Here is a 40708-nt window from a genome sequence, read left to right on the forward strand (position 1 = left end):
CCGGCGCGCGGCAAAGCCGTGCGCCGGGGGTGTTCTTATAGCTGCTCCAGTACGCTGCGCAGGAGCCAGGCGTGGGAGTCCTCCTCCCCCGCCAGCTCCAGAAAAAGCTCGTGGAGGCAGGGATCGGCAGTCTCCGCCGCCGCGGTCTGGTAGGCGGCCGCCCCCCGCTGCTCCTCCATGAAGTGCTCCCGCAGGGCGGCGGAGAAGGGGGCGGGGGATGGATTGGGTACCCGGTCTACCGGCCAGTACCGCACCCCGGAGATGAGAAAATAGGCGGTGGAAAGCCGCTTGGCGTGGCGGCGTTCGTCGGCGGCGATGGTGGCCAGCACCCGCCCGCTGTTTCCCTGGGCCCGGCGGGATAGGGCCTGATAGGCCCTCCAATCCGCCAGTTCCCGGTCAATGAGCCGCTGGAGCTGGGCGCCGTACACCGCCGAGGACGCCCCCAGGCAGGGCACGTCGTGCTCTTCTCCCACCACGGGCCGGGAGGGCGCCTGTTCGCCGGCTGGAGCAGTATGTACCACGGCAGGCAGAGCCGCTGCGGGGGGCTGGACGGCCGGAGGGGCGGCGGCGTCCTCGCCCAGGGTAAAGGGGCAGTCGGGCCGGTCCTCGGGCATCACCCGCCGCCACACCCGCTCAAAGACCTCCTGGTCGCAGGAGCAGGGCAAATGATCTTGTTCCATAGACAAAGCCTCCTGATGATTTGGATTCACCTTATCCTATGCGAATAGTGTGGTTTTTGCGCCCGGCAGGGTTGTATTTTCCCCCCCGCCGTGATAAAATAATATCTCATGAGAAGAAGCATAGTACAAAGGAGAGACCGCGTATGCTGGAGATAAAGCATCTCAGCTACCAGGTGGAGGGGGAGTCCGGCGAGGAGCTGGGTATCCTCAACGACGTCTCCCTCACCGTAGCTGACCATCAGTTTGTGGTCATCACCGGCCCCAACGGGGGCGGCAAGACCACCCTGGCGAAGGCCATCATGGGCCTGGTGCGGCCCACCGGGGGCACCATCGCCTGGAATGGCACCGACATCACCGGCCTGGACATCACCCAGCGGGCCCGCCTGGGGGTGAGCTACGGCTTTCAGCAGCCGCCCCGCTTCAAGGGCCTGCGGGTGCGGGATCTGCTGGCCCTGGCCGCGGGCAGCGAGAAGCTGACCCGGGAGGAGGGTTGCCAGTATCTGACCCGGGTGGGCCTGTGCGCCGCCGACTATATCGACCGGGAGGTGGACGCCTCCCTGTCCGGTGGCGAGGTCAAGCGCATTGAGATCGCCACGATTCTCGCCCGCAAGTCGGGGCTGATGATCTTTGACGAGCCGGAGGCGGGCATCGACCTGTGGTCCTTTGCCAAGCTGACCGAGACCTTCAAGGCCATCCACCAGAAGCGGGAGGCCACGCTGATCGTCATCTCCCACCAGGAGCGCATCATTGACCTGGCCGACGAGATTGTGATGATCCGCGACGGGAAAATCGCCAAGCACGGGCCCAAGGACGAGATTTTCCCCCAGATCCTGGCCAACACCTCGGCCGGGTGCAGCTATATGTCGGAGGGGGCGAGGTAAGCATGGATCAGGCTGAGTGGAAACTGCTGAAAGAGATCGCGGAGCTGGAGAAGACCCCCCAGGGGGCCTACAACATCCGCCGCAACGGCGCGCTGGACTCCCGGAACAGCACCGCCAACATTGAGATCACCACCAAGACCGAGCCGGGCAAGTCGGGCATCGACATCCGCATCAAGCCGGGCACCAGGCACGAGTCGGTCCACATCCCGGTCATCATCAGCCAGACCGGGCTGAGCGAGATGGTATACAACGACTTCTTCATCGGCGAGGACTGCGATGTGGACATCGTGGCCGGCTGTGGCATCCACAACACCGGCTGCGAGACCAGCCAGCACGACGGCGTGCACACCTTCTACGTGGGCAAAAACTCCAAGGTCCGCTATGTGGAGCGCCACTACGGCGAGGGCCCCGGCACCGGCAAGCGCATCATGAACCCCCAGACCGTCGTGTATCTGGAGGAGGGGGCCACCATCAATCTGGAGAGCACCCAGATCCGCGGCGTGGACTCCACCAAGCGGGAGACGAAAATCGTGGTGGGGAAGGACGCCGAGGCCATCATCACCGAGAAGCTGCTCACCCACGGGGAGCAGACCGCCGAGAGCGATATGGAGATCATTCTGGACGGCGAGGGGGCCAACGGCCGGGTGGTGTCCCGCTCGGTGGCCCAGGACCAGTCCCAGCAGGTGTTCTACCCCAAGGTGACGGGCAACGCCAGGTGCTTCGGCCATGTGCAGTGCGACTCCATCATCATGGGCGACGCCAGAATTTCCTCCATCCCCGCCATCGTGGCCAACCATGTGGACGCCCAGCTCATTCACGAGGCGGCCATCGGACGCATCGCGGGCGACCAGATTCTCAAGCTCATGACCCTGGGCCTCACCGAGCAGGAGGCGGAGGAGAAGATTCTCGATGGATTCCTACAGTAAGCTTCTGGAGCTGGTGAATACCAGCGGCTGCTTCGCCCCCGCCAACCACATGTACGTCACCGAGCTGCGGCCGGATCACAGCGCCGTGGGCGTGCTGGAGGTGCAGCCCTCCAGCCTCAACCCCATGGGCATCGTCCACGGCGGGGCGCTGGTCACCCTGGCGGACACCGTGTGCGGCACGGCGGCCTTCACCACCGGGCACATGTGCGTCACCCTGGACTGCTCCATGCAGTATCTGGCCCCGGCGTCCGGAGCGCGCATCACCTGCACGGCCACGCCCAGGAAGCTGGGCAAAACCGTCCTGGTGTACGAGGCCGTGCTCACCGACGACACGGGCCGGACGGTGGCCACCGGGGTTTATACCTTTTTTGCCAAGGGGCCGGCAAACTGACCCGCATCCTCGACAGGCGCGCCGCAGGGCGCGCCTGCTTTATTTCAGATGACCTCCCCCGAGGCATCCCGGGTGCCCAGCAGGTCGTCCAGCCGCAGCAGGGCGGCGAGAAAGACAAACAGGGAGGCCCACAGGTTGGTGCACGCCGACCGCCGGGCCGCCGGCGTCCCACCCCGGGCGGTCTCCCGCTCTGTCTTGAGGGCCAGACAGAGGAAAAAGCCCAGCGCTCCCACCACCAGGGCCGAGGCGCTCAGGCGGATGGGGAACACCCGGGGCAGGGCGGCCGCCCCCTCGGCATCCCCCTGGAGGGTTCTGCACAGCCCCTCCCGCTGTATGCGCACCCCCCAGTAGGAGAGCAGCACCGACAGTACGATCAACAACAGAAACAGCAGGGATTCATCCACCGTCCTGAGCTGCTCCCGCAGGACTGTCTCTTCCATTTTTCCACCTCCCTGCCCTATTTTATGGGGATGGGGCAGGTTTTGTGTGTTTCCTCCGCCTCGCCTGACCTTTTAAAATAGATTTATTCTGATACTTTTAACAAGGTCAGACGGAGCGTACAATGGGGACAGACAAAAAAAGGAGGGAGCCCCTGTGCGCGAATCGAAAAAACTCCGGCTGCTCTGCCTGGCCGCCCTGTTCGCCGGAGCCATTGCGGTCACCACCGCCTATCTGCTCCATATCCCCATCCCCACCGGCGGCTACATCCACCTGGGAGACGCGCTGATCTACCTGGCGGCCTGTCTGCTGCCCGCCCCCTACGCCGTGGGCGCCGCCATGGTGGGGGCCGGGCTGGCGGATCTGCTCACCGCCCCTCTGTGGGTGGTCCCCACGCTGCTCATCAAGGCCCTGGTGGCCCTCCTGTTTACCAGCCGGGCCCCGCGGCTCCTCTGCCCCCGGAACGGGGCGGCCCTTCTGCTGGCCTGCCTGCTCTCCCCGGCGGCGTACGGCCTGGCCGCCTGCCTGCTGCTGGGCGGCGTCAACGCCTTCTGGCCCCAGTTCCTGGGCACGCTGGTACAGGCGGTGGGCAGCGGGGCGGTCTTTGCCGTCTTGGCGCTGGCCCTGGACCGGGCAGGCGGTAAAGCCAGGCTCGCTCCCCATAGCCAGGGCTGACTTTTCCACCCGTTTAGTCCCCCGTGTGGAAAACTTCCCCTTGCCCAATGCCCTTGAGCGGTGCTATCCTATTCTCACACGAGGAGGAATTGTCATGAAGCGCGTGAAAATTACCGTTCTGAAAACCACCCTGGACCGGGAGCTGGCAGAGGAATACGGCGCCGAGGGGCTGACGGCCTGTCCCATGCTGCGGGAAGGGCAGGTCTTTTACGCCGACTACGCCAAGCCGGAGGGCTTCTGTGACGAGGCGTGGAAGGCGGTCTACCAGTACGCCTTCGCCCTGGCCCACGGCGCGGGGGAGGGGCTGTTCTACTACGGAGACTGGATTCGCAAGCCCGGCGTGGCCATTTGTAGTTGCAACGACGGCCTGCGGCCCGTTATCTTCAAGCTGGAGGCCACGGACGAGGAGGCCGTCCCCAGCTACACCCCCGTGCGGTAACCGACGCGGCAAAAAACCGCCCCCCGGCGCAGGCCGGCGGGCGGTTTTTGATTTTATCAGAACTTGGTACCCCCGAACTCGTGGAAGGTGAGGTTCTTGTTCCGCTCCTCGGTCCAGCCGATGGCCCACTGGGAACCGAACAGCAGGAGCTGGTTGCCCTTGTAGTCCTCCACCAGCTTCACGTCGGTGCCCAGGATGAGATCCTCCTCCTTGACCGGCTCGCCGTCGTCGGTCTCGATCCACCGCAGGTATTCGTAGGGCAGGCCCTCCATATAGAGCTCCACGTTGTACTCGTTCTTGAGGCGGTACTCCAGCACGTCGAACTGGAGGGTGCCCACCACGCCCACGATGACCTCCTCCATGCCGGTGTAGGGGGTCTTAAAGATCTGAATAGCGCCCTCCTGGGCGATCTGCTCCATTCCCTTCAAAAACTGCTTGCGCTTCATGGTATCCAGGGAGCGCACCCGCTTGAAGTGCTCGGGGGCGAAGGTGGGGATGGGGTCGAAGCGGAACTTTTTGCCCGGGGCGCACAGGGTGTCGCCGATGGAGAAGATGCCCGGGTCAAACACGCCGATGATGTCGCCGGCGTAGGCCTCCTCGATGATCTCCCGCTCGGCCGCCATGAGCTGCTGGGGCCGGGACAGGCGGAGCTTCTTGCCGCCCTGGACATGGTACACCTCCTTATCCGCGTCAAAGCGGCCGGAGACGATGCGCATAAAGGCGATGCGGTCCCGGTGGGCCTTGTTCATGTTGGCCTGGATCTTGAACACAAACGCGGAGAAGTCGTCGTCCAGGGAGTCCACCACCAGCTCGCCCGCCCGCCGGGGCAGGGGGGCGGTGGTCATCTGGAGGAAGTGCTCCAGGAAGGGCTCCACGCCGAAGTTGGTGAGGGCGGAGCCGAAAAACACCGGGGAGAGCTTGCCGTGGCGCACCCGGTCCAGATCAAACGCGGCGGCCGCGCCGTCCAGCAGCTCGATCTCGTCGGTGAGCTGCTGGTGGAGCCGCTCGCCGATCAGTCCGTCCAGGTTGGGATCGCCCAGCTCCACCTCGGTGGCGGTGGCCGCCTTGGCTCCGCCGTTGGAGGTGAAGTGGATAATCTTGCGGCTGCCCCGGTCATATACGCCCTGGAAGTCCTTGCCGCAGCCGATGGGCCAGTTCACCGGGTAGGTCTCGATGCCCAGCTCCTTCTCCAGCTCCTCCAGCAGCTCGAAGGAGTCCCGCGCCTCCCGATCCATCTTGTTGATAAAGGTGAAGATGGGGATGTCCCGCATGGCGCACACCTTGAACAGCTTGCGGGTCTGGGCCTCCACGCCCTTGGCCGCGTCAATGACCATCACCGCGCTGTCGGCGGCCATGAGGGTGCGGTAGGTGTCCTCGGAGAAGTCCTGGTGGCCGGGGGTGTCCAGGATGTTGATGCAGTAGCCCTCGTACTGGAACTGCATGACGGAGGAGGTGACCGAGATGCCGCGCTGCTTCTCAATCTCCATCCAGTCGGAGGTGGCGGCCCGGGTGTTCTTTTTGCCCTTGACCTGCCCGGCCTGGGCAATGGCCCCGCCGTAGAGCAGGAATTTCTCGGTCAGGGTGGTCTTGCCGGCGTCCGGGTGGCTGATGATGGCAAAGGTACGCCGGCGGTTGATTTCTTTCTCGTATTGTGACAAGGTAATGTCCTCCTTGATAGAGTTGGTGCATGGGTGCCGGGCGGATGTGGGCATCCGCCCCTACGGCTGGAACAGGCCCGCATTTGGACGTTGTAGGGGGCGATGCCTACATCGCCCCGCCTTACGGCGGAGTGAGGCGGCGGATGGCGTCCGGGATCGCCTCAAAGGCGGCCACCGAGGGCACAGGGCGGTCAATGCGCCCGAAGCCGTAGGCGGCATGGAGGAAGGGAACCCCCGCCTTGGAGGCGGCGTCATAGTCCCCCTGGGTGTCCCCGATGTAGAGGGGCCGCCTCAGGCCGTTCCGCTCCGCCACCAGGGCGATGTTGTCCGCCTTGGGCAACCCCGTGCGGCCGGGGTTTTCGTAGTCCGTAAAATAGCGCCCCAGTCCGTGGGCCCGGAAAAAGGCCTCAATATACCCGTCCTGGCAGTTGCTGACGAGAAAGAGGGGCCAGCGGGCGGAGAGCGCCGCCAGGGTCTGCTCCACCCCGGGGTAGAGGACGCCCCCGTGGGCGGCCACATAGGCGTTTTCCTCCGACAGCACCTCCTCCAGAATGGGCTTCATCCGCTCCTGGTCCAGCTCCGGCACCAGGCGGTGGAGGATATCGGGCAGCAGCATCCCCATACACGGCAGCAGCCGCGCCCGGGTCACGGTGCCGGCATACTCCGGCGCAAGCCGCTCCAGGGCCCGGTTCCAGGAGATGCAGATGGCATCCACCGAATCCCACAGGGTCCCGTCCAGATCAAACAGAAGTCCGTCAAACACGTCCATCCCCCCGGTTCCGTCTCACAAAAACGACCACATCCGAAGGGATGCAGCCGATACCAATACCTTGATACTATATCATACCCAAGCCGCCCTTTTCAAGCCTCCCTGTCCCATATTTTGCACAAAAAGCCGGGGCCGCTGGGCGGCCCCGGCTTGGGAGCTGGGTTACAGGGTGAGGGCGCGGTGGAGAATGACGGCCATCTCCGCCCGGTTCAGGGTTCCGGTGGGGTTGAGCTTGCCCTGCTCGTTGCCCTGGATCACGCCGGCCTGGGCCATGGCGGCCATGGCCGTGCGGGCGTAGTCCGCCACGGAGGCCCCATCCGGGAAGCGGCTCAGGTAGCTGTCATAGGCGTTGGGCACAGACCGGTTGACGGCCTGCATGGCCCGCAGGAGGAACACCATGGCGTCCTGCCGGGTGACGGGGTCGTTGGGGCGGAAGCTCCCGTCCGCCTCGGCGGTGGCGATGCCCAAAGCCTTGGCATGGGCCAGGGCCTCGGCGTAGTAGCTGCCGGCGGCCACGTCAGTAAAGTTGCCTGCGGCGGCGGTGCTGCTGAAGCCAAAGGTGCGGTAGAGCATCAGGATATAGTCGCCGCGGGTGAGGGTGGAGGCGGGGCTGAAGGTGGCGCCGTCGCCCGTACCGGTGGTAATGCCGTAGGCGGCCAGGAATTCCACGGAAGCTCCCGCCCAACTGTTATAGCTGCCCATGTCGCTGAAGCGGGAGGAGGCGGAGGGCGTGACCATCACCTGAACGGTGCCGGTATACTCGATGCCGTCGGCATCGGTACCCACATAGGGGATGGTTACAACGCCGCTGTAACCCGCCTTGGGCAGGAAGGTGACCTCGCCCAGCAGGTAGACGCCGCCCACGGAGTAGTCCACGGTGGAAACCACCTCGCCGCGGTACTGGGTGGGAGTGTGGAAGTTGTAGTAGAGCTGCCCGCCGGTGGTGTCGGGGGCGGGGAACCGGACGGAGGTCAGGGCCTTGCCGCCCCGGGCCGCGCAGGCGGCGGTAAAGTCGGCGGCGTTGAAGTCCACGGCCAGGCCGGTGGAGGTGTAGGTGATGATGGTGGGCTCACTCAGCGTCACATAGGTCAGCTTGACCTCGCCGTAGAAGGACTTGCCGTTGGTGGCCTCCCCCTCAAAGGGGATGCGCACGGAGCTGCCAGTGCCGCTGCCGGGGACAAAGGAAACCTGGTCCAGCCGGGGAGAGGAGGCGCGGTAATAACGGCCGGAGCCCACCTCAGACTCGCCGGACTCGCCGTGCTGGTAGTACAGATAGCCGCCGCGGCCGGAGTCGTAATCAAAGATCACATAGTTCAGATTGGCGCCGGTCTCCTTCACGCAGGCCTCGTTGAACGCGTCCGTCTGGAAGTTGACGGTGGAACCGTTGCCGGCCTGGAGCTCCACGGTAATGTCGGCGCCGCCGGCATCGCCCACCCGAATGACCAGCTCGCCGGCGAACTTGTCGCCGTCGTCCGCCCTGCCCTCAAAGGGGATGGTGACCGCCCCTTCAAAATTGCGCTTGGGTACGAAGGTCAGGTCGTCGATCTCGTCGTGGCGGATTTCCTCGTCCTCGTCAATCTCCTCCTGATCCCGCTTGTCATAGTCCCGGTAGAGGGTGCCCTCCCGGGAGGAGGGCAGATCGGTGAACCAGACCCGTCCCACCTCGGTACCGCTGGTCTCGTCGTAGACGAACTCGTCGAAGTCGTCATAGTCGAAGTCCACCGTGTCGTTGACGTCCACATCGTACGTCACGTCGCCCCTGGCGGCGCTGCTGCTCCGGCCGCCGCCCACCTCGATGACCAGGTCGCCGTAGAACTTATCCCGGGCGTCCGACCGGCCCTCGAAGGACAGGGTAACCGTCCCCTCATAATTCCGCTTGGGCACAAAGGTCAGGTCGTCGATCTCGTCCCGGTCGAACTCCTCTTCCTCCTCTACTTCGCGTTCACTGGAGTAGCCATAGTCGTAGTAGAGGGTGCCCTTGCTGGAGGAGGGCAGGTCGGTGAAGAAGATGTAATCGACCTCGGTGCCGTCCGACTCGTCGTAGGCATAGTCGTCAAAATCGTCCACGTCCAGATCCACGGCGTCGTTGACATCCACCTCATAGGTCACTTCGCCGTCAGAGGATGAACGCCCTGTGCCATTGACCTCAATATAAAGTGTACCAGAAAAATTCTCACCCTGGTCGGACTCACCGCTAAAACCGATCGTTACGGAACCATCGTAGTCCTCATCTGGCACAAAGGCGAGATCATCTAGGTCTCTGCGGGTAAAGCTCTCTCGCTTTTCGACCTCATATTCGTCTCGGCCGTCATAGTCAAAATATAGCACACCCTTACTGGACGAGGGTAAGTTTGTAAACCAGAGCTCATCCACCTCGGTACCCTGTGACGTTTCGTCATACACAAATTTATCGAAGTCCTCCTTTTCCAAGTAGAGGACCTCATCCGCATCCACCTCGTATTCTACATTTCGGCTCGCCGCCGTGGCCCCGGGTACCAGGCTCGTTAAAAGGGCCAGACTCATACCCGCGGACAGCAGCCGGGCAAGCCCTCTATGGGTTCGCTTCATGTTCATTCTCTCCTTCCAATGCAGGTTTTTTCTTGGTTATATATTCCATTATCCAACATTACAGACGAAATGTCCAGAGCAAGGTTCCCGGTTTTCATTAAAAAAATCTTAAAGTTTGATCAGAACAGCCGGGAGGGAGCCCGCAGGCTCCACTCCCGGCTGCCGCCGTATATGAAATTGCGCTTATGCCTGCCTTACTCGGCGGGGCGGACCAGCACCTCGTCGGTCTCACCCAGCAGGATGGACTTCTCGCTGGGGCGCAGTTCGCCGGTGTTCTCGTCGCGGCCCTGGAGGACAAAGCGGGCGTCAGGATCGCCGATGGACTGGGCGGCCTCGTTGGAGCCCTGCCAGATGGGGTCGCTGCCGGGCTTGCGGTAACGGTTGAAGATGACGCCCAGCTCGGTGTCGCCGCTCTCCATCCAGTCGGTCATCATGTTCCAGTCGCCGGAGCTGTCGCCAAAGACCATCAGGGGGCCGGCGTTGTCATACTGGGGCGCGATGAAGTTGGTGATAATGGTGCTCTTGCCCTCACCCTGGGTCTGGGCGTACTTGCCCTCGCCGCCCCAGTCGTAGTTATACTCGTTAATGTAGCGGCCGTCCTCGCCCAGCTTGTTGCGCATGGCGTAGACGTGGTCCTCGGGCAGGTTGTAGCCCATGGTCTCATTGGCGGCCAGCACGGTGTCGATGGGGGAGGCGGAGACGATATACACGTCGATGCCGTTGGCCTGGAGGGTGGCATACAGGTCCTTCAGCTCGTCGGTAAAGGTCAGGCCGGTGATAAAGTCAATCGAGACAATGCCGGTCTTGCCGGGCAGCTCCACGGGAGAGGTCCAGGTTTCCTCGGCATAGCGGCCGTAGTCTGCCCAATACTGGTGGGAGGCGGCAGCCAGCTTCTGCACCTCGTCGGGGGTCATGCCGGTGAACAGATAGCCAACCCAGGGGTAAGAGACGGCGTGATCAAAGTAGTCGCCCAGGTTGCCGTACATGAAGCGCAGCTTGGCGGCGAAGTCCTGGTACTGGTTGGACGCGTGGATGTAGTTGAGGTCCTTGTCCCCCTCAAAGCCCTCGTAGTTGGCATAGATCCACTCGTAATCGCTGGTGATGTCGGCCACCAGGGTGGCGGGGGTGATGTTCTTGCCGTCCAGGCTGGTGCCCATGGACTTGTTCAGGTCGGGAATGCCGGTCTCCAGAACGGCCTCCATGTCGGCGGGGTCGATCTTGAATTGCAGGTTCTCAATCTGGTAGATGAGCAGGGCCTCCTGAATGTCGAAGATAACGGAGGTGTTGTCAAAGTCAAAGACCACGTACTTGCCCTGGTTGGCGTTCTCGTCAATCACGGCCTGGATGCGGGCGCGGGTAGCGGGGGCCCAGTTGCCGGTGATGAGCTGGGTGGCGTCGGGCTTGTAGTGGGAGCCGGTGTCGATGGCCGCAGTGTCGGTAGCCTTATCCCAGGTCAGGCCCACGTCCAGCGCGCTGGCGAAATCGCGCAGCTTGTAATAGTTGTTGCCGTTGTCAATATTGTATCCCTCGACAGCGGCCGCCTTACCGTCCACCGTGACCTTGGTGGAGGCGGGCACCAGAGAACTGGCTGCCAGCGCCGCAGGAATGCTCAGGCCCATGGTGAGGGTGAGCCCCAGAGCGATCAGTTTGGATGGCTTATGGGATTTCATTTCATGTTTCCTCCTCTTTTTCTTTCCTTGCGACCGGGAGTCCTCCGGCGCGGAGTCTCCAGTGGTCAGAGCCCCGACCCCGCAAGGTGTTTTGCATGATACCATGAGCATCTTCCAATTGCAACCATGCTCACATTATTCTGCCTTTTGCCCGATTTCAGCCACTCCATTTTGTTTAGATTGTATATATTTATCCTCTTATTTGTCATTATTTTTAGTTAGCATGCTCTACAAATGCGGTAAACTCCAATTATTTACCTCCCTTTTACAGCACCATGGTGGCAGTTGGGCTCTGATCCGGCCTACACTGGACGGGAACCGTACCTCCCGCCCCCGCAGAAAGGAGAACCCCCATGCTTCCCTGTCAGAGCCAATGTCCCTCCTACCACAGCGGCTGCCACAAGAGCTGCGCCTGCTGGAAGGCCTTTCAGGAGCGCCAGCGCCTCCAGCGCCAGGCAAAAAAGAAGTATCTGAAGTTCTACGGCGCGCTGTGCGCCCAATCCCTCCGCCAGCTCACTGCCGGACAGTCCCGCCGTCCGGCGTGGTGACTGCATGCCCGCGCTCTCCTGTCACGGCGGCGGCAAAGGCCCCTCTCCGCCGGACGGCGGGGAGGGGCCTTCTCTGCCTTGCTTTACTTGCGGCGCTTGCCGGTGTAGATGCACATGAGCATACAGAACACGGCGCCCCAAGCCCAGAATCTATGCTGTTTCATTGCCAGGCTCCTTTCCCTGGGCCCTGCGCCCGCCGGGCGCGGGCAGATAGGGCCGCATGCTGGCGGCGCTGATGGCCATGGTAGAGGCATTGTGCAGCAGGGCCGTGGTGGTCGGCGGCAGTATGCCGAAAATCCCCAGCGCCAGCAGGCTGGTGTTGATGGTCAAAATCGACCTGTAGTTGCGGTTAATGCGCTCCAGCATCCGCTGGGAGAGGCGGCGCAGGGCGGCCAGCTCCCGCAGATCGGAGGAGAGGAGGGTAATATCCGCCACCTCCCGGGCCAGGTCGGAGGCATCCCTCATGGCCACGGATACATCCGCGGCGGCCAGGGCGGGGGAGTCGTTGACCCCGTCGCCCACCATGATGAGCCTGCTGCCGCCCTCCTTGTAGCCCTCGATCAGGGAGGCCTTGTCGGCTGGGAGCACCTGGGCGCGGAACGTGTCGATGCCCAGCCGCTCACACACCGCCCGGGCGGCGGTCTCCTGGTCGCCGGTGAGCATGATCACCCGGCGCACCCCCAGCGCCCGCAGGGCGGCGATGGCCTCAGCGGCCTCGGGGCGGGGCGGATCGCTGATCAACAGCACGCCGGCCAGCCTGCCGCCGATGGCCAGATAGAGCACCGAACGGCCGCGGGCGGCCGCGGCGATCCGCCTAGCCTGTTCGTCGGTACAGGCAACGCCCTCGTCCTCGAAGATGAAGTGGCGGCTGCCGATGAGGGCCCGCTCCCCCTCCAGGGTGGTGGCCACGCCGTGGGCCACCACATACTCCACCTCGGCGTGGCGCTCCTCGTGGTTGAGGCCCCGCTCCTCGGCGGCGCGGGTGACGGCCCGGGCCATGCTGTGGGGGAAGTGCTCCTCGATGCAGGCCGCGCACCGCAGCAGCTCGTCCTCCCCCCGGCCGGTGAAGTCCAGAACCTCCTCCACCCGGGGGCAGGCGGCGGTGAGGGTGCCGGTTTTGTCGAATACGATGGTATCCGCCTCGGCAAAGGCCTCCAGGTATTTGCCGCCCTTGACCATAATACGGCGGGCGGAGGCCTCCCGCATGGCGGAGATGATGGAGATGGGGGTGGACAGCTTGATGGCGCAGGAGTAGTCCACCATCAGTACGGACAGAGCCCGGGTCACATTCCGGGTCAGCAGGCCCACCGCCAGGGCCCCGGCAAAGCTGAAGGGCACGATGGCGTCGGCCAGCCGCTCGGCCTGGCTCTGGGCTCCGGCCTTCAGCGCCTCGGAATTCTCAATGAGGCCCACGATCTGCTGAATCCGGCTCTCGCCGGCCAGGGCCGCGGCCTGGATGACCAGACTGCCCTCCTCCAGCACGGTGCCGGCGTAGACGGTGGAGCCCTGGCGCTTGTGGACGGGGAGGGGCTCGCCGGTCATGGACGCCTCATTCACCATGGCGTCGCCGTCTGTGACAGTGCCGTCCACCGGGATCAGGGCGCCGGAGCGCACCCGGATACGCTCCCCCAGAGCCAGGCGGCCCATGGGGATGGATTCCTCGGAGCCGTCCTCCGCCACCCGCCACACGGTGTCCACGTGGATGGCCAAGCTCTGGGTCAGGGTGGTCTGGGTGCGCTTGCGGGTGTAGTCCTCCAGTAGGGCGGACAGGCCCAGCAGGAACATGACCGAGCCGGCGGTGGACCACTCCCGCCGGGCGATGGCTCCGGCGATGGAGGCCGCATCCAGCACGGCCACGTCCAGCCGCCCCCCGCCCAGGCTTCTCAGGCCCTCCCGCCAGTAGCCCGCCGCGTTCCACAGAGTCACGGCGCAGCGGACAGGGAAGGGGAAAAACCACTTTTTCAGGAAATGGCGGGCGGCCATGGAAAGGAGCCGGCCCAGAAACAGGCTGTCCACCTGGCGGAGCTGGTCATCGTCGGCGGCGGTCCCCACCGGCAGGGCGTCCCGCCGGAGCCCCCGGAGTACTGCCAGGGCCTCCGCCCGGCCCTCCCCCTCGTAGCACACCAGCACGCTGCCATTGAGCGCACAGGTGACGGCCTCCCGCACGCCCGGACGGCCCAGGAGCAGGGCGGCAATGCCGTAGCCCTGCTCCTGGGTAAACGCATCCGGGCCGAAGCGCACCCGAAGGCGGCCGGGCTGGTCGTATGCGATGCGATATCTCATGGCTGCGTTACGCCTCTTCGGCGGTCTCCTGGGCCGCCTTCTGCTTGGCCTCCGCACACAGATCCTGAGCGTCCTCCTTCATGTTCTGGAGGGTCACCCTGGCGTCCTGCTGGAGCTTCATGCCCTTGGCCATGCCGGCCACGCAGAGCTCACGGGTCTTGGGGGACTTGGCAACCTTGGCTCCCACCAGGGCGGCGGCCACGCCGCCGGCAAAGCAGAGGACCTTCGGATTCTGATACCACTTCATGATTGGAAAACTTCCTTTCTCTGTCTGTCTGGAACATGGATGGGCTCAAAACAGTGGCGGGGCAGCTCGGAGACTGCCGCGCAGGCGGCCTTCCACGCCTCCTCATAGGACAGCTCCATCCGGTTTTGCAGCGTCTCGGCCAGTTTGTCCGTCTGGCTGGCCAGCACCCGGGCCCACCGGCAGCCGTCGTCGGTCAGGTGTACCTTGCCGTACCGCTCCTTGGTCACCAGGCGCTTGTCTGTCAGAATGGACATCATGCTGGTGACGGAGGCGCGGGACACGTCCAGGGTCTGGGCGATATCCTTGGAGGACACCTCCAGCCGGGCCTGCGAGAGGTGGTAGATGGTCAAAAGATAGCGTACGTTGGTATTGGTCAGCTCCATGTATGACTCCTTAACTAAGGGGCGCCAGCCGCGCCCCGGCGTGTCGGCGGTTGCTTCTCAGGGTGGCACAGCCCGGACGAGGCGCAGTGGCCGCACCCTCCGCCGCAGGAGCCCCCGCAGGAGCAGGAGCTCTTGCCATGGCGGCGGTTGTAAATGCCCTTTCCCACAATGGCCGCAAACACGGCCAGAATGATCAGGCCAATGATAATTGTTGGTGCATTCATAGGCGCTCCTTACTTGGCCGCGGCGGCGACGGCGGAAATGGAGAGGGTGTTCTCGTCGTACTTGTTTCTGCGGACAAGGAGGTAGACCAGGCCGACGAGGGCGGCAGCGGCGGCGATGGTGCCGATGCCGAAGGAGACCTCGCCGGTGATAAGCCCGCCGAGCTGGTAGACGATGAGGGAGACCACATAGGCAAAGCCGCACATATAGCCGATGGCGCCCAGGGTCCACCTGGCGTTGTTCATTTCCCGCTTGATGGCGCCCATAGCCGCAAAGCAGGGGGCGCACAGCAGGTTGAAGATCATAAAGCTGTAAGCGCTCAGGGCGGTGAAGTGGGTGCCCACGGCGGCCAGCAGGCCGGGGTCCTCCTCCGTCAGATCGGCGCCCAGACCGAAGAGCACGCCGAAGGTGGACACCACGTTCTCCTTGGCGATGAGGCCGGTAACGGTGGCCACGGTGGCCTGCCAGGTGCCGAAGCCCAGGGGTGCAAAGAGAAAGGCCACCGCGCCGCCAATGGCCGCCAGCAGGGAGGTGTTGTTGTCCTCCACCATGCCGAAGCCCGCCTCGGTAAAGCCGAAGCCCTGGAGGAACCAGAGGATGATGGAGGAGGCCAGGATGATGGTGCCGGCCCGCTTGATGAAGGACCAGCCGCGCTCCCAAGTGGCCCGCAGGACGTTGCCCACAGAGGGCACGTGGTAGGCGGGCAGCTCCATAACGAAGGGGGCGGGGTCGCCTGCAAACGCCTTGGTCTTTTTCAGGATGATGCCGGAAAAGATGATGGCCGCCACGCCGATGAAGTAGGCGGACACCGCCACCAGGCCGCTGCCGCCGAACAGGGCGCCGGCGAACAGGCCGATGATGGGCATCTTGGCCCCGCAGGGCACGAAGCAGGTGGTCATGACCGTCATCCGGCGGTCGCGCTCGTTCTCAATGGTACGGGAGGCCATGACGCCGGGCACGCCGCAGCCGGAGCCGATGAGCATGGGGATAAAGCTCTTGCCGCTCAGGCCAAACTTGCGGAAGATACGGTCCATGATGAACGCCACGCGGGCCATGTAGCCCACATCCTCCAGGATGGACAGCATCAGGAACAGCACCAGCATCTGGGGCACGAAGCCCAGCACCGCGCCCACGCCGGCAATGATGCCGTCCACAATCAGCCCCTGCAGCCAGGGGGCGGTGCCGATGCCCTCCAGCCAGCCGCTCACCGCCGGCGGCACAATCTCGCCGAACAGCACGTCGTTGGTCCAACCGGTCACCCAGTCGCCCACCGTGCCGATGGCCACATAGTACACCGCAAACATAACCGCCGCGAAAATCGGCAGGGCCAGAATCCGGTTGGTCACAATCCGGTCAATCTTGTCAGAGGTGGTCAGGCTGTGGGCCGCCGCCTTCTTCTTCACGGCCTTGTTCACAACCCCGTTGATGTACGCGTACCGCTGGTTGGTGATGATGCTCTCCGCGTCGTCGTCCAGCTCCTTCTCGCAGTCGGCGATGTGGGCCTCCAGGTGGGCCTTCAGCTCACCCGTCAGATTCAACTGGGCCATCACCTTGTCGTCCCGCTCAAACACCTTGATGGCGTACCACCGCAGGTAACGGTCGTCCACCAGCCCCGCAATGGACTCCTCGATGTGGGCGATGGCGTGCTCCACGCTGCCCGTGAACACGTGGGGCAGCTCACCCGCCCGGTGGGACTTGGCCAGCGCCACGGCCTTCTCCGCCGCGGTCATGCCGCCCTCGCCCTTCAGCGCGCTCATGCTCACCACCTCGCACCCCAGGGCCTCCCCCAGCCTGCCGAGGTCGATCTTGTCCCCGTTCTTCCGCACCAGGTCGATCATGTTGACCGCAACCACCACCGGAATCCCCAGCTCGATGAGCTGCGTCGTCAGGTACAGGTTGCGCTCGATGTTCGTGCCGTCCACGATGTTCAGAATCGCGTCCGGCTTCTCACCCACCAGATAGCTCCGCGCCACCACTTCCTCCAGCGTGTACGGAGACAGCGAGTAGATGCCGGGCAGGTCCTGAATGACCACCTCCTTGTGGCCCTTCAGCTTGCCCTCTTTTTTCTCCACTGTTACGCCGGGCCAGTTGCCCACGTACTGGTTTGAACCGGTCAGGGCGTTGAACAGCGTCGTCTTGCCGCAGTTCGGGTTCCCCGCCAGCGCGATCTTAAGCTCCATAATCTCTCAGTCCCTTCCTTTTCCGTGAGTTTGATATAACTAATTCACAGATGCAGTACCGCTCCGCTGTGCCGCCTTTGGCGGCGCGGCCGTATCCGGGGAAGCGCTCCCCCTAGGCGATTTCGATCATCTCCGCATCGGCCTTGCGCACGCTCAGCTCATAGCCGCGCACGTTCAGCTCCATGGGGTCGCCCAGAGGGGCGACCTTGCGCACGTGCAGCGCCACGCCCTTGGTGATCCCCATGTCCATGATCCGGCGCTTGACCGCCCCCTCACCGTGGAGCTTGACCACCGTGACAGTGTCTCCTACCTTTGCATCCCGCAGTGTCTTCATGTTCTGTCTCCTCTCCTCAGATCATAACCCGGTGGGCCATAGTCCTGTCCAGAGCAATGCGGCTGTCCTTGACCTGCACAATCAAGTTGCCGCCCAGCTCGCTGACCACCGTAACCGTTCCGTCCACCACAAATCCAAGCTCGGCCAGGTGCTGGCGGATCTCATCCTTCCCGGTAATCTTCCGAATGGTCACCGTCTCGCCCTGCTTTGCCAGCGTCAGAGGCATCATCGTGGCTTCTCTCCCTTACAGGTTAACTTCTGCTAACCAATTTTCTTTTATCAGGCGGTTAGCTAATGCTAACCGCCTAGAACAAATTGAGTTTACACCCGCTAACTCAATTTGTCAATAGTCTTCTGCATATTTTTCCCTCTGCACAAAATTGCCCCGGTGCGCAGAGCCGCACCGGGGCAATTTTTCGGTTCTATCCCGCGAAAAAGCGCAGCACCACCGCCGCCAGCAGCACAACCACCGCGCCAGTGGCCGCCAGATCCACGGTCAGCGCCAGCGTGCGCCGCCGCCGGACCGGCCGGGGCCGGCCGGGCGCCTCCTCCCGCGGGGCATACTCCTCCGGGTGGGCGGCCTGCCGGTAGGCGGTGAAATCCACCACCTTCCCGCCCGCAGGCGTCACCGGGCGGCGGGGCCGGGGGACAAAGGCATAGCAGACCGTCTCCTGCCCGCCGCTGGCCCTGCGGCCCGCGGCTTCTCCGCAGACAGTGAGTCGTTTGGCATCCAGACTGTAATAGATGGTCTCCATGTCGTTCCCTCCTGCATCGGTTTTCCAGTTGACAAACCGATTTTACTCCATGCTCTGTCCCATAGACCGGGCTGGGTCGAAAAAAAGATCCAATGGGTTAAATAGAACTTTCGTTCGATTTTAGTATACAACATTTGTTCGATTTTTGCAAGCCCCATTTATGTACGGCAGCACAAAAAACGGGACAGCCCGCCAGGGCCGTCCCGTTTTTGGGAGGTTATACTATACAGATACCGATTTCTGCGCAAGATATAACTGTGCGTATTCTCCGCCCTTGGCCATAAGCTCCTCATGGGTCCCCTCCTCCTGAATGCCGTTGCCGTCAATGACGAGAATACGGCTGGCAGAGCGGATGGTGGACAGGCGGTGGGCGATGATGAGGGTGGTGCGGCCCTTTGCCAGCTCGTCAAAGGCGGACTGGATGCGGGCCTCGGTGACCGAGTCCAGGGCGGAGGTGGCCTCGTCCAGAATAAGGACGGGCGGATTTTTCAGGAAAATGCGGGCAATGGACACCCGCTGCTTCTGGCCGCCGGAGAGCATGGCGCCCCGCTCGCCCACCTGGGTCTGGAAGCCGTCGGGCATGTCCAGGATGTCGTCGTAGATCTCCGCCCGCTTGGCGGCCTCCACGATCTCGGCCTCGGTGGCGTCAGGCCGGCCGTAGCGGATGTTGTCGTAGATGGTGCCGGCAAAGAGAAAGACATCCTGCTGGACGATCCCGATATTGGCCCGCAGGGAGTGCTGGGTGAGGGTGCGCACGTCCTTTTCGTCCACCAGCACCCGGCCCCCGGTGACATCGTAGAACCGGGGGATGAGCTGGCACAGGGTGGACTTGCCGCCGCCGGAGGGGCCCACCACCGCCACAGTCTCGCCGGGCCGGACGTGGAGGGTGACGTGCTCCAGCACCGGCGGATCGGAGGGCTCATACCGGAAGGTCACGTCCTCCACCCGGATGTCCCCCTTCACGTCGGTGAGCTCCTGGGCGTCCGGCTCGTCCTGGATGTCGGGCTCCACCCGCATCAGGGCCACAAACCGCTTGAAGCCCGCCATGCCCTGCATAAACTGCTCCACGAAGGCGGAGAGCTTGCGGATGGGGGTGATGAAGGTGGAGATGTAGAGGAAGAAGGTGGTCAAGTCGATGAGATCCATCCGCCCCCGCATGAGCAGGAATCCGCCGAAGGCGATGACAACCACGGACAGGATGCCCATGAAGAACTCCATACCCGACTGATAGAAGGCCATGGCCCGGTAGTAGCCCCGCTTGGCCCCCCGGAACTGGTCGTTGGCCTGGTCGAATTTGGCGCTCTCCGCCGCCTCGTTGGCGAAGGCCTTGGCGGTACGCATGCCGGAGATGGAGGACTCAACCTCCCCGTTAATGCCCGCCAGCTTGGCCTTCACCTCAGTGGAGGCTCGCATCATCCGCTTGCGGCACAGGGTGGTGAACAGGATGAACAGGGGGATTACCGCAAATACGATCAGGGCCAGCTCCCACCGGATGGTGAGCATGACGCAGAAGGCCCCCAGGATGGTGATGGAGGAGATGAACAGATCCTCCGGGCCGTGGTGGGCCAGCTCGGTGATCTCAAACAGGTCGCCGGTGACCCGGCTCATGAGCTGGCCGGTGCGGTTTTTGTCATAGAAGGAAAAGGACAGATCCTGCATGTGGGAGAACAGATCCCGCCGTATGTCGGCCTCCATCCGTACCCCCAGCAGATGCCCCCAGTAGGTGATGATATAGTAAAAGCACCCCTTGAGCACGTAAGCCCCGGCCAGCACCGCCATTACCACGAAAAACGCCGTGAACATCTGTCCGGGCAGCAGCGTCTGCATGGAAAAGCGGGAGACGATGGGGAAGGCCAGGTCCACCAGGCAGATGCACAGGGCACACACCATATCCAGTGCAAACAGCTTCCAGTGGGGCCGGTAATAAGAGGCGAATATCCTCAGATATCCGTCCGTTTTCCACCTCTTTTGCTTCATTTGACGACTCCTCTCTGCAGGTCGATTGTCATATCCGGTCGAGCCGTGCGCCGCGCCGCCGGCATGGCCCTCTTATTTTAATGATATCCCGCCCCAATGTCAACTGAGCTTCCTCCTCCGCCTTGCAAAGAAGGGCTAGGCCGCTTATAATAGAACCACCAGAAATAAGGGGGAAGAACGATGGGTACACCACACAATGAGGCCGCCCAGGGGGCGTTTGCAAAGACCGTACTGATGCCCGGAGACCCACTGCGGGCCAAATTCATCGCGGAGCATTTTCTCGACGGCGCCAAACTGGTCAACAATGTCCGGGGCGTACAGGGCTATACCGGTACCTACCGGGACACGCCTGTGTCCGTCATGGCCTCAGGCATGGGCATGCCCTCCATGGGCATCTACTCTTACGAGCTGTTTCACACCTACGACGTGGACAACATCATCCGCGTGGGCAGCGTGGGCTCGATCTCTCCCCGGCTGAAGCTGCGGGATGTGGTGCTCGGCCAGGCCGCCTGCACCGACTCCAACTACCCCAGGCAGTACGGGCTGGACGGCACCTTCTCTCCCATCGCGGACTTTACGCTGCTGGAGAGCGCCGTGTCGGCGGCCCGCCGCCTGGGCGTGAAGACCGCCGTGGGCAACCTGCTCAGCTCCGATGTCTTTTACCGCCGGACGGAGGATACTCTGGCCTGGGGCCGGCTGGGCGTGCTGGCCGTAGAGATGGAGAGCGCGGCCCTTTACTGCAACGCGGCGGAGGCCGGCAAGCGGGCTCTGGCCGTCTGCACCGTTTCGGACGACCTGCTGACCGGCGAGGCCCTCTCCACCACCGAGCGCCAGACCTCCTTCACCCAGATGATCACCCTCGCCCTGGAGGTGGCCGTGGACATGGCCGCCCGGCGCGCGTGAACGGGCGTGGAAAGAGCCGCCCATCGGGGCGGCTCTTTCCACGCGAAACAATAAGGGAGGACATAACCCCTGTGGGTCATGTCCCCCGCTAATCTGGTGGACGATACAGGACTTGAACCTGTGACCTCCCGCACGTCAAGCGGATGCTCTACCAGCTGAGCTAATCGTCCAGACAGCGTAGATTATTATATCCGTACAAGCTCTATTTGTCAATACTTTTTTTGATTTTCCCCTTTTCAAAGGGGAAACCGGCTGGTATACTCGGATCAAAGTGGATTGGAAAGGGGTGGCGGGCATGCTCTGCCGACGGGTCTCTCTGGATGAGCTCCATCCGGCGCTGGGCGGGGGCGCCCCGGAGACGGGGCTGGACATATACTGCCGGGGCCGCACCGGCCTGCTGGCCGACGACGGGGCGCGGTGGGCGGTGCTGATCCTCCCCGGCGGGGGATACGAGCGCATTGCCCCGGCGGAGGGAGAGCCGGTGGCCCTGGCCTTTCTGGCCGCAGGGATACAGGCCTTTGTGCTGTCCTACAGTGTGCTGCCCGCCCTCTGGCCCAGGCAATTCCTGGAGGGGGCGGCCGCTCTGGCCTGGATGCGGGCCAACGCCCCGGAGCTGGGCTTCCGGCCCGACCAGGTGGCAGTGTGCGGCTTTTCCGCCGGGGGACATCTGGCGGGCTGCCTGGCCGGCGGGTACGCCGAGCCCCTCCTGAACGAGCGGCTGGGGCTGACGCCGGAGCAGGTGCGGCCGGACGCGGCCATACTGGGCTATCCGGTGGTGCACGAGGCCCGCTATCTGGACCCCCTGGGTGGGGCGGAGGTGCTGCGGCCGGACCGTCGGGTGGGTCCGGGCCACCCGCCCGCCTTTCTCTGGGCCACGGTGGGGGACGCCACGGTGCCGGTGGAAAATACCCTGGACTATGCCCACGCCCTGCGGGCGCGGCAGGTGCCCTTTGAACTGCACCTGTTTCAGGATGGGCCCCATGCCATGGGGCTGGCCGACCGGGAGAGCGCCCGGGACGGGGCCCACTATAACGCCCACGCAGCGGCCTGGCATCCGCTGTGCATAGACTGGCTGAAAGGAAGAGGATGATGGAGCAGAAGGTGGTCCTGATCACCGGCGGAAGCCGGGGCATCGGCGCGGCAACCGCCCGGCGCTTTGCCGCCGGGGGCTGTAAGGTGGTTATCAACTACCACCGTTCCCAGGCCCAGGCGGAGGCCCTGGCGGCGGAGATTGGGGGCTGGGCGGTGCAGGCAGACGTGGCCGATCCGGTCCAGGTGGGAAGAATGGTTGACAATGTGTTGGATAAATTTTGTCAACTTGACATTCTGATATGTAACGCCGGCATTGCACAGCAGAAATTGTTTGGCGATTTGACCGATGACGACTGGCGGCGGATGTTCGCCGTCAACGTGGACGGCGTGTTTCACGCCGTCCGGGCCGCCCTGCCCCACTTCATCCACCGCAAGGCGGGGCGGATCGTCACCGTGTCCTCCATGTGGGGGCAGGTGGGCGGCTCCTGCGAGGTGGCCTATTCCGCCGCAAAGGCCGCGGTGATCGGCCTCACAAGGGCTTTGGCCAAGGAGCTGGGCCCTTCGGGCATCACGGTGAACTGCGTGTCTCCCGGGGTTATTTCCACGGAAATGAACGCCCATCTGGACCGGGAAGCCCTGGCCGCCCTGACGGAGGAGACCCCCCTGGGGGCCATCGGCACCCCGGAGGACGTGGCGGAGGCTATCTGGTATCTCTCCTCCGACGCCGCCCGGTTTGTTACCGGCCAAGTGCTGGCCCCCAACGGCGGGCTGGTAATTTAAGTGTCCGTTTCACAATTTGTTCATATTTTACACAAGGGCGGTCTCTCACAGGCCGCCCTTGTGTATTTTGCTAGTTGACAATTTCAAGTGCACAGAATATAATTGTCAACAACTTCAAAGGAGGATACCACTATGAAAAAGACTCGCTTCCTGTCTCTTGCACTGACGGGTACTCTCTGCGTGTCCCTGCTGGCCGGCTGCGGCGGCAGCGGTGACGGCGGCGGGGCAGCCCAGACCCCCGACGCGGCCAACACCAGCGCCGTCCAGGAGAACACCGGCTCCGCCTTCAAGCTGGGCGGCACCGGCCCTCTGACTGGCGACGCCGCCATCTATGGCCTGGCTGCCCAGCGCGGCGCCCAGATCGCCGTGGATGAAATCAAAGAGGCCGGCGGCGACATTCAGTTCGCGCTGAAGTACGAGGACGATGTGAACGTCCCCGAGACTGCGGTCAACGCCTACAACGCCCTGAAGGAGTGGGGCATGCAGATCTCCCTGGGCTCCGTCACCTCCCAGCCCGGCGTCAGCACCTCCGCCCTGGCCTTTGAGGACCGCATCTTTACCATGACCCCCTCCGGCAGCTCCCCCGATGTCATCAGCGGCAAGGACAACGTCTACCAGATGTGCTTCTCCGACCCCAACCAGGGCCTGGCCTCCGCCCAGTATATCACCGAGCAGGGCCTGGGTGAGAAGGTCTTTATCATCTGGAAAAATGACGATGTGTATTCCACCGGCATTAAGGAACAGTTTGTGAAGGAGGCCGAGACCCTGGGCCTGGAGGTGGTGGGCGACGCCACCTTTACCACCGACACCGCCACCGACTTCTCTGTTCAGCTCACCCAGGCCCAGCAGGCCGGGGCCGACCTGGTGTTCCTGCCCATCTATTATCAGCCCGCCTCCCTGATTCTGAGCCAGGCCGACGCCATGGGCTACACCCCCACCTTCTTCGGCGTGGACGGCATGGACGGCATCCTGACCATGGACGGCTTTGACGCCTCCCTAGCCGAGGGCGTCATGCTGCTGACCCCCTTCAACGCCGACGCCACCGACGAGGCCACCGTCAACTTCGTGACCAAGTACCAGGAGCTCTACGGCGAAACCCCCAACCAGTTTGCCGCCGACGCCTATGACTGCGTCTACGCCTACAAGATGGCCCTGGAGGCCGCCGGCTGCACCCCCGACATGAGCAATGAGGAGCTCTGCGACGCCCTGATTGCCACCTTCCCCACCATTACCCTGACCGGCCTGACTGGCGACGGCGCCGGCATCACCTGGGATGCCTCCGGCGAGGTATCCAAGAGCCCCAAGGGCATGGTTATCGAGAACGGCGCTTACGTGGGCATGGACTGATCGCCAGTCCCAGCGTTCACAAAACACGGTTCCGGGAGGGCTGCCGGCACGGTCGGCGGCCCTCCCGCCAACTGCTTACACAGAACAAATGGATGATTGCGGCCGGGCAACGGCCCGCCATTGCCCGGCCGCAATCATCCATGACAGAGAGGTGTGTGTTATGGTCTTCCTCAACTACCTGATCAACGGGATCAGCCTGGGCAGCATCTACGCCATCATCGCCCTGGGGTACACCATGGTCTACGGCATCGCCAAGATGCTCAACTTCGCCCACGGCGATGTCATCATGGTGGGCGCGTACATCTGCTTTTTCAGCATGAACGGGCTGTCCTCCCTCTTCGCCCCGGGCAGCCTGGCCGCGCTGGTGGTTCCCGCCCTGGCTGGTACGGTGCTGGCCATGGTGGTGTGCACCGTGCTGGGCATCACCATCGAGCGGCTGGCCTACAAGCCCCTGCGGCAGGCCACCTCCCTGGCGGTGCTCATCACCGCCATCGGCGTGAGCTACTTCCTCCAGAATGCGGCCCAGCTCCTGTGGAGCTCCAGCCCCAAGGTGTTTACCCCCGTGGTGAGCCCATCCGCCAAGCTGACCCTGTTTGACGGCCAGCTCTCCATCTCCTGGCTGACCATCGTGACCGTCCTGGTGTGCGTGGCCATCATGCTGGCCCTCACCGCCTTTACCGGCCGCACCAAGATGGGCAAGGCCATGCGGGCCTGCTCGGAGGACAAGGCGGCGGCCCAGCTCATGGGCATCGACGTCAACCGCACCATCTCCATGACCTTTGCCATCGGCTCCGCCTTGGCGGCCATCGCAGGCGTCCTGTTCCTGTCCACCTACACCAGCCTGACCCCCACCACCGGCTCCATGCCCGGCATCAAGGCCTTTACCGCCGCCGTGTTCGGCGGCATCGGCTCCATCCCCGGCGCCCTGCTGGGCGGCCTGCTGCTGGGCGTCATTGAGACCTTTGCCCGCGCCTACATCTCCACCGAGCTGTCCACCGCCATCGTGTTCGGTGTGCTGATCATCGTCCTGCTGGTGAAGCCCGCCGGCCTGCTGGGCAAGACCGTCCGTGAGAAAGTGTGAGGTGGACGCGATGAGACAACTTGGACAGATGAAAAAATCCACCAAAAACAGCCTGTTTACCTACACGCTGGTCATTGCGGCCTTTGTGGTGGTGCAGGCCCTGCGGATGGGCCCTGGCGTGGGCGCCATGCTGGAGGGGCAGCTCATCCCCATCTGCGCCTACATCGTCATGGCGCTGGCCCTGAACCTGGTGGTGGGCGTCTCCGGCGAGCTGAGCCTGGGCCACGCCGGTTTCATGAGCATTGGAGCCTTTGCCGGCTCTGCCCTGGCCCTGGCTCTCCAGAGCACCGTCACCCTTTCCCCCCTGCGCCTGGCCCTGGCCATGGTATTCGGCGCGGTCATCGCCGCCGCGCTGGGCTTTCTCATCGGCATCCCCGTGCTGCGCCTCAATGGCGACTACCTGGCCATCGTCACCCTGGCCTTTGGCGAGATCATCAAGAGCATCATCACCAACGTCTACCTGGGCGTGGATGAAAACGGCCTCCAGTTCAGCTTCCTCTCCAACAAAAACGAGCTGGCCGACGGCGGGGTGGAGCTCATCCGCGGTCCCATGGGCGTGATGAACACCCAGCGCATCTCCACCTTTATTGCCGGCTTTGTACTGGTGCTGGTGGCCCTGGTGGTCATCTTCAACCTGGTCAACAGCCGCACCGGCCGGGCCGTCATGGCCGCCCGGGACAACCGCATCGCCGCCGAGAGCGTGGGCATCAGCGTCACCAAGTACAAGATGATCGCCTTTGTGGTCTCCGCCGCCCTGGCGGGCGCGGCGGGCACCCTGTACGGGTGCAGCCAGACCACCTTTGCCGCCACCAAGTTCGACTTCAATACCTCCATTCTGATTCTGGTGTTCGTGGTGCTGGGCGGCCTGGGCAACATGTGGGGCTCCGTCATTGCCGCCGCCGCCCTCACCATTCTGCCCGAGGCCCTGCGCCAGTTCTCCAACTACCGCATGCTGGTGTACGCCATTGTGCTGATCCTGGTCATGCTGGCCACCAACAATCCCACCCTGAAGGGCTTCTTCTCCCGGCTGTTCCACCGGGAGCGGGCGGACGCGCCCCATGCGGCGGCGGTGAAAGGAGGCGGCAAGCAGTGAGCAGCATAAAGCGACCCGAGACCAAGCTGGTCCCGGTGCCCAGCGTCAACAAGATTCCAGAGCGGGACGTGGACAAGAGCCCCATCCTGGAGGCCCAGCACCTGGGCATCGACTTCGGCGGCCTCACCGCCGTCAACGAGTTCAACATGGCCATCGGCCGCACTGAGATCGCCGGCCTGATCGGCCCCAACGGCGCGGGCAAGACCACGGTGTTCAACCTGCTGACCAAGGTGTACCAGCCCACCCGGGGCACCGTTCTGCTGGACGGAGTGGACACCCACAACATGAACACAGTGCAGGTCAACAAGGCGGGCATCGCCCGTACCTTCCAGAACATCCGCCTGTTTAACAACCTGAGCGTGGAGGACAATGTCAAAATCGGCATGCACAATTCCATCCACTGCGGCCTGTTCAGCGGCATTCTCCGCCTGCCCCGGTACTGGAAGGAGGAGAAGACCGCCCATGAGCGCGCGCTGGAGCTGCTCTCCATTTTTGACATGCAGGATTTGGCGGGGGCCAAGGCGGGCTCCCTGCCCTACGGCGCCCAGCGCCGGCTGGAGATCGTCCGCGCCCTGGGTACCAACCCGTCCCTGCTTCTGCTGGACGAGCCGGCGGCGGGCATGAACCCCTCTGAGACGGCGGAGCTGATGGAGAACATCGTCAAAATCCGCGACACCTTCCAGATTGCCATTCTCCTCATCGAGCACGACATGAACCTGGTTATGGGTATCTGCGAGGGCATCTGCGTGCTCAACTTCGGCCAGATCATCGCCAAGGGCACCCCCACGGAAATTCAGAACAACCCGGAGGTCATCAAGGCCTACCTGGGCGGCGGAAAGGAGGGCTGAGAGATGGCTGTGATGCTGGATGTCAAGAACATCAACGTCTATTACGGCGCCATTCACGCCGTCAAGGACATCTCCTTTCAGGTCAACGAGGGGGAGATTGTCACCCTCATCGGCGCCAACGGTGCGGGCAAGACCACCACACTGCAAACCGTGTCCGGTCTGCTCCACACCCGCACCGGCTCCATTGAGTTCCTGGGGCAGCCCATCCAGAACGTCCCCGCCTCCAAGCTGGTGGGCCGCGGACTGGCCCAGGTGCCGGAGGGCCGCCGGGTCTTTCAGCAGATGACAGTGGAGGAGAACCTGGAGATGGGCGGCTTCACCCAGCCCGCCTCCACCATCGCCCCCGGCCTGGAGCGGGTGTACGAGCAGTTCCCCCGGCTGAAGGAGCGCCGCCGTCAGGTGGCGGGCACCCTGTCCGGCGGCGAGCAGCAGATGCTGGCCATGGGGCGGGCCCTCATGTCCAACCCCAAGCTGCTCATGCTGGACGAGCCCTCCATGGGCCTGGCCCCCCTGCTGGTGGAGCAGATCTTCGCCATCATCAAGGAGCTCCACCGGGCGGGCACCACGATTCTCCTGGTGGAGCAGAACGCCCAGATGGCCCTGAGCGTGGCCGACCGGGGCTACGTGCTGGAGACCGGGCGGGTCACCCTCACCGGCCCCGGCCGGGAGCTGCTGGCCGACGAGGCCGTCAAAAAGGCATACCTGGGCGGTTAAACGGCAGCCCGGCGGAGCGCGCTCCGCCGGGCTGTTTTCCATTTCCTCCCCTTGACTGGCGTGCTATAATATGGTCAGCAAGGCAATATCGCCGCGTTGTGCAAGGAGGCGCTGATCCATACCATGCCCAATTACTACGCGCACCTGACGTTTGGCCAACGGGTGCTGGCGGACCTGCCCGCCGGCCTGTCCGAACTCATTGAGCAGGAGCGGGAGGCCTTTGACCTGGGCTGTCTGGGCCCCGACCCGCTGTTCTTCTACCAGCCCATCCGCCCCAACGCCGTCCGGCGGGAGGGGATCAAGATGCACCGCCGCTCCGCCCTGCCCGCGGTGGAGCGTCTGCGCCAGGCTATCGAGGACGGCGTACCCATGTCCACCGGCTACGGAGCTGGCTTCCTCTGCCATTTGGCCCTGGACAGCGCCTGCCACGGCTACGTGGACGACCGGGCCGCCGACGGCCCCATCTCCCACATGGCCATTGAGGGGGAGTATGACCGGATGCTGATGGAGCGGGACGGCCTCAATGCCGCCGAGCAGTCCCCACTGCCCAGCGCCCCGGCCAACCGCGCCGTCTGGGAGGCGGCGTCCCAGGCCTTTGTCCACGCCTCCCCTGACCAGATGCGGCGGGCCTACCGCTCCATGGCCTTCTTCTCCGGCTTCCTGGCCCGCTCCAACGGCCGCATGACCGGCAAGGTCATTGGTGCGGTGAGCCACATGCTCCCCATTCCCTCCGCCAAGGGCATCGCCCTGAAGGAGACGCCCCACCCCTCGGCGCAGGAGAGCAACGCCGACCTCAACCGTCTGCTGGAGGCGGCCATCCCTGAGACAGCGGAGCAGATCACCGCCTTTTTCCAGGCCATTTCGGCGGAAACTCCCGTGCCGCGCTGGTTCGACCGGGACTTCAAGGGCAATCCGCCCCCCATCCCCCAGCGCATCCGCTGGCAGGACATCCCAGAGCACTCCGTTACATGACAAGCGCCGCCCCCGCATTGTGGGGGCGGCGCTTTCTCATTGGGCCTCCAACAGGAAGGTCACCGGGCGCAGCCCGTCGGTACAGCACACCACATTGACCCCCTCCCGCCGCTGCCAGGGGGTATAGGAGGCACCGCAGGACAGGGCGGACACCGAGCGGTAGAGATCGATCCACGCCCAGGGGCAGAAGCCGGCTGGCATTTCCGCGCCCCCGGTATAGAGGAACTGGTCCCCCTCCCGGAAGAAGTCGCAGACGCACTCCTCCGGAGGCTCGGTGAGGTGCTCCCGGATCAGATCGGGGTAAAATCCCTTGCGCAGCACAGTGATTTTCACGTTCTTCATGGTGCAAGCTCCTTTCGCTCCCCCGGTTCGTTTTGAAACTCTGTCATAGTACCCCAGAACCGCTTGGGCATCTGGGTCATGCGGCACCGGGGGTTCTCCCGCCCCTCGATGGCGATGGTGTCGTAAAACCGCCGCCACAGGCGGCGGAAGTCCCGCTCCTCCCGGCCGGGGGCGGCGGCGCGGAACGCCTCCAGGGGCACGATGGCCCACCGCCGGGGCCGGTAAAACAGCGCCTCCCGGTGGGTGCGGTCGTAGAGGACGAAGGACTCCTCCGGATAGCGGGCGCAGAAGTGGGGCCGGAGGAGGGGGAGCACCCGGTTTTTGGGGGCGATCTCCCCCACCAGCACCCCCTCCTGCTCGGAGAAGCGGGTGAAGCCCTTGAGCAAATGGGCCTCCCCGGTCAGGTGGCCCACCGCGCGGGTCAGCACCGCCACCCGGTCGTCGGTGAGATCCCGCACCACCCACGGCCCCCGGTCGTACCCCAGGCGGAGAAACCGCCACAGGTGGAGCTCCCGCTCCTCCAGGCAGGTGAGAAAGCCGTACACCGCCAGCCGCCGCCCCTCCTGCCCCAGCCTGGGGGCCAGGGAGCGGTACACCCGCTGGGCGCGGGCCTCGTCGGTGTCCACCGTCCGCTCCGGCCAGAGGGAAATCCGCCCGTCCTCCGGGGTGGAAAAGCTCATGGGCTCCTCCCGGTGGGCGTAGCTGGCAAATACACAGGTCAAAAAGCCAGCAAAGCTGCCGTCGTAGGCATAGGAAACCGGTGTCCAGTCCATGGCCGCCTCCTAACCCGTCTGCTCGAAGAGGGAGAGCTGCTCCGGCGCGCCCTGGGCCAGCATGGGCCGCTCCTGGGCCACCAGGTGGCGGAGCACCCCGTCGAGGGAGACCCGCAGGCCCTCCAGGTACTTGCCGCCGCAGGTGAGGAAATACTGGGCCCGCTTGAGCACCACCCCCAGCTTTTTCAGCCCCGCAAAGGTGAGGGGCGCGCACCGGCGGGCAACCAGGATGCGCCGGGCGGAGGTCACCCCGATACCCGGCACCCGCAGCAGGGCCTCGTAGTCCGCCCGGTTGACCTCCACCGGGAAGAACTCCGGGTGGTTCAGCGCCCAGGAGCACTTGGGGTCTACCAGGGGATTGAAGTTGGGGTGGGCCTCGTCCAGCAGTTCCTCGGCCCGGAAGTGGTAGAACCGCAGCAGCCAGTCCGCCTGGTAGAGCCGGTGCTCCCGCAGCAGGGGCGGCTTGAAGTCCCGCCGGGCGGGGAGAAGGGCGCTGTCCGACACCGGCATGTAGGCGGAGTAGAACACCCGCTTGAGCTTGTACTTGTCGTAGAGAGCCTGGGTGAGGGTGAGGATGTGCCTGTCGCTCTCCGGCGTGGCGCCGATGATCATCTGGGTGGACTGCCCCGCCGGGGCGAAGCGGGGGGCGTGGCGGAACCGGGCCAGCTCCCCCCGGCTGGCCTGAATGCCATCCCGGATCTGGGCCATGGGGGCCAGGATGGCGGCCTTGGCCTTGTCGGGCGCCAGGCGGCCCAGGCTCTCCTCGCTGGGCAGCTCGATGTTGACGGACAGGCGGTCGGCCAGCAGGCCCAGCTGCCGGGTGAGGAGGGGGTCGGCCCCCGGGATGGCCTTGGCGTGGATATAGCCGCGGAAGCCGTACTCCTCCCGCAGCAGGCGCAGGGCCTCAATCATGGCCTCGGTGGTGCGGTCGGGGCCGCCCCACACGGCGGAGGAGAGGAAGAGTCCCTCGATGTAGTTGCGCCGGTAAAAGCCGATGGTGAGCTCCGCCAGCTCCCGTGGGGTGAAGGCGGCCCGGCGCACATCGCTGGAGCGGCGGTTGACGCAGTAGGCGCAGTCGTAGACGCACCGGTTGGTAAGCAGCACCTTGAGCAGGGAGATGCACCGGCCGTCGGCGGAGAAGGAGTGGCAGCATCCGGCGGCCAGGGTGCTCCCCAGGCCGCCGGGCCGGCCCGCCCGATCCAGCCCGCTGGAGGTGCACGCCGCGTCGTACTTGGCCGCGTCGGCCAGAATGGTCAGCTTGTCCAGCAGCTCCACACTGCCGCCCCCTCTCCTTTTTCTTTAGCTTTATTATATATCGAACATTTGTTTCAGTCAAGAGGGGGATAATGGAAACCCACCCCGGAGCCAAGGCCCGGGGTGGGTTGTTGGGTCAACCTCCCATGTAGGAGAAGTGCATATAGTCGTGGTAGCCCTCGGAATCGTCGCTGCTGTAGGCCCAGGCGCCGCCGCCCCAGCTCCAGCCGTGCTCGGCAAAGATGCGCACCACAGAGGAGTCGGGGGAGATGGAATAGTCATTGCTCCCCGGCTCCCAGCAGCTGCCGGCCAGCACCTGGCCGTCGCGGATCTGATAGTTCTCGTTGGCGTTGATGTCGATGGCGGTGCCGCAGTTGTGCTCACCGGTGGCGGAGTCGCCCCGCCAGGCGTAGCCGCCCACATCGTGGATGGGGAAGCGCTCAGGATCGTTGTAGATCTCGGTAAAGATCTCCTTCACGTCCTCCGCCAGGGCGGCGTGGACGGAGAGGGTAAGGGTGGAGGACACCTTCTCCCCGCCGGAGAGCTGCCACACCGGCACGGTGACGGTAGTCATGGCAGCGGCGGCCTCCTCCTGGCTGGCAAAGCGGCTCTTGCTCTCGTCGCCGAAGAGGAGGATGTGCTTGCGGGCGTTGTCCCCCTGGAAGCTGAGCCAGAAGTCCTGCTTATAGTAGTCCTCATAGGCGGCCTCGCCCCGCTCCACCTTCTCCCAGAACTGTTCCTCCTGAATCTCGGCCCCGGTCATGGGCCGGAAATACAGGGTATAGCTGTCGCAGGCAGTGCTGGTATACGATGCCGTCTCCCGGTCGTAGTCGTAGACGTAGTAGCCCACGTCCAGCCCGTTCGACAGGCTGGACAGGTAGGTACTCACCTCCGTCTCCACCTGCTGGTCGGGCAGGAGGGCCTCGCCGGTGTCGGCGTTCAGAATGTGAAGGGTGACGGTCTGGCTCTCGCCGCGGCAGCTATTGTCCACCTGCTCCAGCACCCGCATCAGCAGCACCGCGCCGTCGCAGCGCTGAAGGGGATCGGCATAGCCGAAGGAGCCGTCGGCCTTGCCCTGGATGACGCAGCGGCGGGCCAGCTCGGCCACCGCCTCCTGGCGGAGGCTGTCCATCCGCCCCCAGTCCGACAGGGCTGTGGGATCAATCGGCTGATCCCAGAAGGAGGGGGTATATTCCTCCGGCAGAGCGTTGCAGAGCACCACCGCGGCATCCTGGCGGGTGACCGCCCCGGTCAGCGCGGCCTCGTCCAGCCCCTCCAGCAGGCCGGCGCTCCGGGCGGCATCCAGCCCCGCCTGATCCCAGGCCGCGCCGGAAGCGGCGCTGCGGGCATATTCCTCCGGGGCAAAGGCCCGGGCGGCCATGGCCAGGAACTGGGGCCAGGTCAGGGGTGCGGAGGGGCTCATGGTGTTGGCCCCGGTGCCCTGGAGGATGCCATAGCCCGCGGCCTCCGTCATGGCGATATAGGCCCAGTGACTGGAGGGCAGGTCGGAGAAGGATGCGGCCGCTGCCCCCGCGGGGGCGGCCATGGGCAGGGCCAGCAGGCCCGTCAGGACCAGTGTGCAGACTCTCTTTACCGTGTGCATGCTCTATCTCTCCTTTACAAGCAACGGATTCCGCGGCCCGGCCGCAGCACCTGTTTTCCTCCCTACCGGACCCGGTAGATGTAGTGCTCCTTGCGGGGGGCAGGTGCAGGGGCCGTGTCCGCCCGGTAGCCCAGGATACAGTGGCCGATGCCCTCGTAGTCGCCCTCCACGCCCCACTGTTGGAGCAGGGCCTTACCCTCCTCGGAGTCAAACACCTCTTTGGCCCGGTGAACCCAGCAAGAGGCCAGCCCCACCGCCTTAGCTGCGTTCATCAGGTTGCTCATGACGCAACTGCCGTCATATACCCGGTTGGTGTTATCCCTGGCCGCCAGCACCACCAGCACGGTGGGCGCACCGTAGAAGGGGTCGGCCTCCGGGGTGCCCAGCACTGCGGCATTCATCTTCCGCAGCTGCTCCACCACAGCGGGATTCTGCACTGCCACGATGATCGGGGACTGCTGGCCCCGGGCGGTGGGGGCATAGGTGCCCGCCTCCAGCACCGCGTCCAGTTCCGCGTCGGTAATCTGCTCCGGCCGGTAGCTGCGGCAGCTCCGGCGCTCCTTCAAAACCTTCAACACTTCGTTCATTGCCAAATTACCTGCCTTTCTTATGAGAGATCGGTTGTATTTTACCGGAAAATACGATAAGATACAATCCTCAGATTCTCTTCCCACCAGTGTTGATGAAAAGAAAGGCGGATGCTTGTGCCTCTGTTTCCCCTCCTATGGCTCTTTTTCTGTTATTCCTTCCTCGGCTGGGTGCTGGAGACGGCGGTTTCCGCCGTCCGCCTTCACCGCTATGTGGACCGCAGCGTGCTGTTCGGCCCGCTGTGCGCCTGCTACGGCATCACTGCCGTTCTGCTTACCGTGGGTCTGCCCGAGCTGCGGGGCAACTACTTCTTCCTCTTCCTGGGCAGCGCTATCTGCTCCACGGTGGTGGAATGGATCGCCGGTCACCTGCTGGAGAAGGCCACCCACACCCGCTGGTGGGACTACTCCAACCGGCGCGGCAACCTGGACGGCTACATCTGTGTCGGCGCCTTCCTCCTGTGGGGCGTGCTGGGCCTGGCGGCCGTACAGTGGATCAACCCGCTGCTCCTGGCCCTCTACCGCTGGCTGCCCCCGCTGGTGGGAGAAATCCTGCTGTGGGTGCTGCTGGCCCTGCTGGCGGCGGACATCGCGGGCACCGTGCTGACCCTCTGCGGCGTCCGCAGCAGCCTGCCCCCGCTGGAGAACCTGAACAGCCGTCTGGCCGCCCTCTCCGTCCGGCTTGGGGAGTGGATTCTCCGCCGCGCCGAGGGGCGCATTCAGAAGGCCCACCCCGGCGCGGTCTTTTCCCGCCGGCGGGAAAGGACCACCGTCAGCCCCTTTGCCCGGGGGGCCAGCTTTTACAGCATCCTGCTCCTGTTCTTTATCGGCGGAGTGGCCGGTGATCTGGCCGAAACCATCTTCTGCCGCCTCAAAATGGGCTGGTGGATGAGCCGCAGCAGCGTGGTGTGGGGCCCCTTCAGCATCGTGTGGGGCCTGGCCCTGGCCGCCGCCACCCTGTTCCTCTACAAATACCGGGACCGCTCGGCCTCCTTTTTCTTTGTGGCGGGCACCCTGCTGGGCGGCCTGTATGAGTACCTGTGCAGCGTCTTTACCGAGCTGGTGTTCGGCACCGTGTTCTGGGACTACAGCGCTATTCCCTTCAACCTGGGCGGGCGCATCAACCTGCTGTACTGCTTCTTCTGGGGCTTCGCCGCGGTGGCCTGGTTCCGGGGGCTCTACCCCATCCTGGCCCGCTGGATCGCCAAGATTCCACCGCGCCCCGGGAAAGCGGTGGTCTGGCTGCTCATCGCCTTCATGTCCGTCAATATGGCGGTCAGCGGCCTGGCCCTGGCACGCTACAGCGCCCGGGCCGCCGGAGAGCCCGCCGACGCGGCCTGGGAACAGTACATGGACGCCCACTACGGTGACGACGTGATGGAGCGCATCTACCCCTATGCCAAGATGACTGGCTGAGTCCAAGCCGTCAAGCACCCTCCGGGTCATGAGACCCGGAGGGTGCCTTTACATGGGGCGGAGAGAGCCGCGTGGGAGGGCGTCGGCTCTGCCCCGCCGGGGCCCCCATCTTTATTTTATCTGTCCGGCGGAACTGAATTCCGCCGGCATCAAGGTTTTGGGCCCACGGCCCAAAACGCTTGGACGGCGCAAAGCGCCGCCCCGCCGTCGGCGGGGCCCCCGAAGAGGCCGCCATATAAAACGGGCCCCGGACGTTTTCGTCCGGGGCCCTTGTGCGAGCTTGTTTACTTGTAGAGCTCCACCAGTCTGGTGAGATGCTCATAGCGCTCCTTGGCGGCCTCTTCGTTCTGGGCAAACAGCTCCTTGGCGCGCTCGGGGAAGGCGCGGGTCAGGGAGGAGTAGCGGGCCTCGTTCATCAGGAACTCCTGATAGCCGCCGGCGGGGGCCTTGGAGTCCAGGGTGAACGGGTTCTTGCCCTCGGCCTTCAGAGCGGGGTTGAACCGGAACAGGTTCCAGTAGCCGCACTCCACGGCCTTCTTCATCTCAACCTGGCAGTTGGCCATACCGCCCTTGATGGAGTGCATCTCACAGGGGGCGTAGCCGATGACCAGGGAGGGGCCGTGGTAGGCCTCAGCCTCGGTGATGGCCTTCAGAGTCTGGTTGGGGTTGGCGCCCATGGCCACCTGGGCCACGTAGACGTAGCCGTACTGCATGGCGATCTCCGCAAGGCTCTTCTTGGGCTGGTTCTTGCCGGCGGCGGCAAACTGGGCCACCTGGCCGATATTGGAGGACTTGGAGGCCTGTCCGCCGGTGTTGGAATAGACCTCGGTATCGAAGACGAAGATGTTGACGTCCTCGCCGGAGGCGATGACGTGATCCAGGCCGCCGTAGCCGATGTCGTAAGCCCAGCCGTCGCCGCCGAAGATCCACACGGACTTCTTAACCAGATACTCCTTCTCCTGGAGAATCTCAGCGGCCAGCTTGCAGGCGTCACACTGGCAGAGCTTCTCACCCTTGGCCTGCAGCTCTTTGCCAAACGCCTGGATCTCGGGCTTGGAGCTGGCCAGCAGCTCGTCCACCGTGCACAGGCCGTCCTCCAGAGCGGCGATGTAGGCCTTGGTGGCCTCGGCGTTGGCCGCGCCGTCCTCCATGGTATCCAGCCACTTCTGGGCAGTCTCCTTAATGGCTGGAGTGCACCACTCCACGGCCAGCAGGGCGCGGGTCTTGTCGGCCAGGCGGCTGCGGATGGCCTTCTGGCCCAGGTGCAGGCCAAGGCCGTGCTCGGCGTTATCCTCGAACAGGGAGTTGGCCCAGGCGGGACCCTTGCCCTCCTTGTTGACGGTGTAGGGAGAGGTGGCAGCCGGGCCGCCCCAGATGGAGGAACAGCCGGTGGCGTTGGAAATATACATACGGTCGCCGCAGACCTGGGTGACCAGGCGGGCATAGGCGGTCTCGGCGCAGCCGGCGCAGGAGCCGGAGAACTCCAGCAGGGGCTGCTTGAACTGGCTGCCCTTGACGGTATTGGTGTCCTCCACGTCGGCCTTGGGGGCCACCTTGGCCACCATGTAGTCAAAGACCTCCTGCTCGGCAGCCTGGGACTCCTGGGGCTTCATGGTCAGGGCCTTGACGGGGCAGGTGCTCACACACACGGAGCAGCCCATGCAGTCCAGCGGGGAAATGGCAATGGCAAACTTGTATACACCCTTGCCCTTGCCGGCCTTGATGTCCACGATCTTGGCCTGAGCGGGGGCGTTCTTGGCCTCCTCCTCAGTGAGGGCATAGGGCCGGATGGTGGCGTGGGGGCAGACATAGGAGCACTGGTTGCACTGGATGCACTTGGTCTGATCCCACTCGGGCACGCTGACGGCCACGCCGCGCTTCTCATAGGCGGAAGCGCCCTGGCAGAAGGTACCGTCCTCGTGGCCGTTGGCAAAGGCGGAGACGGGCAGGCTGTCGCCGTCCATGCGGCCCACGGGCTCCATGATCTCCTTGACCATCTTCACGGTGGCGGCGTTGCCCTCCACGTGCTCGGCCACGGTCTCGTCCTTGGCGTCCTTCCAGGAGGCGGGCACCTCAAACTTGTGGAACGCGGTGGCGCCCATGTCGATGGCCTTGTGGTTCATATCCACCACGTCCTGGCCCTTCTTCAGGTAGGAGTGGGTGGCGGCGTCCTTCATGTAGCCAATGGCCTCCGCCTCGGGCATGACCTTGGCCAGCTTGAAGAAGGCGGACTGGAGGATGGTGTTGGTGCGCTTGCCCATGCCGATCTCGATGGCCAGGTCGATGGCGTTAATGGTGTAGACCTGGATGTTGTGCTCAGCGATGTAGCGCTTGGCCACGGCGGGCATGTGGTGATCCAGCTCCTCGTCAGACCACTGGCAGTTGATGAGGAACACGCCGCCGTCCTTCACGTCGCGGACCATGGGGAAGCCCTTGACGATGTAGGCGGGCACGTGGCAGGCGACAAAGTCGGCCTTGTTGATGTAGTAGGGGGCGCGGATGGGCTCGTCGCCGAAGCGCAGGTGGCTGATGGTTACGCCGCCGGTCTTCTTGGAGTCGTACTGGAAGTAGGCCTGCACGTACTTGTCGGTGTGGTCGCCGATGATCTTGATGGAGTTCTTGTTGGCGCCCACGGTGCCGTCGCCGCCCAGGCCCCAGAACTTGCACTCGATGGTACCGGGGGCCGCGGTGTTGGGGGAGGGCTTCTCCTCCAGGGAGGTGTGGGTCACGTCGTCCACGATGCCGACGGTGAACTGGCGCTTGGGCGCGGACTTGGTCAGCTCCTCATACACGGCGAACACGTTGCTGGGCGGGGTGTCCTTGGAGCCCAGGCCGTAGCGGCCGCCGATGATGGTGGCCTGCCGGCCGGCGTTGGCGAAGGCGGTGACCACGTCCAGGTACAGGGGGTCACCCAGGGCGCCGGGCTCCTTGGTGCGGTCGAGCACGGCGATCTTGGTGGCGGTGGCGGGGATGGCCGCCAGCAGCTTGTCGGCGCGGAAGGGCCGGTACAGACGGACCTTCACCAGGCCCACCTTCTCGCCGTGGGCGTTCAGGTAGTCGATGACCTCCTCGGCCACGTCGCAGATGGAGCCCATGGCGATGATGACCCGGTCGGCGTCGGGTGCGCCATAATAGTTGAAGAGCTGGTAGTTGGTGCCCAGCTTGGCGTTGACCTTGCCCATGTACTCCTCCACGATCTCGGGGAGGGCGTCATAGTACTTGTTGGCGGCCTCGCGGTGCTGGAAGAAAATGTCGCCGTTCTCGTGGGAGCCGCGCATCACGGGGCGCTCGGGGTTGAGGGCGCGCTTGCGGAAGGCCTCCACGGCGTCCATGTCCACCATGTCGGCCAGATCCTCGTTGTCCCAGATGGCGATCTTCTGGATCTCGTGGGAGGTGCGGAAGCCGTCAAAGAAGTTGATAAAGGGGACGCGGCCCTTGATGGCTGCCAGGTGGGCCACGGCGCCCAGGTCCATGACCTCCTGGGGGTTGGACTCGCACAGCATGGCAAAGCCGGTCTGGCGGCAGGCCATGACGTCGGAATGGTCGCCGAAGATGTTCAGCGCGTGGGTGGCCACGGTACGGGCGGACACGTGAAACACGGTGGGCATCAGCTCACCGGCCAGCTTGTACATGTTGGGAATCATCAGCAGCAGGCCCTGGGAGGCGGTGTAGGTGGTGGTCAGCGCGCCCGCGGCCAGAGAGCCGTGGACCGTACCGGCGGCGCCGGCCTCGGACTGCATCTCGATGACATTGACGGTGGTGCCGAAGATGTTCTTGCGGCCCTGGGCGGCCCACTGGTCCACATTGTCGGCCATGGGGCTGGACGGGGTGATGGGGTAGATGCCTGCCACCTCGGTGAAGGCGTAGGACACGTGCGCTGCCGCCGTGTTGCCGTCCATGGTTTTCAGCTTTCTCGCCATAGAAACGATTCCTCCTTGTTCATGGTTCCAGGGCAATGGGAATCCGTCCCCGTCCATCCCCCGGACTGACCGGGCCCGATTCCCATTACCCTGGCTGATTACAGCTGCCTCCGGGCGGAGCCTGTCCCCCCGGGGCGCATACATTTTATCACCTTCATTGACGTTTGTAAATCAAATCTTACTCTGAATTATTATTTTTCTTTTTATTCCTGAATTAGAAGAAATAATTGGATTTTTTCCCTTCTCCTTTGAGAAAAATTATTTAGTTATATATCACTAACTAAACTGAGCATGCTAAAATATGCAGTTTTAAAAGCAGTCCTTTGCCGTATCCTGTTCTCCCCTTCCCTCCGCCGGTACAGGGCCGCTTTTCACCCTTTCGGCGGCGGGTCCGGTATGCTATAATGGATGCAACATGACGAAAGGGAAAGGAGGCGGCACCCATGCTCTGTGAAGTGCGCTCCCTGGGGCTGAGCGGGATCTCCGGCTATGAGGTGCGGGCAGAGTGCGACCTGTCGGCCGGTCTGCCCGCCTTTGAGATCGTGGGCCTGCCTGACGCGGCGGTGAAGGAGGCCCGGGACCGGGTGCGCGCCGCCATTAAAAACTGCGGCTTCACCTTCCCGGTGTCCCGCATCACGGTCAACCTGGCTCCCGCCAACCAGCGCAAGGGGGGCACGGTGTACGATTTGCCCATTCTGGCGGGTATTCTGGCCGCCGGGGGGCAGCTCAGGCTGGACGGGCCGGACAGCGCCTACGTGGGGGAGCTGTCTTTGTCCGGCTCCCTGCGGCCGGTGGTGGGGATGCTGCCCATGGCCCTGGCCGCCCGGAGGGCGGGCATCAAGCGGCTGTACGTCCCCGCCCCCTCCGCCGCCGAGGCCACCCTGGCCGGCGGGCTGGAGGTCTACCCGGTGGAGAGCGTGGGGCAGCTGGCGGCCCATCTGAGGGGGGAGGCCCCTCTGGAGCCGGCGGCGGCCTGGACGCCGGGGCCGGACGACTTTGCCTGCCCCGACTTTGCCGACGTGAAGGGGCAGGAAAACGTGAAGCGCGCCCTGGAGATCGCCGCCGCCGGCGGCCACAACCTCTGCATGGTGGGCCCGCCCGGATCGGGCAAGTCCATGCTGGCCCGCCGCCTGCCCTCCATCCTCCCTGATCTGACCCGGCGGGAGGCCCTGGAGGCCACGGAGATCCACTCCGTCCTGGGCCTCACCACCTCTGAGCACCCCCTGCTGGTGCGGCGGCCCTTCCGCTCCCCCCACCACACGGTGTCCGCCATGGGCATGGCCGGAGGCGGCTCCAGCCCCCGGCCGGGAGAGATCTCCCTGGCCCACAACGGGGTGCTCTTTCTGGACGAGCTTCCCGAGTTCTCCAAGGAGGCCCTGGAGACCCTGCGCCAGCCTCTGGAGGACGGGCGGGTGCAGATCAGCCGGGTGTCGGGCACGGCGGTGTTCCCCGCCCGCTTCATGCTGGTGTGCGCCATGAATCCCTGCAAGTGCGGCTGGTACGGCTATTCGGACCGCTGCCGCTGCTCGCCCCAGGCGGTGGAGAAGTACCTCAGCCGCCTGTCCGGGCCCCTGCTGGACCGCATCGACCTGTTCGTGGAGGTGCCGCCACTGGACTTTGACGCGCTCTCCCGCCGGACCCCGGCGGAGCCCTCCGCCGCCATCAAGGCCCGGGTGGACGGGGCCCGGGCGGTGCAGGCCGCCCGCTTCGGCCCCGGCGGCCCGGCCTGCAACGACCAGATGGGCCCGGCGGAGCTCTCCCGCTTCTGCGCCCTGGACGACGCCTGCCGCGCCGTGATGAAGGGGGCCTTCGACCGGATGGGCCTCACCGCCCGCAGCTACGACCGCATCCTCCGTGTGGCCCGCACCATCGCCGATCTGGACGGGGCGGGGGCCGTCGCCGTGGAGCACCTGGCCGAAGCCCTCCAGTACCGCCCGCCGGAGTACCTGCGGCGGTAGGCCCCCGGACGCGGGTGGAGACAGGCCCGCCTGTAGGTTTGTCAAACATATTGGACGGTGA

Annotated in this window: 38 protein-coding genes and 1 tRNA gene; 17 read left to right on the forward strand and 22 right to left on the reverse strand. The window is 64.4% G+C overall.

Annotated elements, in window-relative coordinates; translation table 11 throughout:
* Positions 1–35: 35 nt before the first annotated feature.
* On the reverse strand, positions 36–680 hold the full coding sequence (locus HMPREF0372_RS06150) for a rubrerythrin (protein WP_007489881.1): 645 nt from the start codon (positions 678–680) through the stop codon (positions 36–38).
* Positions 681–823: 143 nt separating this feature from the next.
* Between HMPREF0372_RS06150 and HMPREF0372_RS06155 the strand changes: the two genes are divergently transcribed.
* The 3 genes from HMPREF0372_RS06155 to HMPREF0372_RS06165 are packed head-to-tail and all read left to right on the forward strand — an operon-like array spanning position 824 to position 2878.
* Positions 824–1561: an ABC transporter ATP-binding protein gene (locus HMPREF0372_RS06155; protein WP_007489882.1), complete on the forward strand. Its 738-nt coding sequence runs from the start codon at positions 824–826 to the stop codon at positions 1559–1561.
* 2 nt (positions 1562–1563) lie between these two features.
* Complete coding sequence (locus HMPREF0372_RS06160; protein ID WP_007489883.1) at positions 1564–2487, forward strand: SufB/SufD family protein; 924 nt, start codon at positions 1564–1566, stop codon at positions 2485–2487.
* Positions 2471–2878, forward strand: coding sequence for a PaaI family thioesterase (locus HMPREF0372_RS06165; protein ID WP_007489884.1), 408 nt, complete (start codon positions 2471–2473; stop codon positions 2876–2878). The genes HMPREF0372_RS06160 and HMPREF0372_RS06165 overlap by 17 nt, the downstream gene beginning before the upstream one ends.
* Positions 2879–2922: 44 nt before the next feature.
* Here the strand turns inward: HMPREF0372_RS06165 and HMPREF0372_RS06170 are convergent, their stop codons facing one another.
* A complete protein-coding gene (locus tag HMPREF0372_RS06170; RefSeq protein ID WP_007489885.1) occupies positions 2923–3318 on the reverse strand; it encodes a hypothetical protein in 396 nt (131 codons plus the stop codon).
* A 154-nt stretch (positions 3319–3472) separates the two neighbouring features.
* On the opposite strand from HMPREF0372_RS06170, the gene HMPREF0372_RS06175 reads away from it, so the two are divergent.
* Together HMPREF0372_RS06175 and HMPREF0372_RS06180 are read left to right on the forward strand one after the other, a co-directional pair.
* On the forward strand, positions 3473–3991 hold the full coding sequence (locus HMPREF0372_RS06175) for a TIGR04002 family protein (RefSeq protein ID WP_007489887.1): 519 nt from the start codon (positions 3473–3475) through the stop codon (positions 3989–3991).
* A gap of 94 nt (positions 3992–4085) precedes the next feature.
* Complete coding sequence (locus tag HMPREF0372_RS06180; RefSeq protein ID WP_007489889.1) at positions 4086–4430, forward strand: TIGR04076 family protein; 345 nt, start codon at positions 4086–4088, stop codon at positions 4428–4430.
* A gap of 56 nt (positions 4431–4486) precedes the next feature.
* On the opposite strand, the gene HMPREF0372_RS06185 is transcribed toward HMPREF0372_RS06180, so the two are convergent.
* The 4 genes from HMPREF0372_RS06185 to HMPREF0372_RS06200 all read right to left on the reverse strand — a co-directional run bounded on the left by HMPREF0372_RS06185 (position 4487) and on the right by HMPREF0372_RS06200 (position 11095).
* On the reverse strand, positions 4487–6088 hold the full coding sequence (locus HMPREF0372_RS06185; protein WP_035299357.1) for a peptide chain release factor 3: 1602 nt from the start codon (positions 6086–6088) through the stop codon (positions 4487–4489).
* A 121-nt stretch (positions 6089–6209) separates the two neighbouring features.
* On the reverse strand, positions 6210–6857 hold the full coding sequence (locus tag HMPREF0372_RS06190) for an HAD family hydrolase (protein ID WP_007489893.1): 648 nt from the start codon (positions 6855–6857) through the stop codon (positions 6210–6212).
* Positions 6858–7019: 162 nt separating this feature from the next.
* On the reverse strand, positions 7020–9425 hold the full coding sequence (locus HMPREF0372_RS06195; protein ID WP_155116978.1) for an S-layer homology domain-containing protein: 2406 nt from the start codon (positions 9423–9425) through the stop codon (positions 7020–7022).
* 194 nt (positions 9426–9619) lie between these two features.
* On the reverse strand, positions 9620–11095 hold the full coding sequence (locus tag HMPREF0372_RS06200) for an HAD family hydrolase (RefSeq protein WP_007489895.1): 1476 nt from the start codon (positions 11093–11095) through the stop codon (positions 9620–9622).
* Positions 11096–11448: 353 nt separating this feature from the next.
* On the opposite strand from HMPREF0372_RS06200, the gene HMPREF0372_RS06205 reads away from it, so the two are divergent.
* A complete protein-coding gene (locus tag HMPREF0372_RS06205) occupies positions 11449–11643 on the forward strand; it encodes a hypothetical protein (RefSeq protein ID WP_007489896.1) in 195 nt (64 codons plus the stop codon).
* A 150-nt stretch (positions 11644–11793) separates the two neighbouring features.
* Here the strand turns inward: HMPREF0372_RS06205 and HMPREF0372_RS06210 are convergent, their stop codons facing one another.
* The 9 genes from HMPREF0372_RS06210 to HMPREF0372_RS06250 form a co-directional block, all read right to left on the reverse strand.
* Complete coding sequence (locus HMPREF0372_RS06210) at positions 11794–13926, reverse strand: heavy metal translocating P-type ATPase (protein ID WP_007489897.1); 2133 nt, start codon at positions 13924–13926, stop codon at positions 11794–11796.
* Between the two features lie 7 nt (positions 13927–13933).
* Positions 13934–14173 carry a hypothetical protein gene (locus HMPREF0372_RS06215; RefSeq protein WP_007489898.1) on the reverse strand — a complete coding sequence of 80 codons (240 nt, stop codon included), beginning with the start codon at positions 14171–14173 and terminating at the stop codon, positions 13934–13936.
* Positions 14170–14556, reverse strand: coding sequence for a metal-dependent transcriptional regulator (locus HMPREF0372_RS06220; protein WP_007489899.1), 387 nt, complete (start codon positions 14554–14556; stop codon positions 14170–14172). Before HMPREF0372_RS06220 ends, HMPREF0372_RS06215 begins: the two co-directional genes overlap by 4 nt.
* Before the next feature lie 14 nt (positions 14557–14570).
* Positions 14571–14780: a hypothetical protein gene (locus HMPREF0372_RS06225; protein WP_007489900.1), complete on the reverse strand. Its 210-nt coding sequence runs from the start codon at positions 14778–14780 to the stop codon at positions 14571–14573.
* A 9-nt stretch (positions 14781–14789) separates the two neighbouring features.
* Entirely contained in the window at positions 14790–16958 is a 2169-nt protein-coding gene (feoB, locus tag HMPREF0372_RS06230) for a ferrous iron transport protein B (RefSeq protein ID WP_007489902.1), read from the reverse strand.
* 112 nt (positions 16959–17070) lie between these two features.
* Positions 17071–17292, reverse strand: a complete 222-nt coding sequence (locus HMPREF0372_RS06235; protein WP_007489904.1) for a FeoA family protein — start codon at positions 17290–17292, stop codon at positions 17071–17073.
* Between the two features lie 16 nt (positions 17293–17308).
* Positions 17309–17521 carry a FeoA family protein gene (locus tag HMPREF0372_RS06240; protein ID WP_007489905.1) on the reverse strand — a complete coding sequence of 71 codons (213 nt, stop codon included), beginning with the start codon at positions 17519–17521 and terminating at the stop codon, positions 17309–17311.
* A 193-nt stretch (positions 17522–17714) separates the two neighbouring features.
* On the reverse strand, positions 17715–18047 hold the full coding sequence (locus HMPREF0372_RS06245) for a hypothetical protein (RefSeq protein WP_007489908.1): 333 nt from the start codon (positions 18045–18047) through the stop codon (positions 17715–17717).
* A gap of 222 nt (positions 18048–18269) precedes the next feature.
* A complete protein-coding gene (locus HMPREF0372_RS06250; protein ID WP_007489909.1) occupies positions 18270–20024 on the reverse strand; it encodes an ABC transporter ATP-binding protein in 1755 nt (584 codons plus the stop codon).
* Between the two features lie 180 nt (positions 20025–20204).
* On the opposite strand from HMPREF0372_RS06250, the gene deoD reads away from it, so the two are divergent.
* Entirely contained in the window at positions 20205–20927 is a 723-nt protein-coding gene (deoD, locus tag HMPREF0372_RS06255; RefSeq protein ID WP_007489910.1) for a purine-nucleoside phosphorylase, read from the forward strand.
* A gap of 94 nt (positions 20928–21021) precedes the next feature.
* Here deoD and HMPREF0372_RS06260 read toward each other — a convergent pair.
* A tRNA-Val gene (locus tag HMPREF0372_RS06260) sits at positions 21022–21097 on the reverse strand.
* Between the two features lie 125 nt (positions 21098–21222).
* Here HMPREF0372_RS06260 and HMPREF0372_RS06265 point away from each other — a divergent pair.
* The 8 genes from HMPREF0372_RS06265 to HMPREF0372_RS06300 all read left to right on the forward strand — a co-directional run bounded on the left by HMPREF0372_RS06265 (position 21223) and on the right by HMPREF0372_RS06300 (position 28794).
* Positions 21223–22017, forward strand: a complete 795-nt coding sequence (locus HMPREF0372_RS06265; RefSeq protein ID WP_007489912.1) for an alpha/beta hydrolase — start codon at positions 21223–21225, stop codon at positions 22015–22017.
* A complete protein-coding gene (gene ymfI, locus HMPREF0372_RS06270; RefSeq protein WP_007489913.1) occupies positions 22014–22739 on the forward strand; it encodes an elongation factor P 5-aminopentanone reductase in 726 nt (241 codons plus the stop codon). Before HMPREF0372_RS06265 ends, ymfI begins: the two co-directional genes overlap by 4 nt.
* A 132-nt stretch (positions 22740–22871) precedes the next feature.
* Complete coding sequence (locus HMPREF0372_RS06275; protein WP_007489916.1) at positions 22872–24086, forward strand: ABC transporter substrate-binding protein; 1215 nt, start codon at positions 22872–22874, stop codon at positions 24084–24086.
* A gap of 160 nt (positions 24087–24246) precedes the next feature.
* On the forward strand, positions 24247–25167 hold the full coding sequence (locus HMPREF0372_RS06280; RefSeq protein WP_007489918.1) for a branched-chain amino acid ABC transporter permease: 921 nt from the start codon (positions 24247–24249) through the stop codon (positions 25165–25167).
* A 10-nt stretch (positions 25168–25177) separates the two neighbouring features.
* A complete protein-coding gene (locus tag HMPREF0372_RS06285; RefSeq protein WP_007489920.1) occupies positions 25178–26260 on the forward strand; it encodes a branched-chain amino acid ABC transporter permease in 1083 nt (360 codons plus the stop codon).
* A 5-nt stretch (positions 26261–26265) separates the two neighbouring features.
* Positions 26266–27108, forward strand: coding sequence for an ABC transporter ATP-binding protein (locus tag HMPREF0372_RS06290; RefSeq protein WP_414016157.1), 843 nt, complete (start codon positions 26266–26268; stop codon positions 27106–27108).
* A 12-nt stretch (positions 27109–27120) separates the two neighbouring features.
* Positions 27121–27822: an ABC transporter ATP-binding protein gene (locus tag HMPREF0372_RS06295; RefSeq protein ID WP_338029197.1), complete on the forward strand. Its 702-nt coding sequence runs from the start codon at positions 27121–27123 to the stop codon at positions 27820–27822.
* A 123-nt stretch (positions 27823–27945) separates the two neighbouring features.
* A complete protein-coding gene (locus tag HMPREF0372_RS06300; RefSeq protein ID WP_009257207.1) occupies positions 27946–28794 on the forward strand; it encodes a zinc dependent phospholipase C family protein in 849 nt (282 codons plus the stop codon).
* 36 nt (positions 28795–28830) lie between these two features.
* Here the strand turns inward: HMPREF0372_RS06300 and HMPREF0372_RS06305 are convergent, their stop codons facing one another.
* From HMPREF0372_RS06305 to HMPREF0372_RS06325, 5 genes are all read right to left on the reverse strand, one after another.
* Positions 28831–29136 carry a TIGR04076 family protein gene (locus tag HMPREF0372_RS06305; protein WP_007489925.1) on the reverse strand — a complete coding sequence of 102 codons (306 nt, stop codon included), beginning with the start codon at positions 29134–29136 and terminating at the stop codon, positions 28831–28833.
* Entirely contained in the window at positions 29133–29909 is a 777-nt protein-coding gene (locus tag HMPREF0372_RS06310) for a TIGR03915 family putative DNA repair protein (protein WP_007489926.1), read from the reverse strand. The genes HMPREF0372_RS06305 and HMPREF0372_RS06310 overlap by 4 nt, the downstream gene beginning before the upstream one ends.
* Before the next feature lie 9 nt (positions 29910–29918).
* The gene (locus tag HMPREF0372_RS06315; RefSeq protein ID WP_007489927.1) at positions 29919–31184 is read right to left on the reverse strand and encodes a putative DNA modification/repair radical SAM protein; all 1266 of its coding nucleotides are present in this window, start codon (positions 31182–31184) and stop codon (positions 29919–29921) included.
* A 115-nt stretch (positions 31185–31299) separates the two neighbouring features.
* On the reverse strand, positions 31300–32766 hold the full coding sequence (locus tag HMPREF0372_RS06320; protein ID WP_007489928.1) for an S-layer homology domain-containing protein: 1467 nt from the start codon (positions 32764–32766) through the stop codon (positions 31300–31302).
* 62 nt (positions 32767–32828) lie between these two features.
* On the reverse strand, positions 32829–33353 hold the full coding sequence (locus HMPREF0372_RS06325) for a nitroreductase (protein ID WP_007489929.1): 525 nt from the start codon (positions 33351–33353) through the stop codon (positions 32829–32831).
* A 111-nt stretch (positions 33354–33464) separates the two neighbouring features.
* On the opposite strand from HMPREF0372_RS06325, the gene HMPREF0372_RS06330 reads away from it, so the two are divergent.
* Positions 33465–34769: a putative ABC transporter permease gene (locus tag HMPREF0372_RS06330; RefSeq protein ID WP_007489930.1), complete on the forward strand. Its 1305-nt coding sequence runs from the start codon at positions 33465–33467 to the stop codon at positions 34767–34769.
* Between the two features lie 284 nt (positions 34770–35053).
* Here HMPREF0372_RS06330 and nifJ read toward each other — a convergent pair whose 3' ends face one another.
* Positions 35054–38689 (reverse strand): pyruvate:ferredoxin (flavodoxin) oxidoreductase, encoded by a 3636-nt coding sequence (nifJ, locus tag HMPREF0372_RS06335; protein WP_024723883.1) that lies wholly within the window; start codon positions 38687–38689, stop codon positions 35054–35056.
* 443 nt (positions 38690–39132) lie between these two features.
* Between nifJ and HMPREF0372_RS06340 the strand changes: the two genes are divergently transcribed.
* On the forward strand, positions 39133–40647 hold the full coding sequence (locus HMPREF0372_RS06340; protein ID WP_007489935.1) for a YifB family Mg chelatase-like AAA ATPase: 1515 nt from the start codon (positions 39133–39135) through the stop codon (positions 40645–40647).
* The last annotated feature ends 61 nt before the right edge of the window (positions 40648–40708 follow it).

Origin of the sequence: Flavonifractor plautii ATCC 29863, assembly GCF_000239295.1 — a bacterium.
GTDB lineage: Bacteria > Bacillota > Clostridia > Oscillospirales > Oscillospiraceae > Flavonifractor > Flavonifractor plautii.

What these genes read in the sequence shown, in the direction of transcription:
- HMPREF0372_RS06150 (WP_007489881.1), bottom strand. Translation starts at nt 680, where the DNA reads ATGGAACAAGATCATTTGCCCTGCTCCTGCGACCAGGAGGTCTTTGAG.
- HMPREF0372_RS06155 (WP_007489882.1), top strand. Translation starts at nt 824, where the DNA reads ATGCTGGAGATAAAGCATCTCAGCTACCAGGTGGAGGGGGAGTCCGGC.
- HMPREF0372_RS06160 (WP_007489883.1), top strand. Translation starts at nt 1,564, where the DNA reads ATGGATCAGGCTGAGTGGAAACTGCTGAAAGAGATCGCGGAGCTGGAG.
- HMPREF0372_RS06165 (WP_007489884.1), top strand. Translation starts at nt 2,471, where the DNA reads ATGGATTCCTACAGTAAGCTTCTGGAGCTGGTGAATACCAGCGGCTGC.
- HMPREF0372_RS06170 (WP_007489885.1), bottom strand. Translation starts at nt 3,318, where the DNA reads ATGGAAGAGACAGTCCTGCGGGAGCAGCTCAGGACGGTGGATGAATCC.
- HMPREF0372_RS06180 (WP_007489889.1), top strand. Translation starts at nt 4,086, where the DNA reads ATGAAGCGCGTGAAAATTACCGTTCTGAAAACCACCCTGGACCGGGAG.
- HMPREF0372_RS06190 (WP_007489893.1), bottom strand. Translation starts at nt 6,857, where the DNA reads ATGGACGTGTTTGACGGACTTCTGTTTGATCTGGACGGGACCCTGTGG.
- HMPREF0372_RS06195 (WP_155116978.1), bottom strand. Translation starts at nt 9,425, where the DNA reads ATGAAGCGAACCCATAGAGGGCTTGCCCGGCTGCTGTCCGCGGGTATG.
- HMPREF0372_RS06200 (WP_007489895.1), bottom strand. Translation starts at nt 11,095, where the DNA reads ATGAAATCCCATAAGCCATCCAAACTGATCGCTCTGGGGCTCACCCTC.
- HMPREF0372_RS06205 (WP_007489896.1), top strand. Translation starts at nt 11,449, where the DNA reads ATGCTTCCCTGTCAGAGCCAATGTCCCTCCTACCACAGCGGCTGCCAC.
- HMPREF0372_RS06210 (WP_007489897.1), bottom strand. Translation starts at nt 13,926, where the DNA reads ATGAGATATCGCATCGCATACGACCAGCCCGGCCGCCTTCGGGTGCGC.
- HMPREF0372_RS06215 (WP_007489898.1), bottom strand. Translation starts at nt 14,173, where the DNA reads ATGAAGTGGTATCAGAATCCGAAGGTCCTCTGCTTTGCCGGCGGCGTG.
- HMPREF0372_RS06220 (WP_007489899.1), bottom strand. Translation starts at nt 14,556, where the DNA reads ATGGAGCTGACCAATACCAACGTACGCTATCTTTTGACCATCTACCAC.
- HMPREF0372_RS06225 (WP_007489900.1), bottom strand. Translation starts at nt 14,780, where the DNA reads ATGAATGCACCAACAATTATCATTGGCCTGATCATTCTGGCCGTGTTT.
- feoB (WP_007489902.1), bottom strand. Translation starts at nt 16,958, where the DNA reads ATGGAGCTTAAGATCGCGCTGGCGGGGAACCCGAACTGCGGCAAGACG.
- HMPREF0372_RS06235 (WP_007489904.1), bottom strand. Translation starts at nt 17,292, where the DNA reads ATGAAGACACTGCGGGATGCAAAGGTAGGAGACACTGTCACGGTGGTC.
- HMPREF0372_RS06240 (WP_007489905.1), bottom strand. Translation starts at nt 17,521, where the DNA reads ATGATGCCTCTGACGCTGGCAAAGCAGGGCGAGACGGTGACCATTCGG.
- HMPREF0372_RS06245 (WP_007489908.1), bottom strand. Translation starts at nt 18,047, where the DNA reads ATGGAGACCATCTATTACAGTCTGGATGCCAAACGACTCACTGTCTGC.
- HMPREF0372_RS06250 (WP_007489909.1), bottom strand. Translation starts at nt 20,024, where the DNA reads ATGAAGCAAAAGAGGTGGAAAACGGACGGATATCTGAGGATATTCGCC.
- deoD (WP_007489910.1), top strand. Translation starts at nt 20,205, where the DNA reads ATGGGTACACCACACAATGAGGCCGCCCAGGGGGCGTTTGCAAAGACC.
- HMPREF0372_RS06265 (WP_007489912.1), top strand. Translation starts at nt 21,223, where the DNA reads ATGCTCTGCCGACGGGTCTCTCTGGATGAGCTCCATCCGGCGCTGGGC.
- ymfI (WP_007489913.1), top strand. Translation starts at nt 22,014, where the DNA reads ATGATGGAGCAGAAGGTGGTCCTGATCACCGGCGGAAGCCGGGGCATC.
- HMPREF0372_RS06275 (WP_007489916.1), top strand. Translation starts at nt 22,872, where the DNA reads ATGAAAAAGACTCGCTTCCTGTCTCTTGCACTGACGGGTACTCTCTGC.
- HMPREF0372_RS06280 (WP_007489918.1), top strand. Translation starts at nt 24,247, where the DNA reads ATGGTCTTCCTCAACTACCTGATCAACGGGATCAGCCTGGGCAGCATC.
- HMPREF0372_RS06285 (WP_007489920.1), top strand. Translation starts at nt 25,178, where the DNA reads ATGAGACAACTTGGACAGATGAAAAAATCCACCAAAAACAGCCTGTTT.
- HMPREF0372_RS06295 (WP_338029197.1), top strand. Translation starts at nt 27,121, where the DNA reads ATGCTGGATGTCAAGAACATCAACGTCTATTACGGCGCCATTCACGCC.
- HMPREF0372_RS06300 (WP_009257207.1), top strand. Translation starts at nt 27,946, where the DNA reads ATGCCCAATTACTACGCGCACCTGACGTTTGGCCAACGGGTGCTGGCG.
- HMPREF0372_RS06305 (WP_007489925.1), bottom strand. Translation starts at nt 29,136, where the DNA reads ATGAAGAACGTGAAAATCACTGTGCTGCGCAAGGGATTTTACCCCGAT.
- HMPREF0372_RS06310 (WP_007489926.1), bottom strand. Translation starts at nt 29,909, where the DNA reads ATGGACTGGACACCGGTTTCCTATGCCTACGACGGCAGCTTTGCTGGC.
- HMPREF0372_RS06320 (WP_007489928.1), bottom strand. Translation starts at nt 32,766, where the DNA reads ATGCACACGGTAAAGAGAGTCTGCACACTGGTCCTGACGGGCCTGCTG.
- HMPREF0372_RS06325 (WP_007489929.1), bottom strand. Translation starts at nt 33,353, where the DNA reads ATGAACGAAGTGTTGAAGGTTTTGAAGGAGCGCCGGAGCTGCCGCAGC.
- HMPREF0372_RS06330 (WP_007489930.1), top strand. Translation starts at nt 33,465, where the DNA reads ATGCTTGTGCCTCTGTTTCCCCTCCTATGGCTCTTTTTCTGTTATTCC.
- nifJ (WP_024723883.1), bottom strand. Translation starts at nt 38,689, where the DNA reads ATGGCGAGAAAGCTGAAAACCATGGACGGCAACACGGCGGCAGCGCAC.
- HMPREF0372_RS06340 (WP_007489935.1), top strand. Translation starts at nt 39,133, where the DNA reads ATGCTCTGTGAAGTGCGCTCCCTGGGGCTGAGCGGGATCTCCGGCTAT.